Origin of the sequence: Cohnella mopanensis (assembly GCF_022352055.1) — a bacterium.
GTDB lineage: Bacteria > Bacillota > Bacilli > Paenibacillales > Paenibacillaceae > Cohnella > Cohnella mopanensis.
This window is the reverse complement of record NZ_JAKRWM010000017.1, coordinates 113363-162751: the sequence shown is the minus strand read 5'-3', so window position 1 is coordinate 162751 and position 49389 is coordinate 113363. Positions and strand designations below refer to the sequence as shown.

42 protein-coding genes, 1 pseudogene and 1 riboswitch (1 of these 44 running past the window's edge) are annotated in these 49389 nt (G+C 49.6%); of the genes and pseudogenes, 34 read left to right on the top strand and 9 right to left on the bottom strand.

Annotation, left to right across the window (positions count from 1 at the left end):
• Both L3D05_RS22315 and L3D05_RS22310 read left to right on the top strand, forming a co-directional pair.
• Positions 1 to 188, top strand: a pseudogene (locus L3D05_RS22315) (hypothetical protein); the annotation flags it as partial.
• 180 nt (positions 189 to 368) lie between these two features.
• Positions 369 to 1508: a response regulator gene (locus tag L3D05_RS22310; protein ID WP_239618593.1), complete on the top strand. Its 1140-nt coding sequence runs from the start codon at positions 369 to 371 to the stop codon at positions 1506 to 1508.
• A gap of 118 nt (positions 1509 to 1626) precedes the next feature.
• On the opposite strand, the gene L3D05_RS22305 is transcribed toward L3D05_RS22310, so the two are convergent.
• Both L3D05_RS22305 and L3D05_RS22300 read right to left on the bottom strand, forming a co-directional pair.
• The gene (locus L3D05_RS22305; protein WP_239618592.1) at positions 1627 to 3195 is read right to left on the bottom strand and encodes a catalase; all 1569 of its coding nucleotides are present in this window, start codon (positions 3193 to 3195) and stop codon (positions 1627 to 1629) included.
• 266 nt (positions 3196 to 3461) lie between these two features.
• On the bottom strand, positions 3462 to 3581 hold the full coding sequence (locus tag L3D05_RS22300; protein ID WP_239618591.1) for a sporulation protein YjcZ: 120 nt from the start codon (positions 3579 to 3581) through the stop codon (positions 3462 to 3464).
• A gap of 302 nt (positions 3582 to 3883) precedes the next feature.
• Positions 3884 to 3966, top strand: a riboswitch (cyclic di-GMP riboswitch).
• Positions 3967 to 4154: 188 nt separating this feature from the next.
• Here L3D05_RS22300 and L3D05_RS22295 point away from each other — a divergent pair.
• The 10 genes from L3D05_RS22295 (at position 4155) to L3D05_RS22250 (ending at position 14787) form a co-directional block, all read left to right on the top strand.
• Entirely contained in the window at positions 4155 to 5366 is a 1212-nt protein-coding gene (locus L3D05_RS22295; RefSeq protein WP_239618590.1) for a methyl-accepting chemotaxis protein, read from the top strand.
• Between the two features lie 12 nt (positions 5367 to 5378).
• Positions 5379 to 5810, top strand: a complete 432-nt coding sequence (locus L3D05_RS22290; protein ID WP_239618589.1) for a GAF domain-containing protein — start codon at positions 5379 to 5381, stop codon at positions 5808 to 5810.
• A 30-nt stretch (positions 5811 to 5840) separates the two neighbouring features.
• Positions 5841 to 7469, top strand: coding sequence for a thiamine pyrophosphate-binding protein (locus L3D05_RS22285; protein ID WP_239618588.1), 1629 nt, complete (start codon positions 5841 to 5843; stop codon positions 7467 to 7469).
• A 50-nt stretch (positions 7470 to 7519) separates the two neighbouring features.
• Positions 7520 to 7861 carry a hypothetical protein gene (locus L3D05_RS22280; RefSeq protein ID WP_239618587.1) on the top strand — a complete coding sequence of 114 codons (342 nt, stop codon included), beginning with the start codon at positions 7520 to 7522 and terminating at the stop codon, positions 7859 to 7861.
• A 30-nt stretch (positions 7862 to 7891) separates the two neighbouring features.
• Positions 7892 to 8881, top strand: a complete 990-nt coding sequence (locus L3D05_RS22275) for a ketoacyl-ACP synthase III (protein ID WP_239618586.1) — start codon at positions 7892 to 7894, stop codon at positions 8879 to 8881.
• A 197-nt stretch (positions 8882 to 9078) separates the two neighbouring features.
• Positions 9079 to 10959, top strand: a complete 1881-nt coding sequence (gene htpG / locus L3D05_RS22270) for a molecular chaperone HtpG (RefSeq protein WP_239618585.1) — start codon at positions 9079 to 9081, stop codon at positions 10957 to 10959.
• A 130-nt stretch (positions 10960 to 11089) separates the two neighbouring features.
• Positions 11090 to 12610 carry a GGDEF domain-containing protein gene (locus L3D05_RS22265; RefSeq protein ID WP_239618584.1) on the top strand — a complete coding sequence of 507 codons (1521 nt, stop codon included), beginning with the start codon at positions 11090 to 11092 and terminating at the stop codon, positions 12608 to 12610.
• Positions 12607 to 13101, top strand: a complete 495-nt coding sequence (locus L3D05_RS22260) for a hypothetical protein (RefSeq protein WP_239618583.1) — start codon at positions 12607 to 12609, stop codon at positions 13099 to 13101. Before L3D05_RS22265 ends, L3D05_RS22260 begins: the two co-directional genes overlap by 4 nt.
• Positions 13102 to 13131: 30 nt before the next feature.
• A complete protein-coding gene (locus tag L3D05_RS22255; protein WP_239618582.1) occupies positions 13132 to 14355 on the top strand; it encodes an amidohydrolase family protein in 1224 nt (407 codons plus the stop codon).
• A 24-nt stretch (positions 14356 to 14379) separates the two neighbouring features.
• The gene (locus L3D05_RS22250; RefSeq protein ID WP_239618581.1) at positions 14380 to 14787 is read left to right on the top strand and encodes a DUF6855 family protein; all 408 of its coding nucleotides are present in this window, start codon (positions 14380 to 14382) and stop codon (positions 14785 to 14787) included.
• Between the two features lie 97 nt (positions 14788 to 14884).
• Here L3D05_RS22250 and lplA read toward each other — a convergent pair whose 3' ends face one another.
• Positions 14885 to 15877 carry a lipoate--protein ligase gene (gene lplA / locus L3D05_RS22245; RefSeq protein ID WP_239618580.1) on the bottom strand — a complete coding sequence of 331 codons (993 nt, stop codon included), beginning with the start codon at positions 15875 to 15877 and terminating at the stop codon, positions 14885 to 14887.
• Between the two features lie 188 nt (positions 15878 to 16065).
• Here lplA and L3D05_RS22240 point away from each other — a divergent pair, with 188 nt between their 5' ends.
• The 9 genes from L3D05_RS22240 to lspA all read left to right on the top strand — a co-directional run bounded on the left by L3D05_RS22240 (position 16066) and on the right by lspA (position 26651).
• The gene (locus L3D05_RS22240) at positions 16066 to 17517 is read left to right on the top strand and encodes a DUF4309 domain-containing protein (RefSeq protein WP_239618579.1); all 1452 of its coding nucleotides are present in this window, start codon (positions 16066 to 16068) and stop codon (positions 17515 to 17517) included.
• Between the two features lie 137 nt (positions 17518 to 17654).
• Complete coding sequence (locus L3D05_RS22235) at positions 17655 to 18212, top strand: SLOG family protein (RefSeq protein WP_239618578.1); 558 nt, start codon at positions 17655 to 17657, stop codon at positions 18210 to 18212.
• A 73-nt stretch (positions 18213 to 18285) separates the two neighbouring features.
• Positions 18286 to 19116 carry a helix-turn-helix domain-containing protein gene (locus tag L3D05_RS22230; RefSeq protein ID WP_239618577.1) on the top strand — a complete coding sequence of 277 codons (831 nt, stop codon included), beginning with the start codon at positions 18286 to 18288 and terminating at the stop codon, positions 19114 to 19116.
• 346 nt (positions 19117 to 19462) lie between these two features.
• The gene (locus L3D05_RS22225) at positions 19463 to 21241 is read left to right on the top strand and encodes a sensor histidine kinase (protein ID WP_239618576.1); all 1779 of its coding nucleotides are present in this window, start codon (positions 19463 to 19465) and stop codon (positions 21239 to 21241) included.
• Positions 21242 to 21262: 21 nt separating this feature from the next.
• Positions 21263 to 22612, top strand: a complete 1350-nt coding sequence (locus tag L3D05_RS22220; protein WP_239618575.1) for a response regulator — start codon at positions 21263 to 21265, stop codon at positions 22610 to 22612.
• 102 nt (positions 22613 to 22714) lie between these two features.
• Positions 22715 to 24163, top strand: coding sequence for an ABC transporter substrate-binding protein (locus L3D05_RS22215; RefSeq protein ID WP_239618574.1), 1449 nt, complete (start codon positions 22715 to 22717; stop codon positions 24161 to 24163).
• Between the two features lie 72 nt (positions 24164 to 24235).
• Positions 24236 to 25141, top strand: a complete 906-nt coding sequence (locus tag L3D05_RS22210; protein ID WP_239618573.1) for a carbohydrate ABC transporter permease — start codon at positions 24236 to 24238, stop codon at positions 25139 to 25141.
• Positions 25138 to 26013: a carbohydrate ABC transporter permease gene (locus tag L3D05_RS22205; RefSeq protein WP_369417998.1), complete on the top strand. Its 876-nt coding sequence runs from the start codon at positions 25138 to 25140 to the stop codon at positions 26011 to 26013. The genes L3D05_RS22210 and L3D05_RS22205 overlap by 4 nt, the downstream gene beginning before the upstream one ends.
• Positions 26014 to 26201: 188 nt before the next feature.
• Positions 26202 to 26651, top strand: coding sequence for a signal peptidase II (gene lspA / locus L3D05_RS22200; RefSeq protein WP_239618572.1), 450 nt, complete (start codon positions 26202 to 26204; stop codon positions 26649 to 26651).
• A 316-nt stretch (positions 26652 to 26967) separates the two neighbouring features.
• On the opposite strand, the gene katA is transcribed toward lspA, so the two are convergent.
• Entirely contained in the window at positions 26968 to 28425 is a 1458-nt protein-coding gene (katA, locus tag L3D05_RS22195) for a catalase KatA (protein ID WP_239618571.1), read from the bottom strand.
• Positions 28426 to 28707: 282 nt separating this feature from the next.
• On the opposite strand from katA, the gene L3D05_RS22190 reads away from it, so the two are divergent.
• The 10 genes from L3D05_RS22190 to L3D05_RS26520 all read left to right on the top strand — a co-directional run bounded on the left by L3D05_RS22190 (position 28708) and on the right by L3D05_RS26520 (position 39072).
• The gene (locus L3D05_RS22190; RefSeq protein WP_239618570.1) at positions 28708 to 29715 is read left to right on the top strand and encodes a stalk domain-containing protein; all 1008 of its coding nucleotides are present in this window, start codon (positions 28708 to 28710) and stop codon (positions 29713 to 29715) included.
• Positions 29716 to 29742: 27 nt separating this feature from the next.
• Complete coding sequence (locus tag L3D05_RS22185) at positions 29743 to 30333, top strand: P-loop nucleotide/nucleoside kinase family protein (protein ID WP_239618569.1); 591 nt, start codon at positions 29743 to 29745, stop codon at positions 30331 to 30333.
• A 138-nt stretch (positions 30334 to 30471) separates the two neighbouring features.
• Complete coding sequence (locus L3D05_RS22180) at positions 30472 to 31215, top strand: SDR family NAD(P)-dependent oxidoreductase (RefSeq protein ID WP_239618568.1); 744 nt, start codon at positions 30472 to 30474, stop codon at positions 31213 to 31215.
• Between the two features lie 179 nt (positions 31216 to 31394).
• A complete protein-coding gene (locus L3D05_RS22175) occupies positions 31395 to 31607 on the top strand; it encodes a hypothetical protein (protein ID WP_239618567.1) in 213 nt (70 codons plus the stop codon).
• Positions 31608 to 31690: 83 nt separating this feature from the next.
• The gene (gene rnz / locus L3D05_RS22170) at positions 31691 to 32626 is read left to right on the top strand and encodes a ribonuclease Z (RefSeq protein ID WP_239618566.1); all 936 of its coding nucleotides are present in this window, start codon (positions 31691 to 31693) and stop codon (positions 32624 to 32626) included.
• Between the two features lie 161 nt (positions 32627 to 32787).
• On the top strand, positions 32788 to 34380 hold the full coding sequence (locus L3D05_RS22165) for a putative bifunctional diguanylate cyclase/phosphodiesterase (protein WP_239618565.1): 1593 nt from the start codon (positions 32788 to 32790) through the stop codon (positions 34378 to 34380).
• Between the two features lie 18 nt (positions 34381 to 34398).
• Positions 34399 to 35349, top strand: coding sequence for an ROK family protein (locus L3D05_RS22160; protein ID WP_239618564.1), 951 nt, complete (start codon positions 34399 to 34401; stop codon positions 35347 to 35349).
• A 239-nt stretch (positions 35350 to 35588) separates the two neighbouring features.
• On the top strand, positions 35589 to 36302 hold the full coding sequence (locus L3D05_RS22155; protein WP_239618563.1) for a polyphosphate polymerase domain-containing protein: 714 nt from the start codon (positions 35589 to 35591) through the stop codon (positions 36300 to 36302).
• A gap of 2 nt (positions 36303 to 36304) precedes the next feature.
• The gene (locus L3D05_RS22150; protein WP_239618562.1) at positions 36305 to 37018 is read left to right on the top strand and encodes a DUF4956 domain-containing protein; all 714 of its coding nucleotides are present in this window, start codon (positions 36305 to 36307) and stop codon (positions 37016 to 37018) included.
• A 14-nt stretch (positions 37019 to 37032) separates the two neighbouring features.
• Positions 37033 to 39072, top strand: coding sequence for a CotH kinase family protein (locus L3D05_RS26520; RefSeq protein ID WP_255807671.1), 2040 nt, complete (start codon positions 37033 to 37035; stop codon positions 39070 to 39072).
• A gap of 542 nt (positions 39073 to 39614) precedes the next feature.
• Here the strand turns inward: L3D05_RS26520 and odhB are convergent.
• Positions 39615 to 40871 carry a 2-oxoglutarate dehydrogenase complex dihydrolipoyllysine-residue succinyltransferase gene (gene odhB / locus L3D05_RS22135; protein WP_239618561.1) on the bottom strand — a complete coding sequence of 419 codons (1257 nt, stop codon included), beginning with the start codon at positions 40869 to 40871 and terminating at the stop codon, positions 39615 to 39617.
• 5 nt (positions 40872 to 40876) lie between these two features.
• Positions 40877 to 43774, bottom strand: coding sequence for a 2-oxoglutarate dehydrogenase E1 component (locus L3D05_RS22130; RefSeq protein ID WP_239618560.1), 2898 nt, complete (start codon positions 43772 to 43774; stop codon positions 40877 to 40879).
• 305 nt (positions 43775 to 44079) lie between these two features.
• Here L3D05_RS22130 and fliD point away from each other — a divergent pair, with 305 nt between their 5' ends.
• Positions 44080 to 45324: a flagellar filament capping protein FliD gene (fliD, locus tag L3D05_RS22125; RefSeq protein ID WP_239618559.1), complete on the top strand. Its 1245-nt coding sequence runs from the start codon at positions 44080 to 44082 to the stop codon at positions 45322 to 45324.
• Between the two features lie 72 nt (positions 45325 to 45396).
• On the opposite strand, the gene L3D05_RS22120 is transcribed toward fliD, so the two are convergent.
• Both L3D05_RS22120 and L3D05_RS22115 read right to left on the bottom strand, forming a co-directional pair.
• Entirely contained in the window at positions 45397 to 46233 is an 837-nt protein-coding gene (locus L3D05_RS22120; RefSeq protein WP_239618599.1) for a 1,4-dihydroxy-6-naphtoate synthase, read from the bottom strand.
• Between the two features lie 5 nt (positions 46234 to 46238).
• Positions 46239 to 46901, bottom strand: a complete 663-nt coding sequence (locus tag L3D05_RS22115; protein WP_369418000.1) for a futalosine hydrolase — start codon at positions 46899 to 46901, stop codon at positions 46239 to 46241.
• Positions 46902 to 47058: 157 nt separating this feature from the next.
• Here L3D05_RS22115 and L3D05_RS22110 point away from each other — a divergent pair, with 157 nt between their 5' ends.
• Entirely contained in the window at positions 47059 to 47622 is a 564-nt protein-coding gene (locus tag L3D05_RS22110) for a ribonuclease H-like YkuK family protein (protein ID WP_439647970.1), read from the top strand.
• Between the two features lie 43 nt (positions 47623 to 47665).
• On the opposite strand, the gene L3D05_RS22105 is transcribed toward L3D05_RS22110, so the two are convergent.
• Positions 47666 to 48544, bottom strand: coding sequence for an AraC family transcriptional regulator (locus L3D05_RS22105; RefSeq protein WP_239618558.1), 879 nt, complete (start codon positions 48542 to 48544; stop codon positions 47666 to 47668).
• A 119-nt stretch (positions 48545 to 48663) separates the two neighbouring features.
• On the opposite strand from L3D05_RS22105, the gene L3D05_RS22100 reads away from it, so the two are divergent.
• Positions 48664 to 49389, top strand: partial view of a Gfo/Idh/MocA family protein gene (locus L3D05_RS22100; RefSeq protein WP_239618557.1) — the 5' portion only. Its footprint extends 336 nt past the window's final position; 726 of the gene's 1062 nt are visible here — the first part of the coding sequence; it begins with the start codon at positions 48664 to 48666; its stop codon lies beyond the right edge, outside the window.

Genomic DNA, 49389 nt, shown 5'->3' with positions numbered 1-49389 from the left:
CGCGCGCGGAAGCGGTGAAAGTATTGAACCGTCTGTTCGACCGGGGACCGTTATTCGGCGATCTGAAGCCGACGTTCTCCGATATGTCGAGCACGAACTGGGCGTTCCGCGAAGTAGAGGAAGCGTCGCGCGATCACGGTTGGATCATAGATAATGGCAAGGAAATGATAAGCTCCGGTAAACATTAACATTGTTCACATCAGCTAGTTGAGACAGCTTGTTCTTCATGGCCCCACCTGACTTCGGATGATAACGAACAAGGTGGGGCTTTTCATATATGCGCATTAACGTTCGTTAAGCTATACTCGAACGAGATGGTTTGCTGATGGAACGTAACGAAGCGTCGTAAAATGAGCGGAGGGAGTTATTTGATTAAAGCCTTTTTAGTGGATGACGAAGAGCACGCTCTTACTATTTTAGAGCTTTTTCTGCAACGAACCGGCGAAGTTGAGGTTGTCGGCCGCTCGAGCAACGGGTTCGATGCCATCCGTCAATTGCGGACGCTTAATCCCGACGTCCTGTTCCTTGATATCGAGATGCCGGAAATGAACGGAGTGGAGCTTGCGGAAATCGTGAGGAATGATAACAGCGACGTTCAAATCGTTTTCGTGACGGCTTATGACCAATACGCGGTAGCGGCTTTCGAGCAAGCCGCGATCGATTACATTCTGAAGCCTCTTGAAGCGGACAGGCTTTCTAAGACGATTGCAAGAATACAAAAGGAATCCGTCAAATATGAAGCGGTTATACAACAAACCTCTTCGACCGATGATGAGGCCAGGCCATCCAAGCTAAACATTCGATTGTTCGGCCGATATTTCGCGGGGATCGACGGTGGACCGGGGATGAAATGGCGGACTTCCAAAGAAAAGGAGCTGCTCGCTTATTTAGCGTTGCAGGACGGCAACCGCGCACATCGCGATCTTATCATCGAAAACTTGTGGCCGGACGAAAGCTACCATAAAGCAAAGATCTATTTGCATACATGCGTAAGCCTGCTTAGAAAACATATGAAGCAGTTGGGCTTGGACAGTATTTTGAAGTACGAGAATGCTAGGTATTTTCTTGTTTCAGACCGGGTGGAAATAGATGCCCAAAACTATAAGAAGAGATTGAACAGCTTGAAAAAGCAGGGAAACACGGTGCTAGAAGAGATTGAACAAACTTTGATGATCTATGAAGGACCGCTCCTGCAAGATGAAGATTACGTATGGGCGGAGCAAGAGACGGAGCTGTGCGATAAATCCGCGGCGCAATGGAGATACTCGTTGACGGAGGCTTATCTCAAACTGCAAGATTACGATAAAGCGGTAGCCATGGCTGAACTAACGATCGGTTATTCTCCCTATGAAGAGGAAGCCTATCGATTGTTGATGAAGGGCTATCATCACTTGGGCAGGAACGATCAAGTTCTGTCCGTTTATCGGAGGCTCTCGAATAAGCTGGAGGAACTGCGAATTAAACCCTCGGAGACGACAATCAAGCTTTACGAAGAGATTTGTTCTTAGATGTAGGGTAGAATAGGGACAAGTATGAATTGAAAAAGGTAGGGACTAACAAATAACCTCCAAAGCGAATGATAATCCGCTTTGGAGGTTATTGCGTTCTCGTCCTGTTGCGAATCCGTTAATAAGGTTCAGCGTCATGCCCTTTCTGTACGGCTAAGTCAGGCGCTTGGTCGCCGCCGCGGTTGCCTAGAGGTTTCCGGCTGGATCCGCCTTGTGAGGCGTTGGCTAAACCCTCTCTCAAGCGACGGCCGTATTCCTCGTCCGCTTCGGCCGCGAGAGCGACCATTCGATCTTGAATCCTATTGTCGCACCGAGCAAGATCGTTGACTAGATTGGAGATCAGCTCGGCTCTCTCCCATTCCTCGAACTGACGATACGTATCGCCGGCTTGTTTGGTATTGCTTTGTCGGTCGATCGACTCGCGTACGAGTTTTCCTTCAATTAAAGGCGTATACTCCTTGCCCGTTTGCTTAGCCTCATGCAGACCGCCTAATATCGACGGTTCATAGTTGATATGAGGATTTTGACCCGGCGCGCGATCGAGCCGAACTTGCATTTGCCCGCCGCTCTGATTCGTCGCGACTCTTTTTTTCGGGGCATTGATCGGCAATTGCAAATAGTTCGCCCCTACCCGGTGTCGCTGCGTATCGGAGTAGGAGAACGTTCGGCCTTGAAGCATCTTGTCATCGGAGAAATCCAAACCATCGACCAATACGCCGGTTCCGAACGCCGCTTGTTCCACTTCCGTAAAATAATCGACCGGATTGCGGTTAAGAACCATTTTACCGACAGGCAGCCATGGAAATTGCTCTTCCGGCCACAGTTTCGTATCGTCGAGAGGATCGAAGTCCAATTCCGGATGATCGTCATCGCTCATCAATTGGACATGCAGCTCCCATTCCGGGTAATCTCCACGGTCAATCGCTTGATAGAGATCCTGCGTGGCGTGATTGAAGTTGATCGCCTGAATCTCGCTTGCTTCTTGCTGCGTTAAGTTTTTGATCCCTTGCTTAGGTTCCCAATGATATTTGACGAGAACCGCTTCCCCCTCGTTATTCACCCATTTGTATGTATTTACGCCGGAGCCTTGCATCATGCGATAGTTGGCCGGGATCCCCCATGGTGAATAGACGAACGTAACCATATGGAACGATTCTGGAGAGCTGGAGCAGAAGTCGAAGAATCGTTCTCCATCTTGAATATTCGTGATAGGATCCGGCTTAAATGCATGAATCATGTCGGGGAATTTGATCGCGTCGCGAATGAAAAATATTTTCAAATTATTGCCGACCAAATCCCAGTTTCCGTCTTCCGTGTAAAATTTAACGGCAAATCCGCGGGGATCGCGAAGCGTTTCCGGGGAATGGCCGCCATGGATAACCGAAGAGAACCTTACGAATACCGGCGTCTGCTTCCCCTTTTCTTGAAAGAGTTTAGCGCGAGTATACTTGGATACGGGATCGTTGCCTGCGGTGCCATAAGCTTCGAAATAACCGTGCGCTCCGGCGCCACGGGCATGGACGACGCGCTCTGGGACGCGTTCGCGATCGAAGTGGCTGATCTTCTCGATAAAATCGTAGTTTTCCAACGTTGCAGGGCCGCGGTTGCCGACCGTTCTCAGGTTCTGGTTATTCGTAACCGGGTGACCTTGCCGATTGGTTAATGTGTTATCGTGATCGTTCGCCATTTTCGGTTCCTCCTAGATTCCTTTGCTTGTCGTTCTGGGTTCATTCCGGATAAAAGGTATTTTTCCGTAAAACTTGATAATTATTCCTAATAAGCGGGTTAATACTTAGGTCTCTAAGGCGCGACTCTGTAGCAAGTAAATCGACAAAATTATAGGGTTGTGTATAGGGTTGTGTGAATTCGAAGAGATCTAAGCAGTGAACGACGCGGCATGTGAAAAACCCGCTAACTCCGTCAAGCGAAGTAGCGGGTTATTGCGCTAACACATTAACACCAACCAGCTTTTAAGATAATGACCAGCAAAATGAAAAGAACAAGAACGAATGCAGCCGCTTGCGCTCCGCCAGTAGGATGGCCGTATCCTGCTCCAGCAACAGGGCAACTCATTTGATCCACCCCCTGTTTCATGTGATTTGATTTTGTACGCTTATAGTATATGTGAGGTCATAAGTACTGGCAGTACATTCGTACAGAGTTTTCATTAATCCGCGAGTGCACAGTATTGGATCAGATGATTTGAATACGCTTGGAGCATGAGTCGAATGACCTACAAAATGATAGCGCTTTCGATTATTTTCTATAAAAAATGAGAAAAAATACAATTATATATCGAAATTTGCTAGATTATTTCCTGAAAACAAATTAGTATATTCATTACAGAGGATAGTAAATCAGACATAAATTCTATAAGGTGTAAATCGCAAACCAGCCGAAAGACTGGGACGCAAAGCCACGGGTCTAAAGCATCTGCTATGATCGCCGGGCTGCCAATCTTATTGATTTAGGTTTCCATCCATTGGCAGCAAGGACTTTCTAAGCAGAAAGTCCTTTTTTTGTTGCCATTTATGGCTCTGTGCACGGTCTGGACAATCAGAGAAGACAAAGGGGGCGGTTGAGGATGAAATAAACGAGTGAATATTCGAGAATGACCGAATCGGATTTCGTTGGAGGAGAAGGAAATTGAGATTATTCCGCTTAAGGGACAGGGTTGCTGAGAAACTGGCGATGTCGATGGCGCTATTCGTTGCGGCATTGTCACTCGCATACGGCATTATCCTGTTTGTCCAAACGAATGCGTTATGGAAAAGCGCCGGAATCGCCGTATTGTTCGGGATTGTCGGTGTCGTTTGTTCTTATCTGCTCGCGGATCGTCTGTGCCGGTTCATCGAGATCGGAAAGTCGCCGTCGGATGGCGGTTACCCGCTTGAGGTTGGCTCGATTCCCAATACGGCCAACATACGAGAGGTATTCGGGCGCATTTCGGAGCTGACCGATTCCGTGGCGGGCACGTCTTCCTCGCTGGCAAGCAATACGGAGTTTTGCACGGACATGGTCGTGGGGATTTCCGAATCCATTCGGCAGATTGCTTCAGGGAGCGAGTCGATCGCCGAGAGCGCTAGGGTTAACATGCTGATGCTAGAGGAAGTCAGCAAGGGAATGGAGCATATCGCCGAATCTTCCCAGGGACTGGCGCACGAAACGGCAGAAGTAGCCCAACGCGCAAGCGACGGTAATCAATCGGTCGACCATGCGATTGCCCAGATGATGACGATCCACGAAACGGCCCTCGTTTCATCGGATGCGGTCGGGCAAATGAACCAGCGCACGGAGGATATCGACCGCGTAACCGTAATCATGGCGGAGATCGCAAGCCAGATTAACTTGTTATCGTTGAACGCCGCGATCGAGGCGGCCCGGGCTGGCGAGTACGGACGAGGCTTTGCCGTCGTGGCGGACGAGATTCGTAAACTGGCCGATCAATCCTCATCTTCCGCGAAGGATATCGCCAAGACGGTAGCGGATATTCGAAATGGCTCCCGCTTGTCGATGGAAGCGATGAACCAGGTCATGATTGAGGTTGAATCCGGTACGCGATTGGTAACGGGGGCGGGACAGTCCTTTAACCAGATCGTACAACTGACGGAGCAGGTGTCTTTCAAGGTGCAGGAAGTATCCGGCGTCACCGAAGAGATAAGCTCCAGCGCCGATCAAATTCTGAGCTCGGTGAGGGAAACTGCGACGATTACGGAAACCGCGCTGGCCGGAACGAAGGAAATCGCGACGTGTACGGAGGAGCAGCTTGGGGCGATGGAAGAGTCGCTACATTCGGCCCGCAAGTTACAGGAACAAGCTAAGCAGCTTAAAGATCAGATCAGCTTATTTGAGAGATAGAGGAGGTAGATGATGAACTCGGAAAGGTTAAACCATCTGTTCGCGCTCTTGAGCGAGGCAACAGGTGTGTTAGATATTGCTTATCACCGGGTTGCGGACGGCCGCATTAATCCGGTATTAAAGACCAACACCGATGCTCTAGGCATTGAGCGTTGGAAAAGCGTTCATGCGCAAAGCCCGGTATATATCGCTCATGATATTCTGCTTGCCGACTTGGTTCGGGAACCTCGCGCGATGGCCATTCAGGATGTCAAAAACGATAGTCGCTCGTCGGAGGAGTTTTTTCTATTCGGTATCGACAGCTTATTAATTATTCCCGTTTTGAAGGGTGCAACCGTAGAGGGAATCGTGGTCGTGGCCTCTATCGGACAGCTCCATGAGTTTAGCGAGCAAGAAATCGCGAATGCGGAACGGTTGGTCGAACAATATATAGACATTTTCTAGGGATATAGGAGGAGAGAGGAAGGTATTCGCATGAAGATGGCAGAGGCGATTTTGAAAGTTTTGAAGGCCAATGAAGTGGAATACCTATTCGGAATACCCGCAGGAATAATCGGTCCGATATACGATTCATTGATCGATGTCGACATCAAGCCGATCATTACGAAGAACGAAGCCGGAGCCGCGTACATGGCAGCCAGATATTCCAGTACGTCGGGCAAGCTGTCGGTTTGCGTGGGAGCGGGTGCCGTCGGCGTCGGTAACATGATGAACGGGATTGCGGACGCGAAGCGTGCCAAAGCTCCAATGCTTATTATTGCGGGTTACATTAACCGGTGGCAGATGGGCAAGGGGGCTATACAGGAGCTTGACGGCGAGCAAATGGTTAAGCCGGTGACCAAATACAGCGTTACGGTGATGGATGAGGCCGACGTGATAAACGAGTTGGTCAAAGCGATCCGAATCGCCATGACGCCGCCTTGCGGTCCGGTATACTTGTCGATCCCGATCGACGTGCAGCGGGGCGAAGTTCACGGTTCCTTACCTGAGCCCCTTAATCTTGCGGAGATTCAAGCGGTCATCCCGGCGAGAGAGCGTCTGGAACGGGCTTCGGAGTTGCTGAACAGAAGCTCCGACGGGTTGATTATGGTTGGTCGCGGAGGAAGAGGGTTTTCCTCAGAGATCATGCAGCTAAGCGAACGGCTTCAATGGCCGATCATTACGACCCCGGCGGGCAAAGGTGTCGTTCCAGCCGACTTTGCGTTGAATCTAGGAAACTATGGATTTTCCAGTACCGATGCGGCTAGCGAATACGTGAATTCAAGTCGACCGTCATGCATTCTCGTTCTGGGGACAAGCTTGGGGGAAGCCTCAACCTGCAACTTTAATGAAGTGCTCGTTGCGGGTAGAACCGTCATTCACGTCGATCGCGACCCGCAAGAGCTCGGCAAAGTGTTCAAAACGGATGTATCCGTCCAGGGAGATTTAAAGGAGGTGCTGCCCTATTTGATTCAGAACAGCCGCAGCTCCTCTAAGGCGATTTATCGTCGGAGTATGGCATTGAATGAGCCTTATGAGCGGAATCATACCGGTCTATCGCTGCGGTTGTTTTTGGAACGGCTCAAATCGGCTATGCCGTCCGATACGCGATATGTTTGCGATATCGGGGAGTTTACGAACTTTGTACTGAAGTATCTCGAAGTGCCGCGGGGCGGAGATTTCGAGATCAATCTGGATTACGGCGCGATGGGATCCGCGATCGCCGGAGGAGCGGGGCTATACGCTGCCGATCCGAGCCGTCCGGTGGCGGTATTCGCAGGGGATGGCTGCTTCTTCATGAACGGCATGGATATTTTGACGGCTAAGGAATACCGGATTCCGGTCGTGTACTTCATTATCAATAATGCGATGCTGTCTTACGTAGTGAGGGGGCAGAAGTTTCTCTACAACCGGACGATACCCGACTACAAGCAGGAAAGAATCTCGATCGCGGAAATGATGAGCGTGGCCGGCATACGCGCGATGTCCGTCGATCGTATGGAGGACGTTCGAAACATTCCTGCGTTCGTCAAGGAGCTGGATGGACCTTGCATTATCGAGGTCAACACGGACGGCAGCGAGCCGGCTCCGATATTGGATCGTTTGAAGGCGCTTATGAAGTAACAGGTTATAGGAGCATTAATAAAATTCGCGACTAAATGGAGGAATTAATTATGGGAAGCTTTAACATTCAATTGGATCAAGCAAACAAAGTATTTAAGGCGCAAGTCGAAGGAACGTTCTCGACCGAGGATGGAATGAAGTCGATAGAGGCTTATCAGAAGAGCATCGCTTCGATCTCCGTTCCGGATTACGACATTGAAATCGACTGCACGCAGCTGAACGTCTCCTCCCCTGATACGTTACCGATTCTGGAAGGCTGTTTCCAACTGTACAAAAGGGATGGCTTCAAGAAAATCGTTCTTCGCATTGCCAAAAATCCGATTCTTAAAATGCAATTGTCTCGCGTCGGACGCGCGGTTCAACTGAACAATCTAGAAATAGTGGAAGTTTAATCGTTGGAGCATAAAGGAGGGAGGAAGACTATGGGAGCGGTTCGAATTCGCGATATCGGGATTTATCATCCAGCTAACGAAGTGGCGAACGATTATTATATCGAACGATTTCGGAAGCAAGGCACGGACGTCACCGGACTGCTTAAGGCGTTGGGCCGGGACAAGAGATATGTGATCGAAGACTCGGGCGAGAACTCGCTGACGATGTCGATCGAAGCTTCCAATAACGTGTTGCGAAGCTCCGGACTGACGGGAAGGGATATTGACCTTATTATTTTCACGTCTCAGACGCCCGAATATTTGCTCCCGAGCAATGCTCTGAAGCTACATAACGCACTGGGCGGGGATCTGAACACGGTCTGCTTCGATATTAACGCGAACTGCGCGGGAATGCTCGTCGCTGTCGAGCAAGCAAGCCGCTACATGCTTGGGAATCCGCGCATCGAGCGAGCGTTGGTGGTGGGCGCCGATTCGATCTCGGTTCATAGTCCGAACGAGCCGGTGTACCATTCAAACTTCGCGGATTCAGCGGTGGCCGTAATTTTGGAGAGAGCGTCCGATACCCGGGGATTCATCGATTCCGTGTATCAAACGGATACTTCGGTCATTAATAACTCGCTATTCCCCGCCCAGGGGTTGTCCAATCTCTATCGTGAGGAGTACACGGCCAAGGATGCGCAGATCAAATTCATGCCGTTCGACGATTCCGTATGCGTGGATTCGGCGGTAGACACGGTTCGGATTTTATTGGAACGCAACGGCTTAGCAAAAGAGGAGATCGGAAGCTTCTTGTTCTCCCAATTCTCGATCGGCAATTTGAAGCTTGTATCCGAACGACTAGGGATCGACGCCGACAAGGTTCCTTACATTGGTGACAGATACGGCTATACGGCTACGAACAGTCCGTTCGTGGCGTTGTATGAAGCGTTGAAGGAAGGCAAGATCGCCAGGGGCGATTATCTTGTGTTCTGGACCGTAGGCGCGGGCTGGCAGAACGTATCGCTGCTGCTGCAGTACTGAGGAGAGAAAGTAACGGGGAGCCTGGGGAAAGCCTTGGGCTCCTCGCTTCTATTTTAAATCCAAAAACGATCGGAGCCATTGACATTAAAATCGAGTAATGATAAAAAATAAGTATTGGCACTCATTGAGCAAGAGTGCTAACCAACGAAAACGATCAGATTCTCTATAGGTTGTATATTGAAAGGAGATCCATTTCAATGGCTAAAAAGCAATTCAAAGCAGAGTCCAAGCGATTGCTGGAAATGATGATTAACTCCATCTACACGCAGCGGGAAATCTTCCTGCGGGAACTCATTTCCAACGCAAGCGACGCAGTAGATAAGATTTATTACAAGGCGTTAACCGACGAAAATTTAGTATTTAACAAAGAGGACTATTACATTAAAGTTACCGCCGACAAGGTGAACAGAACGCTAACGATTGCCGATACCGGAATCGGGATGACGAAGGAAGACCTGGAGAACAACCTCGGAGTTATCGCGAAGAGCGGTTCGCTGGCCTTCAAGAAGGAGAATGAAGCCCAGGACGGCCACAATATCATTGGCCAATTCGGAGTTGGCTTCTATTCGGCATTCATGGTGGCGGATGTCATTACCGTAACGAGTAAGGCGCTCGGCAGTGACGAGGCGTTCAAATGGGAATCTACGGGCGCGGAAGGTTACACGATCGTGGAGGCGAACAAGGATTCCGTAGGGACGGAGATCGTCCTGAAGATCAAAGACAATACCGAAGAAGATCAGTACGACGAGTTTTTGGAAGAGTTCCGGTTAAAGGCTATCATCAAGAAATATTCCGACTTCATTCGCTACCCGATCAAGATGGACGTGACGGGCAAACGGCCTAAGGAAGGCGAAGAGAACGAATTCGAGGATTATTCCGAAGAGCAAACGGTCAATAGCATGGTTCCGATCTGGCGTAAAAATAAAAACGAGCTCACGGATGCGGATTATGAGAACTTCTACGCCGAGAAGCGCTACGGGTTCGACAAGCCGCTAAAGCATATCCATCTCAGCGTAGACGGAGCGGTAAGATACCAAGCTATTCTTTATATCCCTGAGAGCACGCCTTTCGATTATTACACGAAGGAGTTCGAGAAAGGTCTCGAGCTCTATTCCAACGGCGTATTGATCATGGATAAGTGCTCGGATCTGCTTCCGGATTATTTCGGCTTCGTGAAAGGGATGGTCGATTCGGAAGACTTGTCCCTTAACATCTCGCGGGAGATGTTGCAGCATGATCGCCAATTGAAGCTGATCGCGAAGAACATCCAGAACAAAATCAAAAGCCAACTGCAAAGCCTCTTGAAGGATGAGCGGGAGAAGTACGAGAAATTCTACCAATCGTTCGGAAGACAGCTGAAATTCGGAGTCTACAACGATTACGGCATGCACAAAGACGTCCTTCAAGATTTGTTGATGTTCTACTCCTCTAAGGAGAAGAAAGTTGTTACTTTGGACGAGTACGTCGCAAGAATGCCTGAAGATCAGAAGTTCATCTACTACGCGTCCGGCGAATCGATCGAAAGAATCGAGAAGCTTCCGCAGACGGAGATGGTATCCGACAAGGGGTACGAAATTTTGTACTTCACGGACGACATCGACGAATTCGCGATCAAGATGATCATGTCCTACAAGGACAAGGAATTCAAATCGGTCTCGAGCGGGGATCTGGGAATCGAGGCGGACGAGAAGGATAAGGAATCCGAGGCGGAAGCTAACGACAACAAGGAGCTATTCGAATCGATGCAGCAGTTCCTGTCCGGCAAGGTGAAGAACGTGAGGGCTTCGAAGAGATTGAAGAGCCATCCTGTCTGCCTGACCACGGAAGGCGAAGTGACGATCGAGATGGAGAAAATCTTGAACGCGATGCCGAACAATCCGAACGTCAAAGCCGACAAGGTGCTCGAGATCAACGTCAACCACGCGGTATTCCAATCGTTGAAGGACGCTCACGCGAAAGACCAAGAGAAGCTTAACCTGTATACGAGCTTGCTGTACAATCAAGCGTTGCTCATCGAAGGTTTGCCGATCGGCGATCCGGTGGAATTCACGAACGACATTTGCAAAGTCATGGTGTAACTAAATATAAAGCAACCATTGGACCATCCGCCGGTTAAGATGACGGGGATGGTCTTTTTCGTTTTTGCACAGGAAATGCTCGTAATATGTCGAATAGTATATTTTCGATATGCTGGAGAGGAGTTTAACTATGATCCCGCTTGAGTTTGCAATTACATTCTTGATCGTGCTGGCAGGATCGTTAGTCCGTTTTTACTTATCGCCGTTCTGGAACAGGCTTTTGCTTTGCTTGGTTTTGTTCGCGATGGTAGAGGCGATCTCTCAGAGTGGTTTTGGTGAACTTGAAGTTATTTTATATGGACTCTTCGTGCTGTTGGTTTCCTATAGCTTCTCCATGTACGGAGCACTCGCTTCGGTAATTCTCATGGCAGCGTTAACTTACGTAAAAGGCGGGTTAGGCGTGTACCCGATGGCCGTGCTCGTATTTGCCGGAGTTTCCGGCTTGCTGTTCCACCAGCAGAAACAAAGGAAGCTGGCGTCTGATGGAGTATGGCTGATGCAGCTGTACAAACAATCCAGACATCTTTCCATTCTTAAAGAAATCAGTATCGCGATTCAGAGTACAATGGAGGTAGGCAAGCTGCTTCATATTATTCTGACGGCGATTACTGCAGGATATGGTTTAGGATTCAACCGAGCTCTTCTGTTCCTGGTCGATGACAAGGGTTCAAATCTTCAAGGCGCGGTAGGAATCGGATCGATGACTAAGGAACAAGGGATATCGACTTGGAATAATGTCGTCAGCAGGAGAATGAATTTAGGAGATTTCATCGCCTTGATGGAGGATGCACAATTCCGCGATATCGACCTGATCAAGTTGCTCCGCGATATTGAAATCCCTTTGAACTCCGGGAATCATATCTTTCATCAAGCATTAACGGAGAAAAAGCCGATCATCGTTCGCGAGCTGGATTGGTCGGACACCGTTCAGCGCCAATTGGCGGAGACGTTCCAGATGACGTCTTTCGCGATCGTTCCGATGCTTAATCAGGGCAATATGGTCGGCGTTATCGTCGTAGACAATAACGTCAATCATCAGCCGCTGGAGATGGAAGAAATCGATAGCATCGTTCCGTTGGCGGCGCAGGCTTCCGTGGCGATCGAGAACTCCAGGTTGTACGAGCGTTCGCAGCGAATGTCGATTACCGATGGGCTAACGGGCCTCTATAATCAACGCTTTTATCAAGATAAGCTGCAAGAGCTTGCCCAACAATCTGAAAGAAACGATTCGCCGCTCTCGTTAATGATCGCGGATATCGATTTCTTCAAGCATTACAACGATACGAACGGACATCTCGAGGGCAACAATACCTTAATCGGAGTAGCGAAGATCATAGCGAATACGGTTTCCGGCCCGCATTTTCCATGTCGGTTCGGAGGGGAAGAATTCGTGGCGCTATTGCCGGGCGCAACTCAGGAAGCGACGTTGGCCATCGCCGAGAAAATTCGTTCTGCCGTAGAGCAGCATCCCTTTCATAACAGAGAGGCACAGCCTTCAGGAAAGCTGACGATTTGCATCGGAGTAGCTTTCTACAGAGCGGGGATGAGCGTTCAGCAATTGCAGGATTTGGCGGATTCGGCTCTCTATGAAGCGAAGCGCAACGGTAAAAACCGCGTAATCGTTCACGAGGAAGGAGCGATAAGGCCTTGAACTCGATGATAGCGTCCGGTTGCTTGCTCGGTCTTTTCTTGATTGGTTTATTTTTCAGCAAAGCGGGATATAAGTTAATCTTAAACCTCTCATCATCGAAAAAAATGCTGCGATTGGGTTATAAGCTGGAAGACGTAAAATTTTCCTTCGATAGAATGGTCTATACGGTTTCTCTGCCTACGAACCAACCGGACATTATGCAGGCTAAGAAGGAACAATTCCTGGCAGCGGAGGAATTCGGTTCAATGATTTATCCGCAGTTAAGCGGAATCCGCGTTTTGTTGAATGCCGGACATGGAAATACTCAGCTTATCGCTTATTTGCCGATCGAACAGTTTCGGCTTCCGTTATTGGATCAACTTCTGTTGGACGGGAAAATTAAAGCGGAACTGTACAGGCAGATTTGCGCGTGTATTCTGATCTTGCCGTCCACGAAGAATGAAATGATCGGAGAAGTGTACAAACAAATTCATAACAAGCGATTCTCTTAAAAAATGACAACAAGAAAAAGCGATACTCCTATGAACTTAACATCTTATTGGCTGCAACAGGTAAATCTGGAAACCGGATTTCGTTATGAGAACGGTAGAGTGACGGAAACGGAAACCCGATTGGCTAATCTCCGAGTGGAGAACGGGAAAATAGCGGAGATTACGTTCGAAGCGATTCCATCGGAAGATAGGCTTACTCGAATGGATGCCAAAGGGCTTCTACTGTTGCCCTCTTTCAGAGATATGCATATTCATCTGGACAAGACTTACTATGGCGGCCCCTGGAAGGCGGTTAATCCTGCCGGCAGCATTTTCGATCGGATCGAGGAAGAGAAGGAGCTGATTCCGCGTCTTCTGCCGACCGCGGTCGGTAGAGCGGAGAAAATCTTGGAATTGATGCTTAAAATGGGTTCGACTTTCGTTCGCGGACACGTGAATATTGAACCGACAAGCGGCTTGAAAGGGCTAGAAGTCGCCATGAATGCGTTGGAGTCCTATCAAGGCAAGCTTAGTCATGAGATCGTCGCCTTCCCGCAGCACGGCCTTCTGTACTCGCAATCCACGGATTTAGTCAGACAAGCCATGAGCATGGGTGCCACGCATGTTGGCGGGCTTGATCCGACGGCCGTCGACGGGGATATGGAGCGTTCTTTGCAGGCGATGATGAACCTTGCCGTCGAGACGAACGCACCGATCGATATGCACCTTCACGAACAGGGAGCTTCGGGCATCGCAACGATGAATCGGCTGGCGGATTTGACGATAGAAGCAGGTTGGCAAGGAAGGGTTACGGTTAGCCATGCGTTCGGATTTGCCAGCGCAGCTTCCCAGGAAGCGGAAAAGCTTGCCGAACGGTTCGCCGAAGCCGGTATTTCTATCGCGTCAACCGTGCCGATCGGGCGTTCGATGATGCCGATTCCGTTACTGCATAGCAAAGGCGTGAAGGTAGAACTAGGAACGGACAGCTTGACCGACCACTGGTCGCCGTTCGGGAACGGGGACAACTTGGAGAAAGCCGGGCGTCTAGCGGAGCTATATCGCTATTCGGATGAATATACCTTGTCGCGCGCGCTTGGATTTATTACGGGGGGATTGATGCCTCTGAGCGATGATGGGAAAAGGGCGTGGCCTGCGGTGGGCGACGCGGCGTCTGTCGTATTCGTCGATGCGAGTTGCTCGGCGGAAGCGGTGGCCAGAAGGGCGATTAGGAAGGCCGTAATGCACGAAGGCGTAATTGTTTTTGGGTCGTTATAAAGCAAACAAATAGGAGGAATGGATATGACAGCCGATTACGGAACGAAAGAAAATCCATGGAAATTGAAAACCCCGCCTCAATCTTCGGAATATGAGATGTATAAAGACGTTAAGGACGGCCGAGATATATTGGTTTGCACCGTAGGCAAAACCGTTCTGCATTATGACTATCGTTGTCTGGCCGACCTGCAGCAAATGCTTCAGGAACATGGAGACTGGATGGAGCTTGGCAGCGCGGATGAACAGAAGCCCGCCAAAGACGGAACGGTTGAAGCATGGGGACGTTCGCCGGATAATCCGGTAGGAGGGTGGTATGGCTTAAAGAAAGGTTTTCGCGGACGCTTCGGGATGTATATCCCCCCATTAATGGAAGAGTTGGGGTTAGCGGAAGTCGAGCACAATCCAAGAAACAATCGAATGAGGGCAAAGTAAGCGGGTTTGTACGAAATCGTCGATAGATGCGCCTAGCTTTGCGCCGGATCATTTCATTCCGGCGCTGAGCTAGGTTTTTTTGTCGTCGATCCGTTCTTTATAGCATTAGCTCCAGCCATTGTTCGTTGGTGACCGGACCGCAATAGTAAGTTAGGTCATTTCCGTCCAGCAGCGCGCGAAGAGAATTGGCTTCATAACGAGCGCCTACAAACTTATCGGCCAACTCGCCAATATCGCCCCTCCCGAAGAAGTCGCCGTAGATCGTCGCGCTTGCAATGATACCGTCTTCGACTAGCAAACGGACATCGAACGTTCCGGCGCCCTCGATCCGTTTGGTCTGGCGAACGTTAAACGCCGGTGAACGTCCGTAGTTCCATTCCCAGCTTCGGTAACGCTCGTCCGCAAGTTTGCGTACGTTCACCCAATCTTGCTCGCTTAAATCGTAATTAGGAACATTTTGCTGCCCCTCGAATAGCGAGGTGAGCAAGCTTTGTTTGAATTGCTCGATCGTCATCGGCTCCGCAAGAAATTCCGAAATGTTCGCGACTCTGCTACGGATAGACTTGGTCGCTTTGGAGACGTATTTCTCGGCATTCGCTTTTAACGCGGAGACGACGTTATCCATCTCCGAATCGAATAAGAGCGTACCGTGGCTGAACATTTTACCCCGCGTGGAGAATTGCGCGTTGCCCGATATTTTACGTTCGCCGACTTGCAGATCGTTACGTCCCGTCAATTCGGCTTCCACTCCTAGCTTGCGAAGCGCTTGAACGACCGGCTCGGTAAATTTCTTGAAGTTATGGAACGATTGGCCGTCATCCTTCATGATGAAACTGAAGTTCAAGTTGCCGAGATCGTGGTAGACGGCACCGCCCCCCGAGAGCCTTCGAACGACGTGAATTCCGTTCTGCTCCACGTAATCCGCGTTAATTTCCTCTACCGTGTTCTGGTTTTTGCCGATAATGATCGAGGGCTCGTTGATGTAAAACAACAAATAATCGTCATCATCCGGCAGAGAACGCAGTACGTATTCCTCTAATGCCAGGTTGAGCGACGGGTCTGTCATGTTCTGGTTGCTTATGAAACGCATGATGCTCTCCTCCGATTGTAGAAGTCTGATCGGGCAGTGTCCCGGATATCTTTTTATCTTACCTCTCTAGGTCACCGATGTCACATGTGGAGTTCGGATGCGAGTTTTCTGGAAAATTATAACTGTCCCCTCCATATTTACACTCTGTATAATCGAAGCAAACCAAAGTCATCGGAGGCAATTGACACATGTATAAGAAAGTTAGGTATATTTTGCTTGGAATAGGGCTGTTAGCGCTCTTATTGTCTGGTTGCGGCCGCGAGCTTACAACTCAGGAGAAACTGGATAAAGCTAAGGAATATGCCAGCGAGCAGAAAGTGGACAAGGCTCTTAAGCTCGCGAATGAGGTAGTCGTCGAAGATGCTACGAATGCTGACGGCTATGTTGTCCTGTCCGAGCTATACAAGCTTCAACAGCAGCCCGAGAAGGCAGAACAGGTATTAGAGTTAGGGCTGGAATCCACTAACGCGGGCAACATATTTCTTGCGCCCCTGAAAGATGCTTATCTGAAGAAATTCGAAGCATCGAGATGGCATGGAGGGAAAGAGCTCGTCGATAGCGTCATTGCGGACGTCGATGGAGACAAGAAACCCGAAATCATCATACTGCAGGGTAATCCCACTTCTTTAGGGGAAAATGGCGAATACGAGAATATCGATTTGTTCGTGTTTAATCCGCGAACCAAGACGATCGTATATGAACGCGGAGATTCGGACATTATGACAGGTTTACCAAGCAAGCTCATCGTAGGAGATTTCACGGGAGACGGAATAGCCGATGTTAAAGCGGCTGTCGGACTAGGCGGTTCGGCGGGAGGGTCGTTCGACACGTTGATCTCTTATCAGCAAGGACAGTTGGTGAATTTGTTTAATCAAGAAACTGTATTGTTCGATATTGCGACGACAGTGGCTTCGGGAGACCGCTTACTGATCTCTTCGGATTTATTGGAGCAATACCTATACATAGATTTGACGGCAGAACAAAAGGCGCAGGAAAGCCGTAGCATCGGATGGAAATCTTTTGTGCGGGTTGCAGTGAGAACGAGCGATGATACTTATGCGCTGAAAGAGTCGTTTACAGTCTTTGGGCCTTTGCATTATTCGGATTTCATAGCTGAAGTGGAAGTAAATTATGCTTTTAAGAGCGGCAAGTTTGTTCCGATGCAATTGAATGTTAATTCTATGAACGGACAAGCGGTCATAAAGGGCGAGAAACCGAAAATGCTTGTGCTCGACGAGGAGTTTCCAAAGCAAATTATTAAAGGGAACATACCCGGGCTTAACGTCTCTCTTGGGATGAAAAAAACGGAGGTTTCCTCCATTCTTGGTAAACAAACGGGCAATTTCTATTACGAAGGCGGAGATTTCTATCAATTCGAGCAAGCAACGGATATTGCCTTCTGCTTCTCCGCGGCGATCGAGTCGGAAGATTCCTTATTCTCTTTGCTCATTTACCAAGACCATTTGCAGAATCTTACTTTCAAAGATGTCGTTAAGGCGATGGGCGAGCCGGAATCGCAAGGGGTCGATGAAATGCTTGGCGAATATTATTATGATTATCATTATGGAGACACAGGTGTTTATTTCTACGCATCCAACGAGTCGTCTAATCTTAGCTCGATGACTATTTTGCGCAAATAATCGACCGGAAAAGAAGGACCATCTCAGGCAGATGGTTCTTTTTGTTATCTATTATGGGAGGGCGCCCAATCTGCTAATATAAGGGGATAAGTTGAGAATTCATTAGCAATGAATAGGCGAGGAGCTTCATCATAAATATGAAAAACGTATTGATCACTGGTTATCGAGCCAATGAGCTGGGAATTTTCGATCAGAAGCACAAGGGCATTACCTACATTAAGAAAGCGATAACGGCTAGGCTTATTCCTTTAATAGAGGAAGGGCTGGAATGGGTTATTACTCCAGGGCAGTACGGCGTAGATTTGTGGGCATGCGAAGTCGTCATCGAGCTCAAGGAACGATTTCCCGATTTGAAATTATCGATCATTACCGCTTTCAGCAACCCGGACGAGAATTGGAAGGAAGATAAAAAAGAGTATTACCAACGGTTATTGAAAGGCGTTGACTATCTCGGTACCGTTAGTAAGCAGCCTTACAACGGACCATGGCAGTTCACCGCACGTGATGAGCTTCTCTTAAGGAAAACGGACGGCATTATTCTGATCTACGACGAGGATTCCGGCGAGGGGAGTCCGAAGTATATGAAAGAAAAGGCATTACGCAAAAGTTCGGCCGACGGATACCGTTATATCAGTATTAGTGCCGACGACATTCAGAGTGTTGCGAACGAAGAGGAATACGGGGCATTCGAGTAACCTTTTTACCTTCATAAGGTTGACACTTACGTTACGTAAGAAAGTAAGGTTGGATCAGGAGGGGATGCTCAACATGAAAATGAAAGAGGTTTGCACCCGCACGGGACTTACGGAAAGGACGATTCGGTTCTATGTCGAGGAGAAGCTGATCGATCCTCAGATGAGCCTAATGAACGGTAGGGAGTACCGCGATTACTCGGAAAGGGACATAGCCGAACTGACTACGATCGCCGACCTGCGCAAGTTGTTTTTCTCTATCGAGGAGATCAAAAAAATGAAACAGTCTCCGGAAACGATTGCCGATGTGGTAGGGGCTTATAAACTAAACGTGAGCGCGGACGTGCAAGCGAAATCGGAAATTCTTCGGGCACTAGCTCAAATAGAGCTGAACCGATTGAACGGCGTAGACATGCTTGCCGGAAGATTGAAGAGTATCTCCGCGAACTTGCCGCTTCCAAAGCGGGATATTACGCCTAACTTCGGGAAATACGACAGCGAGACGAAAGAGGAGCGGGAACTGGAATACGAGCGCTACCTAAAGCGGTCGAAAAGGCAGTATACGATGGGTAAAATTATCGTATTTACGATCGCCGGCCTTAATGTCGTCAGTACGATTGTCTCTTCGTTCGTTGAATTTAATCTATTCTCCCTCATCATCCAGATCGCGTTATCCATCGCATTAGTTGCGGGGGTGACGTGGATCCGTTACCTGTTTGCGATAGGCGCGGCGTTAAGCGTGATCATTCACTTTTACATGCTTACGGGAGGTTATGATTCATCTTATATGACGAGCGGACTTGTTATATTGATCGTTATCCAGATGGCCTATTCCGTTGCTTCATGCCTTCTGCTCCTAAGAAACAATGCCGTTAAGGATTTCTTGTACGCCCAGAAGAACGGGTAAGCAATGGAAAGCCGCAGCTGCGCCGGACAGCTTCGCCCCTTATTGAAAGTGGGTGGAGCTTTTTTGCTTTGTGTGCTTGTCGAGAGCCTTTATTTACCGGATATCGTTACAATTTTTGTGATTAGATGTAGGAAATACAACTAGTTACCCCGAACTCTTCATTACAGCGCTGAATCGTAACAAAACACCGCTTATTCATAATATCTAACATCGTGCCCGGCACTTGATACTCCTATGATAGGGTGTAGAGGCCATCTGAATGCACCATACGAACGACTATTGCCGGCTTGAAACCGGCGATGCCGTTTAAGTTTGACAATACGGATGTAGGATGGATGATTCGATCATGTTGAGATGGCTAACGAGAATGAATTTGATTCAGAAGTTGATCGTGTTCATTATTTTCCTTATCGTAATCCCGATCTTGCTTGCCTACTGGATCGTCTCTGTGAAGGTAGCGGAGATTACTGAAGACCAGATGGGCGATACTCTGTTTGAATTGGTCAAGACGAGCCATTTGACCTTGGATCGGGACATTATGTCCGTCGACGGGACGACGGAGAAGCTGATGTTCACGCCGGAAACGCAATTGATGTTCGATACGACCGAGCTTAACGAGTATGACCGGCTGCAGAAATATCTCCTGCTGGATAAGCTGCTTACTAGCTACTCCAAGAACGCTATTAACTTTGCGGTATTCATCCCGGCCATTGCGGATGATTATCCTTTTGCACCTCCTTCCGACGTTAAGCTGAACGGGGTGTTTTTCGCATGCGATACTTCTTCGAGCAGTTGGTTCCAATACGCGATTAACGCAAGGGGAACAGGTATTATTCGGATTATGAACCAACTGGGGGATAATCGGAAAGGCATCAAGACCGCTGCCTATATCCGTAGCATGAACAACGATCTAGACGACGGAACGCCGAGCGGCGTCATCGTGATGACGGGCTTGGATGCGTTGCTCCAGAAGGACCTGGAGTCGCTCAAGATTCCGAAGGACGGGCAAATCGTCCTCTTGAATCAAGCGAACGAAGTGCTGGCGAACACTTCCGGCCTCGACATCGGCTCCATTTTCAGACTTCCGCAGCATATATTCCGTTCCTCTGAAGGCGTATACATCGATCGCACTGGGAGCGAATCTTATTTGTACGCGATTCACAAGAGCTGGAATAGCGATACCAAGCTTCTCTTTAAGATTCCGATTAGTTCGATCATCGGCGAGCACGAATCGATGAGGCAACTCGTCAATTATTTGATGATCGTCTATTTCTGCGTTCTGCTGATCGCGAGCATTTACTTTTTCAGGCATATTCTGAGTCCGCTATCCAGGCTGGCCAGGCTGAGCCGTTCGTTTGAGCCCGGAAGACCCCTCACGAACGATTATAAGGTAAACCGACGGGACGAAATCGGATTGCTCAATAACGCGTTCATCGAGATGACCAAGCGGCTTAATCAGACGATACACGATAAATACGATTTGGAGCTTAAGCACAAGGAAGCAGAACTGACCATTCTGCATTCTCAGATTAATCCGCATTTGCTGTATAACACGCTCGAATCGATCTTCTGGAGAACGACGATCGAGGGCAACGCGGAATCGGCCGAGATGATAAGAGACCTCTCGTTGTTGATGCGCATCGGGTTAAGCCGGGGGAAAACCCTTATTCCGATCGCGGAAGAGCTTAACCATATTGAAGCCTATTTGCGATTGCAACTGAAGCGGAATAACTATGTTTTCACGACACATTGGGACATAGACGACGAAGCTAAGCCGTATCTCATTCCGAAAGTCGTCCTTCAACCGCTCGTCGAGAATGCGATTATTCACGGAATCCGCAAAATGGACAACGAGGGTCAGCTGTGGATATCGATTAAAGCCAGGGAGCGAGAAGTGTGGATAGCAATCGAGGATAACGGGTTCAAGACGGCGGATATCGCCAAATTGAACGCTATCGCGAATGGAACCCATACCCGGGAAGGCTTCGGCATTCTGAACGTTAACAAAAGGATCAAGCTGCATTTCGGGGATAGCTACGGCTTAAGCTTCGAGCAGCGGCCGGGGGGCGGAACAAGAGTCCTCATGATTTTACCGGCGACAACGGAAGATCATTCTAACGAGTAACGGAAGGCAGGGGGAACTCATATGTATCACGTTCTGGTCGTGGATGATGAACCGATGATCTGCACGGGCGTCGCAACCGTATTGACGAACGCTGGAATCGGTATTACGGAAGTGTTTATTGCCAATAACGGATTCGAAGCGCTCGATTATATCCGCTTGGAGAAAATCGATCTGATCATTACCGACATTCAGATGGACTTGATGAGCGGGATCGAGCTGATCGAAACGATATTCACGGAAAATCCGATGGTGCCCATCATCGTTTTGTCGGCGCACGGAGAGTTCGAATATGCGCAGAAAGCGCTACGGTTTGGCGTGAAGGAATACATCGTGAAGCCGGTCATTCCCGCGGAACTCGTACGGGCGGTCCAATCGTTCCTGACGGAACGGGAAACGCAGCAGCGTACGTTGACCGATGCGACGTTTAATCAGAAATTCGTCTTCGAGGACATGGCATCGGGTCGCAATCATATTCTGAACGAGCTCGTGTCGGAAGGGGTTGCGGAAGACGAGGTCGATGAAGTGTTCGCCTACTTAGGCTGCCGATTCGAAGGCCCTTATTACTGCATTCTCGCGATTGAGTTGGATTTATCGAAAGCAGGCCTGTTCGAGGCAGAAATTCGCTCCTTCCGCGATCGTAACTTGCTAAGATACGCGGCGCTGAATGTCGTGGAGGAGACGTTGAGTCGTTGGGACAGCCTCGTCTTCTATTGTGGAACCCATTCGATCGCTGTCGTTCTGCAGTTTAGCCAAGAGGAGATGGCCAGTCCGACAAGGTTGAACGAACAGACGATGATTGCCCAATTGCTGCATAACAACCTGCTGAAGTTCATTCATACGAGAAACATAGTCGGAATTAGCCGTATTCAGGAGGGCATTTCCAGCTGGGTGGCGCTGTTCAAGGAAGCGAACGAGGCGATTCGCTGGAGCGGCGTGCATAGCGACCATAATGTGTTTTACATCGGGGATTTCGGCAGGCACGACGAGCTGCCTTCCGCCGGCGGCATTCCCGTTACGAAGCAGATCATCGAGGATAACAACTCTTTTATTCATAGTGCGATTCAGTATATCGACGGGAGTTACCGCCAGAAGGGACTCAAGCTGCAGGAAATCGCGGAGTCGATCTGTTTGAGCCCGAATTACCTCAGTTACTTGTTTAAGAAAATCGTAGGCATGAACCTGTGGGACTACGTGACGAAGCTGCGAATGGAGGAAGCCAGACGGTTGCTTCTCACGACGGATATGCGCAGATACGAGATTTCCGACGAGATCGGTTACGAATCCCCGGAGCACTTCAGTAAAATTTTCAAGAAGCATTTCGGCGTCAATCCATCGGAAATAAAAAATGATACAAAATTCGCGCAATCATAATTTATCCCTTCTCAAACGATATATCGCACATCGACGTGGGATATAGCGGGGTTTTATGATAAAAATGTAAACACGATAAACCGAGAGGGGATAGGGTTGAAAATGAAAAAGAGTTTATTAGTGAGCATGCTGGCACTCGTGATCGTCATAGCGGGATGCGGAAGCAGCAATAACAGTAGTCCGTCGTCATCGAACGCAGCGTCGCCTAAAGAGTCAACGTCGGCGCCTGCGGTGGAAAGCTCGAAGGAAGCATCGCCTTCTCCGGCGAACGCTGATCCGGTCAGCATTATCGCATATGCGTTCGCTGCAGACAAAACGGAGGAAAACGCGACGTTGAATGCCAAGATCAAACGGTTCGAAGCCAAAAATCCGAATGTCACGATTACGCCTAAATACTGGAAGTATGAAAATACGGAAATCGCGATCAAGATGGCTTCCAACAGCGCGCAAACGGAATTCACGACTTGGGCGACCGAAGGCAAGCTATTGTCGAGCAAGAAGTGGATTATCGATTTGACCGATAATCTAGCCAATTGGCCTTATGCTAAAGATTTGAACGAGTTCGCTCTGGCGCCGTACATCATCGAAGGCAAAACGTACGGCATTCCGATCGACGCTTACGGAATGACGATCACGATTAACAAGAAGCTGTTCGAACAGAAAGGGGTTCCGTTGCCTCCGCTCGATTGGACGTGGGATGAACTGATCGAGGCGGCGAAAGCGGTCAACGATCCGGCTAAGGGCATTGCGGGTTTCATTCCGATGGGCAAAGGTACGGAAGCAGGATGGAACTGGACGAACTTCCTCTACTCGGCGGGCGGCGAAGTTCAGACCGTAGCGGACGGCAAAGTAACGGCAGCCTTCAACTCGGAAGCGGGACTTAATGCACTGAAATTCTACAAGAACCTGAAAGACGCGAACGTCATTCCGAAAAACTGGGCATTAGGCTATGGGGACGCATTAACTCTGTTCAACCAAGGGCGCGGTGCTATGGTCATGTGCGGAAGCGGAAATGCCCTAGACGGTGCGATTAACCAAGGCGGCATTAATAAAGACGACGTGCTGTTGTATCCGATCCCGTCCATGACGAAGGGCGGCAAGCATGTCGGAGTAGCCGGAGGCAATTATAAAGTCATCAATGGATTGGCTACGAAGGAACAGCAGAAAGCCGCATTCGATTTCGTCGTCGACGAATATTTCACCGATGCGTACTTGGATTCGATCGACGCGCAAATTACTTCGCAGAAAGCCAAAAATCAAGTATACGTTCCGCAGCTCATCAACTACTGGAACGACAGCTCCGATTATGGCAAGAAGTACGAGGAGATCTTGGCGAAGCATGACAACGTCTACAAGTATTCACCGGAATTAAGCAAGCTGATGGAATCGAAGCCTGAAGCGACGTACGAAACGCAAGCCTACTATGGAGAGATGGCCAACGCGATCCAGAAAGTGTTCACGAGCAAAGGAGATTTGGATCTGCAGAAAATTCTCGACGATACGGCGGCCAAACTTCAGAAGGGCTCCTTCGACAAAGTAAAAATAGAGTAGCAGCGGAGAAAACGAGAGGGGTCTATGCTGATTACAGTATAGACCCTGATCGATAGATGGGGAGTGATACGCATGGAGCTGCAATTGGATTCTCCGATCGCGAAACCGGGCTTGCGCAGACGGACTCGCTGGTATTTCTGGGGGATGCTCTTCCTGATACCGGAAATCGTCATCTTTTTTATCTTTTTGTGGGTCCCGATTTTCAAGGGTGTCGCTTATAGCTTCTATAACGTGGATTTCATCAGCGGAAACTCTTTCGTAGGTTGGCAAAATTACAACGAGGTGCTGAGCAACCCCGATTTCTATACGGCAATCCAGAATACGCTCGTATACATGGGCTTAGCGGTGTTACTCGGGTTCTGGGTGCCGATCGCGATGGCGATAGCCGTATCCGAGTTGAAATGGTTTCAGGGGCCGGCCAGAATCGTAGGTTACTTGCCCAGCATCATTCCCGCGATCGTGCTGTATGGAATGTGGCAGTGGTTTTATGATCCGGTAGGACCGATCAATTCTTTCTTGAATTACATTGGTTTGCCTAGCTTCGATTTCTATAGCAAGGAGCATGCCGTATTTTCCTTGATTATTTTGGAGACGTGGCAAAATTTCGGAAGCGCGACCCTGATCTATATTGCCGGCCTGGCCGCCATTCCGAGAGACTTGTACGAGGCGGCGGAGTTAGACGGAGCGGGCGTATGGGCTCGTATTCGTTACGTCACGCTTCCCAGCTTGAAAGGCTTGCTCCTGCTCCTGCTCGTGCTGCAACTGATAGCGACATCGCAAGCATTCCAATCCCAACTGCTCATGTTTGGCGGCGGGCCGGACAATGCGACGTTAACGTATCTCCTGCTGACTACTAGAGAAGCTTTCACCTACTTCAATTTTGGGAAGGCTAGCGCGATGGGGGTCATCATGTTCATCGTCTTGGTCGTCTTCTCGATCTTGACGATCAAGATCCGCAAGGGAGGCGACGAAGCTTGAAGGCAGCCCATGACCGCGCGATCATGTCGCGCTACGACTTCCGCAAATCCGGCGTGAAGGTCGTGTACGCCTTTATGGTTGCGTGCATCGTACTGATCTCGCTTTCGATGTTATATCCGTTCGTGAATACGTTCTTGAATTCTTTGAAGTCGACCAAGGAGTTTTTCGCATTCCCAGCGCCATTCTTTCCGAGCAAGTGGTTGTGGGGGAACTATAAGGAATCGTTAACCTATCTCAAGATAGGTATGCATTTCAAGAATACGATCTTCATCTTCGCGGGGAACACGTTTTTTTCTTTGACTTTTCTAGGACTTGCGGCGTTCAGCCTATCCCATCTGAGGGTCCCGTTCAAGAAATGGGTCACGCTGTATTTCATGTCTACCTTGCTTATTCCTTCGGCGTCGTATTTGATTCCGAACTTCCTGAATCTCAAGGAGCTAGGCGTATTAAACAGTTACTGGGCTTTCTGGCTTCCGGCCGGGGCGAACGCATTCTTCTTGCTGTTGTTGAAAAATTTCTTCGACGGCATCCATAAGGAGCTATTCGAGTCGGCGAGAATCGATGGAGCTTCGGAGTTTCGATGTTTTCTCAATATCGCCATTCCGTTGTCCGCGCCGATCTTAATTACTTTAATCTTATTGGGTTTCGCTTCGACTTGGAACGACTTCTATTGGTCGAGCTTGGTTATGCAGGAAGACAAGCTGCCACTAGCTGCCGCGATCTATACGAAGATCATCTATCCCGGATCGACGATTAACTGGAACGTCCGCTTCGCCATTCTGAGCATGACGTTACTGCCGCCCTTAGTCGTGTTTCTTTTCTTTCAGAGGTATATTATCGGCGGTTTAAGCCTAGGCGCAGTGAAAGGTTAGCGCAGAGGAAACTTGTTCGCGGAAAACACCCTCATTCTGAGGGTGTTTTTTGCTGTTGGAGTAACCCGTCGTCAAATACACATCATCACCAATATGCCATTAGATACCAAAATACTAAACTCCGTTATAAGCTATACTTGTGAGAGGAGTCGTAATAAGCGATTGGGCAGGGAAGAGGGAGTTTCGGCATGTTATTTTACGCAATTGCGCTATTCATAGTCCTGGTGGACCAAGTGACCAAAATTCTCGTCCGCATTCACGTAGATGTCGGAGAAAATATTTCGTTGTGGGGAATAAGGTTCACGCATTACGAGAATAGCGGAATGGCTAGCAGCCTGTTCCAAGGATATGGAAGACTGTTTGGAGTTATTGCTATGATGTTTGTAATAGGCGTCCTGTATTATAGGAGGTCGGGAACAAGAAAAGGCGTTATGATGGAGTGTAGTTTAGGATTTATTGTTGGAGGGGCGATCGGTAACGGCGTGGATCGTCTTATATACGGCGAGGTAACGGATTTCATCATTCGCTCGGGCGGGATTCTGAACGTGGCAGATCATGCCATCGAGTTAGGCGTCCTATTGCTCCTTATTTATTTCGTTGTAGACTATATAGGCAAACGCAAAGCCAGCCGAGGGTAGCTCGACTGGCTTTGTTATTAGGTAGGTTAACTTGCTGACGAACTCAATTTCAAACTTGGATGAGAAATAACTGTATAAGTACAGTTATTTGGCGAGGAAACGTTACTTAATAGCCATTACCTGTATAAGTACAGTTAATTTTGCAAGTTGTGTTGAACATTCAGGAGCTTCTAATGAAATAACTGTACATTTCCTGTTATTTCATTAGAAAGCTCGTATTAGAACAGAAATAACTGTATAAACCCCGTTATTAAGAGAGGGAGAGCAGTAGCCTTAAGTCTTTAACGTCATGCTCTTGATTCCATCAAGCGTTCCATCAAGCGTTCTGAGGAACCGCTAATCCAAGACCTTCGGCGATGCGTTGGCCATACTCGGGATCGGCCTTGTAGAAGTGCGCGATCTGGCGAAGCTTGATTTCGTCCTTCTCCACGGGTTTCATCGCGCCTACGATCGTCTCCACCAGACGCGCGCGTTCTTCTTCGCTTAACAAGCGATATAAGTCTCCCGGCTGGGTATAGTGATCGTGATGGTCGTAAGCTACGCTAGCGGCTTCGCCCGACACCTCGAATGCAGCCGATTTGTGCTCCGCCGATTCCTTCGGTCCGCCATAACTGTTCGGCTCGTAGTAGATCGAACCGCCTCCGTTGTTGTCGGAGCGCATTTGCCCATCGCGTTGATAGGTGTTCACTTCCGATTGCGGGCGGTTGATAGGCAGCGTATTGTGATTGGCGCCAACGCGGTAACGGTGGGCGTCGGAGTAGGCGAACAGACGACCTTGCAGCATTTTGTCCGGAGACGCCTCGATTCCTGGAACGAAAGAGCCGGGGGAGAAGGTCGCTTGCTCGACTTCGGCAAAATAGTTCTCGGGATTCCTGTTGAGCACCATGCGGCCGACTTCGATGAGCGGATAGTCTTTCTGGGACCATACTTTCGTCACATCGAAGGGGTCAAAGCGGTAAGTATTCGCGTCTTCCAACGGCATGATCTGCACATGAAGCCTCCAAGCGGGATAATCCCCGTTAGCGATGGCGTTGAACAGTTCCTCCGTATGATAATCCGGATTTTCCCCCGCAAGCTTGGCCGCGAGGTCGACATCCAGGTTCTTAACGCCTTGTTCCGTCTTGAAGTGGTATTTCACCCATACCGCTTGACCGTCCGCATTCACCCATTTGAACGTATGGCTCCCGAAACCATGCATATGTCTCAGCGTAGCGGGTATGCCCCGATCGGACATGAGGATCGTTACTTGATGCAGAGATTCGGGGGAGAGGGACCAGAAATCCCAAACCGCGTTCGGATTTTTCAAATGCGTCTGAGGATGGCGTTTCTGCGTATGAATGAAGTCTGGAAACTTGATCGCGTCGCGGATGAAGAAGACAGGGGTATTGTTGCCGACCAGATCATAATTGCCTTCGTCGGTATAGAACTTCACGGCGAATCCGCGCGGGTCGCGTACCGTATCCGCGGAACCGAGCTCGCCTGCAACCGTGGAGAAACGAATAAACATAGGAGTGCGTTTGCCTAATTCCGAGAATAAGCTGGCTTTCGTATATTGCGATAAGTCATTGGTGACCTCGAAGTAACCGTGCGCTCCTGCCCCTTTGGCATGAACGACCCGTTCCGGTACGCGCTCTCTATTAAAATGCGCGAGCTTCTCTAGCAGATGAACGTCTTGAATCAGCGTAGGACCGCGTGCGCCTGCCGTAATCGAGTTTTGGTTGTCCCCTACGGGAGCTCCCCAACTGGTCGTTAATTTGTTATTCGGTGTACTCATCGGACAATCACTCCTTTGATCAAATGTAAATATATTTATAATGATAACGACTATCAACAAATAATCAATACTATTTTAGAATTATTCTAAATTAAGATTTGATGAAGAATAAATAAAATAGCGTGATACTCAAGCTTATGGGCTTGGCTATTGCGATATTCATCGTAAATGGAAAGCTGAATAAACTCATTCTAGCTGTTCTAATACTTTGTCGTTAAAAGGGATTCGATGTCTAATAAGCGAATAAATAGACAATCGAATCGTGATGAAAGGACTGACAACATGAAGAGAGGTTTATTTCTAATAACAATAATGATGAGTGCTGTTCTGGCTAACCCATTGGAAACTCGCGCGGCAGAGCCCCAATCGCCAACCCTTAAAGACACGAGAGTTACCATCAACAACGAACGAGTCCTATTCCAAGATTCACTTCCAGCGGTTGTTAAGAATGGAAGGATATTCGTTCCGATCCGCATCTTCGAGCATTCGCAGATTCAAGGGCAGTATTTAACAACTAAAGGACGTTCCGAGATATCTATTTATAATCATAATGCTCAAATTAATATGGCGATCGGTGAAGAGACATACCGTTACCGTCAAGTCGATGGCAATAGAGACATCACTTCAACGAGGGATTTGAAGGGAGCCCCTCCTTATCTCCAAGATCAGGAAGCGATGATCCCGCTCAGGCCTGTTGCGGAAGCGTTGGGGATCGAAGTGAAGTGGAATAATCAGACTAAATCCGTTGCGCTCGGAACCGATGAAAAGTATCGTAGCGAACTGGACCCGGAGGAAGAATGGGTTGAATGGATGGGGAGGAAACCGATCGATTGGGACGATAATTCCGCCAAGCCAATCACGGAGGAGGAACTGAAAGCTTATATCAAGGAGAAGAAGCTTTCGATCTCCGATTACGTAATCAGTTCCAAATATGAAGCGGTCGTACTGGAAGTCAGAGAAAGCGAAGCTAGTACGTATTCCGTTCAAAGATTGCGCAACGGGGAGCTTGGCGCCGAGGGGATGATGATTGTTGTCGCACCGGATGAAGAAGGAATATCGGTCAAGAGATCACATGGTTATCTAAGCGTTGTCATCTATGACAATAAAAAGCTGCATCGAATAAATTCTTGTGAGATCTCCGCGTATAGCGAAGGAAAGTCAAAGAAACTTAAGTTTGCTCTGGACGGTGGCAAGCAAGGCTATTTGTTACCTCTAAACGAAGGGATTACGGAGGGAATAATGAAACTGTATGGCGATGAAGACTACGTCTATGAGAGAAAATTTTGGTAACGGGAAGAAAGACGGGAGAGTATAGCGATGCCGAAACTCGTATTTGTCATAGGTGGAGCTGGCGCGGGAAAAACGACATTGGCGAAAGCTTTAGCGGGCAAGCGCGGCGCGACAGTATTAGACATGGATACGTTGCTGAGACCTGCCGCAATCGCGCTCATGACGCAAGCCGGATTAGATCCGAATGATCGGGATTCCTCGGAATATAAGAGGTTATGCAGAGACCTAGGCTACCGGATTACGATGGATGCAGCGCTAGAGAATGTCGCAATCGGAACGGACGTGTTCGTGATCGGTCCCTTTACGAAAGAGACGGAACAACCGGAGTGGATCGAGGACGAGTTGTCGTCAATAGGGGATGCCGCGCAAGAAGTTGAGGTTAAGGTTATCGTCGTTCATCTCGGAGCCGCGGAAATATACCGGGATCGAATTGAACGAAGGAACACCGTACTTGATCGCTGGAAGCTGGAGCATTGGTCCGAGTTCAGCAAGTCGTTAAAGATGCGCGAACCGAAGTGGCGACTGGCGGTGGGTAACGTGCTTTATTTCGATAATACTCATGAGCTTGACGAAAGACGGTTAGCGGTAGCGGAAGCGTTCGTATACGAGGAATCCTGATCGAATAATCTTTCATTTGCAAGGCGATGCGCGTATTCGAACGCGACATCGCCTTGTTGCGTTCTCGGAAGTATAATCGAGCCCCCATTTACAAATGACTATGTTGGTTTACAATCTGTCGGGAATGGGGAATCGCTTATGAGATTCGCATCGAAAGTGGCCATAGTAACTGGGGGAGCAAGCGGTATCGGGGAAGCAGCCGTTCGACTGTTCGCGCAAGAGGGAGCGAAGGTTGTCATCGCGGACTTCTCCGAACGCGGTCAGGAAGTGGCCGAACGGTTTAACCGGGAAGGTCTGGATACGTTCTTCGTGAAGACAAACGTAGTCGAGGAGAACGACGTCAAGAGCATGGTTGAGCAGACCGTGAACAAATACGGCAAATTGGATATTTTGTTCGCCAATGCGGGTATCGCCAAAGACGGTCCGGCGCACGAATTAAGTGTGGATGCTTGGCAAAGAACGATCGATATCAATTTGTCTGGCGTGTTCCTTTGCGACAAATACGCGATCCAGCAAATGCTGTCTCAAGGAACAGGAGGCGTTATCGTCAATTGCGGCTCCATACATAGCAATGTCGGCAAAGCGAACGTAACCGCTTATGCGGCCGCTAAGGGAGGGGTTAAGCTTCTTACCCAAACGCTAGGGATCGACTATGCAACGAAAGGGATACGGGTGAACGCGATTTGTCCGGGTTATATCGATACTCCGCTTATCGCCGGCCGTAATGAAGCGATTACCGAGCATCTTGTGGGCCTTCATCCGATGGGGCGTCTCGGGAAACCGGAAGAGGTGGCCAAAGCGGTTCTGTTCCTCGCCAGCGAAGACGCGTCCTTCATTACCGGCACAAGTCTCCTCGTGGATGGCGGATATACCGCACAGTGAATCCGTTAATTGTGGATAAGAAGGGAGAGTCCCGGCGAGCGGACTCTCCTTTGTTTTCATTTTTCGAAGTTTCGGCGCATTGTCTCGAATTTTCAACATCCCCTGCAGGTTATCGAAGAGATGGACGAAATGTGGGGTCGGTAGTAAAATAGTCAAGAACATATAATTGGGGTGATCCTATGAGCGATAATGATACAAATCCGGTAGAAGCCGGCGCGGAACAACCGAAAAAATCGAGTCAAGCAGACGCAATCAAACGCATTCTGGAGAGGAAGAAACAAGCTCAGCAGAATGCCAACGGCAAGCAAGGCCATTCGTCAACGGAAGGCAAGAAAATGAAGACCCAGATTCACAAAGTGCAAAATAACCAAAAGAGACGCACAGGCGTATAAACGCGGGAATCTCCTCCTAGAATAGATTACCCCGAAGGTTAAATCGACCCTGCGAGGTACAAGCTAGGAAAGGAGGTGTCGGGATGGAAATTTGGTTTCTGGGCACGAGCGCGGGGATGCCAATAGCGGGCAGGAACGTGACCTCGATCGCGCTTCGCATGCCGCAGAACAGGGGAACGTTCTGGTTGTTCGACTGCGGTGAAGGAACCCAGCACCAATTGCTGAGAACGCCGTTCCGATTGAGCCGGTTGGAGAAGCTGTTCATTACCCATTTGCATGGCGATCATTTATTCGGACTTCCCGGCTTATTGAGCAGCCGAGCTTCGCTTGGCGGAACCGATCCGTTGGAATTGTACGGACCTCCGGGTTTGCGCGAGTTTACGGAATCGGCGTTACGGATAACGGGAACTCATCTCGGATATCCCCTGCACATTCACGAGATCGGGGAAGGAACGATATTCAAGGACGATGCTTTTATCGTAGAAGCAGCTCTATTGGATCATCGAATCGATTGTTTCGGCTACCGAATAACCGAGCTTCCTCATTCCGGCGCTCTCGATACAAAGTTGCTTGCCGAGATGGGGGTCTCTCCTGGTCCTGTATATGGAAAGCTGAAGTCCGGCGTGGACGTGGAATTGGAAGACGGACGAACGATCCGTTCGGCAGATGTCATTGGGGAGCCGTTGGCCGGCCGAGTGGTCGTTGTGCTCGGGGATACCAAGCCATGCGACAATGCCGTTGAGCTTGCCAGAGACGCGGATCTTCTCGTTCACGAAGCGACGTTCGCTCATGAACTGGCAGAGAAAGCCGAAGAGTATGGTCATTCTACCGCTAGGCAGGCAGCAGAAACTGCTCGATCAGCGGGAGCTCGCAAGTTGCTGATCACGCATTTCAGTTCCCGATATAAGCCGGAGGATCTGGCTAATCTGGAAGCGGAAGCGAGAAAAGTATTTGCGGAAACAGACGCGGCGATCGAGCTTACTCCTTATGAGATTATTCGCTTAACCGACAGGGATTGAAAAAGTCGAGTTTAATTGCCGTGAGGGTGGTTAAGCTCGGCTTTTCTATTGGAGATCTTTTTAGCCGGATGAAGGAATTTCCTCGTTTTATGGAGAATTGTGTAACTAACGGTCGCCGTAGTGGTTTACGCTAACGCACTTGAATGCAAGGAGGACAAACCATGTCTAAACAGGTGCAAGAGATTGAGGGATCGAGCTCTATTAAAGTACAGTCGCCACTGTCGGCTTCGCTACGAATAGCTCTTCTCTATTTGATCTGTGGAGCGTTATGGATTTTGTTTTCTGATCAGGTGCTGAATGCTATCGTCTCCGACAAAGAGATGTATGCTCGGTTTAGCATGATCAAGGGCTGGTCCTACATTGTCATGACCGCCCTCCTATTGTTATATTTAATCTATCGGACAACCTTAAGGATGCGAGTGGCGGAGCGCAAGCTTCATAACCAATATACGGAATTGCTGAACAACCGGGAGGAGCTTCGCAAAATCGCCTACCGCGATCAGTTAACGGGTTTGCCGAATCGTCTAGCCCTGTATGAGAACTTAACGTTGCTTAAGGATGCCTCTTTATTCTATGTGGATCTGGATGACTTCAAGTATGTCAACGATACGCTCGGACACGCTTTCGGAGATCGTCTGCTCCGGGAAATCTCGACAAGGATAGTCAATGGTTTATTGCCTTCGGAACAGCTATACCGTCTAGGGGGCGACGAATGGGTTGTCGTGACCCGCGTGCCTAAAGACCGGCTTCAGACAAGGGTCGAGCAGCTTCTAAGCTTGTTCGATAGCCCGTTCGCGGTTGGCGAGCAATGGATGCATATGACGGGAAGCATTGGCATCTCGCATTTTCCATCGCATGGCCGCACGCTGGACCAACTGTTGAAAAATGCGGATATCGCCCTCTACCATGTGAAGCGGCAAGGGAAAAACAGCTTCGCTTTCTATGATTTCTCGCTTAGCGTTCCGGTTCAGCATCGGGCGGAAATGGAGCGGCTGCTGCGCCACGCGTTAGAGAACGGAGAGTTCGAGCTGCACTATCAGCCTCAAATTCATCTCGGAAGCTCGCAGGCTGAAGGGCTTGAAGCCTTAATTCGTTGGAACAGTCCGGAGCTCGGGCACGTCCGTCCGGATCAGTTCATTAAGATTGCCGAAGAGACGCAATTGATCGTTCCGATCGGGGAGTGGGTTCTCCGTACGGCTTGCGAATATATTCAGACCGTTCATGAGACATGCCCGCATAAGCCAACCGTTTCCGTGAACGTATCGGTCGTTCAGTTGTTCGGGCATCGCTTCGTCGAGCGGGTGATGGATATTTTGCAGGAAACGGGTCTCGATCCGCGTTGCTTGGAGCTGGAAGTGACGGAGTCGATGGTCATTGAGTCTCTCGATCAGATCGCGGATAAGTTGTCTCGGCTAAGGGAGCATGGCGTGAATATCGCTTTGGATGACTTCGGAAGAGGCTTCTCGTCGCTCAGCCATCTCATGAAGCTTCCGATTACTACGCTTAAGATCGACAAGAGCTTCATCGATCAAATCCCGGATAACCTGGAGGATCAGCCCCTAACCGGCCTTATTATCCGTATGGCTAAGGGATTGGGGATGAAAGTGGTAGCGGAAGGCGTGGAAACCTATGCGCAATTGGATTACTTGAAGAAGTACGAATGCGATTGCGTACAAGGATACTTATTAAGCAAACCTCTCCCGGCTATGGAAGCCAGAGATTGGGTCAAGACGGCAAGCATGCCGATATCATGAGAGTGCGGAGGAACAGCAATGAGCAACAAGGTATATGCAGGGATCGATCTAGGAGGCACGAAGATCCTTGCCGTTCTATTGGATGGAGACGGGGCTCTTCTGACGAAATCGGAAGTAAGCACCGACGCGCAAGAGGGCTCCCATGCCGTTATTCAACGAATGATCGATTTAATTCATGATTGTCTAAATAAAATCGAGTCGGCCGAGTTAGCCAGCATTGGCGTAGCGACCGCAGGAACTCTTAAGGCGGACGAGGGTGTCGTAGCTTACGCATCGAACTTAGGATGGACGAACGTTCCGCTCGGCAAGGAGCTCGCGCAAGCATTCGGAGTTCCCGTTAACTTGGAAAATGATGCGAACGCCGCGGCTTATGGAGAATGGGCGGTCGGAGCGGGACGCGGGACGCAGGATTGCGTCTACATCACCGTATCTACGGGAATCGGGGCTGGAATCATCAGCGGTGGAAAGTTAATCCGCGGAAGAGATTCAAGCGCCGGCGAATTGGGCCATATTACGATCGATTGGAACGGTTCCAAATGTTTGTGCGGTAATGTAGGATGCTTGGAGCTATACGCTTCCGGAACCTCGATCGGACGGCGGGCGGGGCAGCTTGCCGCGGAATTGCCCGAGGAAGCTTCGCTGCTGAAGGACAAAGCTGCCGGAGCTCCGATTAACTCCCGACATGTCGCCGAAGCTGCGAGAGAGGGGGATGCTTTGTCCCTCCGCATTCTTAAAGAAGCGGGGCAAGCATTAGGAGCAGGGATGGTCAGCATCATCCATTCCACGAATCCCGAATTGGTGATCATCGGCGGAGGAGCGGCAAGCATCGGCGCGCCGTTGTTCGAACCGATGCACCAAGCGATCGCCGATCGCGCGATCGGTACGATGGCGACGGGCGTGAAGTATGCTTCTCCGCTTCTGGGTAAGGATGCCGGAGCTATTGGAGCTGCTTTGCTTGTGAATGGTTAGTCTGGCTTGAAAAATAGAGATGCTGCTACCCATAGCAAATGAACTAAAATACGGATGATACGCTGATCCGAAAGACCGTCGCGAACGTTGCGACGGTCTTTTTTGGCGTGGATTGCCGCTTCACTTTCAGTAAACATTCAGCCCTGCTTCAGCTTCGCTTCATTTAATATTAAGCAGACAATCATTAACGCAATGTAAAGTTTTACTTGAGGCGAACACGAGAAACGAGGTGCAAAACAATGAGAACAGACCTGAAGTACCGACACGAGCTTAAGTACTACATGAACCCATACCAATATCAAGTCATGAAACGCCAGCTCAGAAATCTGCTGCGGTTGGACAAGTATGCTGGCCCTTCGGGGGATTACCATATCAGAAGCCTGTACTTCGACGATATCGACAACAAGGCGCTGCACGAGAAGCTAGCCGGAGTTCGGGATCGCGAGAAATACCGGATCAGAATCTATAATCGTTCCGACAAAGTCATTCATCTGGAGAAAAAAATCAAGTTCAACGACTACATCACGAAGGTGAAGGAACCGTTGACGCGAGATAATTATGACTCCATCTTGGCTGGCGACTACGAATTTCTGAACGATCCTTCCAAGTCGTTGCTTGCGGAAATGTACGACCAGATGAAAAACAAGCTGTTAAGGCCGAAGGTCATCGTGGACTACGTGCGGGAAGCTTATGTGTGCGGCGCGGGCAATGTCCGGATCACTTTCGACAAACAGCTTAAGACCGGACTGAACCGGGTCGATATTTTCGATCCCGCCCTCTCCATGATTAACGCGTTCGACGACGACATTACCGTGTTCGAAGTGAAATTCGACGAGTATTTGCCGGAATACGTGCGAACCGCCATTCAGACCGGAGGGCTGGTCAGACAATCGAACTCGAAATACGTGATATGCAGAAAATTCATTAAATTCAATTCCTGGGAGGACCAATAATTATGGATACGAATACGGCAACGGCGGCAGAGGCGAAGACAACGTTTACGGACGTGATCAAAAAATCGGTATTGGAAAATTTTTCGACCGACATCGACATTTCCAAAATTATCATTACGCTATTGATTTCTTTTTTCGTCGGATTGTTTATCTATGTCCTGTACAAGCGCATTTTCAGCGGCATTCTTTATTCTAAGAGCTTTAACGTTTCGCTGATCGGGATGACGTTAATTACTTCCATGGTCATTATCGCGATCAACTCGAACCTCGTGCTGTCTCTCGGTATGGTCGGCGCGCTCAGTATCGTTCGTTTTCGGACGCCGATCAAAGATCCGACCGATCTGATTTTCTTGTTCTGGGCGGCTGCAGCAGGGATCGTCACGGGCGCGGGATTTTTCTCATTGGCCATTATCGGTTCGGTGATCGTGGGATTGGTTCTGTTCGTGTTCGTTAAGAATGCCTCGTTCGAAACGCCCTATCTAATGGTCGTCAATTGCGACGGAGATGAAAGCGAACAAGCCATCGTGAAACAACTGAATACGTCGGTCAAAAGATATAACGTGAAGCAAAAGACGGTAACGAGCGATAATATCGAAATGACGGTAGAGGTACGATTAAAGGGGCAAGAAACCCGGTTCGTGAACCAAATTACGGAGATGAGCGGTGTCAAAAGCGCTGTTCTCATTAGTTATAGCGGCGATTATGTATCTCAATGACAGGAGGCGAGTGTATGAGATCGCGCAAATTACTTCCTCTCCTTGTCAGTTTCTTTGCTATCGTACTAGCCAGTAGCTTGATCTGGGATATGAGCGCGTCTGACGAAGGAGCAGTGACCGAAGCGGCTTCCCTAACGGAATCGACGGATCAACTGGAGCAAAAAGTGTTTCCTAAGGATAAAGTGGTAGATGTGAAAATCACGATCGACGAAGACGATTTTCAGGACATGCTGGACAATGCGTCGACGGAAGAGATGAAGATGGCGTCGGTCGAGTACAATGGGATCAAGATGGACAATATCGGGATTCGGACGAAAGGAAATTTATCGTTGCGCAGCGTCGTATCATCCGATTCGGATCGGTATAGCTTTAAGCTTAGCTTCGACGAATATATTTCCAGTCAGACGATGATGGGGATAAGCAAAATCAACCTGAATAACAATTACAGCGATGCGACTTATATGAGAGAGTTTCTCACTTATGAGCTCGCAAAGACGATGGGCCTTCCGACACCGGAGTATTCCTACGTCAACGTGTACGTGAATGGAAAGCTATGGGGTTTCTATCTGGCCATCGAACAGATTGGCGACGCGTATTTGGAACGCCATTTCGGGAATTCGTACGGTGCTCTGTACAAAGCAGAATTCGGAATGGGAGGAGGAGGTCCGAACTTCGGAGGCGGAGCGGCTGGTACTACGGGAGGGAACAACTCCAATGGCGGCGACTTGTTATGGCAGGACGATAATATTGAATCGTATGGAGCTTTGACGCAGAAGTCGAAGTCTTCGAACGACGACATCTTGGTGGACATGCTGGACGAATTGAATAACGGTTCCTATTACGAGAAGGTTCTGGACGTTGAAGAATCGCTCAAGTATATCGCGTTGAATGCAGTCACGGTGAATATGGACAGCTACCTTGGCTCTAATAAGCAAAATTATTATTTATATGAAGACGAAGGGGTATTCTCCGTTCTTCCATGGGATTACAATATGTCGTTCGGCGGTATGGGAAGCAGTTCGCAGGTCATGATCGACGAACCGACGCAGGGCGCTGTAGCGGAACGGCCTCTGATCTCGAAGCTGCTGGCGGTTGAGGCCTACAAGACGAAGTACCACGAGATTATCCAACAAATGATCGACGGATACTTGGCGGACGATACTTTCGCGGCAAGGGTGAATGAGATTAAGGAGCTCATCTCGCCGTACGTCAAACAAGACCCGCGTCCTTTCTATACGTATGAACAGTACGAAAGCGCGGTCCCGCAGTTGATATCGTTCACGGCTAGCCGGGTCGAAAATGTCGCTGGGCAACTGGACGGCTCGATCGCTTCGTCAGGCGACGGCAGCGGCAGCGGCGGTGGCATGGGCGGCATGGGTGGCGGCAGAGGCGGATTTGACCGTAATGGTGCTGGACAAACGCAGCAAAACGGTGGGCAGACTCAACAAGGTGGAGACCAATCGCAGCAAGGCGGAGGGCAGACCCAACAAGGCGGAGATCAGTCGCAGCTGAGTGAGGGTAACGTTCCGATTGCCTCATTGGGAAATATGGCGGCACTAAGCACTCAATCGCAGGGCGGCGTAACGCTGGCGGCTGTTGACTACAAAGTTGCGACTGCTGCAGGAGAAGGGATCGGAAACGAACAAAATAACCAATCGCAGAATGGGCAAGCTCAGCAGAATGACACGAATGGTCAAGTACAGAATGATACGAATGGTCAAGCTCAGAACGGCCAAACACAGAATGGACAGGCACAGAATGGACAAGCACCGAATGATGCAAATGGCCAAGCGCCGAACGGACAAGCGCATGACGGACAAACACCACCTGACGGTCAATTTGGTGGAGGATTTGGCGGAGGCTTCCCGGGTGGACAAGGCGGCGGTTTTGACCGAGGCCAAGGCGGGGGAATGCCAGGCATGGGTGGAATGGGAGGCGTAACGGGGACGCAAACGCAAGGCAGCTACAAAGCGGCCGCCACTACGGCAATCTCATTGGCCGTTCTCCTCTTAGCCGGACTTTTCATCCTGTTGTATAAACGCAAACGGCTATAATAACTTGAATGGATGGTGGAGCGAGATTCTTTCTCTCTTCACCATTTTTTTGTTTATTTGAGCACCCCGCACCCCGCACCCCGCATAATAACTGGAAATATCCATTTAATTTTATGAATCGAGGGGTATTAATTTAAATAAATGGATTAATACATTTAATTCACAACAAACTCGAAAACTATAGCCCAACTTGTTCCAAATAACTGTATTTTTCCAGCTATTTCTCATTTCCAGCTATTCAGCACGTAAATAACTGTAGAAATCCATTACTTGTTCAGATGCCCGAGTGCCCGAGTGCCCGAATGCCCGAATGCCCGAATGCCCGAATGCCCGAATGCCCGAATGCCCACAAAATAGTGGAGCTCTCTAACCTTCTATGGGCAGGAACGCCCCAGTACGGGGTTAATTGTCGTACTCTAACGAGTCTTAGTGGAGATTATAGTTCTTTTCACTAAAATAAGATTAACCTCCATGTCGCAATCAGCCGGTAAACGAAAAAAAACCTCTCCGCCAGAGGCGAAGAGGTTTGAATCATTGTGCGATCAACCTTCAAGAAGAAGAGTTTCCGGATCTTCGAGCATTTCCTTGATTTTGACGAGGAATTGCACGGCTTCCGCTCCGTCTACGATTCTGTGGTCGTAGGAAAGGGCGATGTACATCATCGGACGGTTCTCCATGCGCTCGGCGTCGATAGCGACCGGGCGAAGTTGGATCTTGTGCATGCCGAGGATACCGACTTGAGGCGCGTTCAGGATAGGAGTCGACAGCAAGGAACCGAATACGCCGCCGTTCGTGATCGTGAACGTTCCGCCTTGAAGCTCGGACAATTCCAGCGTGTTGTTGCGGGCTTTGCCGGCCAATTGAACGATCGTGCGTTCGATTTCGGCGAAGCCAAGACGATCCGCTTCGCGAAGGACTGGAACGACCAAACCTTCTTTGGCAGAAACCGCGATGCCGATGTCGTAATATTTTTTGACGATGATATCTTCGCCGTTAATTTCAGCGTTCAGATGAGGGAATGCCTTCAACGCGCCGACAACCGCTTTGGTGAAGAAGGACATGAAACCCAGACCGACGTCGTGTTTTTCTTTGAAGGAATCTTTGCGACGTTTACGAACTTCGAGAATGGCCGACATGTCGACTTCGTTGAAAGTCGTAAGCATAGCCGCCGTTTGTTGCGCTTCGACTAACCGTTTCGCGATCGTCAGACGACGACGGGACATCCGTTTGCGCTCTTCCGGTTTATTCGAATTGGAAGTCGGCTTGTCGACTGCCGGAGCTTTAGGCGCTGCTTGTGCAGCAGGAGCGCTTGGAGCAACCGTTCCGGCGGAAGCGACATCGTTAGCATGGATGCGGCCGATTGGATCGCGCGCAGGCAATGTGTTCAGATCGATTCCTTTTTCCCGGGCGAGCTTACGGGCTGCAGGAGTCGCAAGCGTAGACGCGCTATCGTTGCTGGAAGCAGCTACAGCAGATGGTTGGGCAGGAGCGGCAACCGGAGCAGGAGCAGCAGGTGCAGCAGGTGCACTAACCGCAGGAGCTGCAGCAGGAGCAGCGGCTTGACCAGCAGCACCGATTCTGCCGACGGATTCGCCGATCTTAACGTTATCACCTTCGTTCGCGAGAATTTCCGCGACGACGCCATCTTGCTCGGCGCTAATTTCCAGGTTTACTTTGTCCGTTTCCAGTTCCAATAAGAGGTCGCCCTGTTTGACGCTGTCTCCGACTTTGACGATCCATTTCGAAATCGTTCCTTCCGTAATGGACTCACCCATTGCTGGTACTATAATGTCATGCATTGCTGTTACCTCCCGGATTTAACTGCCGATTTCTTTTTCTGAAGCAAAGCTTGATTGATAATGAACTGCTGCTCGAAGGTATGAATCTGCTGATATCCGCTCGCAGGGCTAGAACGTTTAGGACGTCCGTTGTATCCGACCGCCGTTTTCGATGTTTCGACGAGCGCGCGAATGCGCGGCTCCATATAACTCCATGCGCCCATGTTTTTCGGCTCTTCCTGTACCCATAGAACTTCAGTGAGATTAGGATAGCGGTCAATGATCGCTTTGATTTCATGTTTCGGGAACGGGTAAAGCTGTTCTACGCGTGCAATATGCAGCCAGTCGCGGTTAACATCGGCAGATTTGTCGAGCTCTTCCGCCAAGTCTATCGCCACTTTACCGGTGCACAAAACAAGTCTTTCCACGCGGGCAGGATTTTGTCCAAGACCTGGCTGTTCGACTACGGTCTGGAACGAACCTTCGCTTAGCAAGGCTGCCGGCGATGCCACGTAAGGATTACGAATCATGCTCTTAGGCGCCATTACGATGAGCGGCTTAGCGTCTTTCGTGTTAATGACGGACGCTTGACGGCGAAGTAAGTGGAAATATTGCGCCGCGCTGGACAGGTAAGCGACAGTCCAGTTTTCTTCGCCGGACAGCTGCAGGAACCGCTCCATTCTTGCGCTGGAGTGCTCAGGTCCTTGGCCTTCATATCCGTGCGGTAACAGCATAACCAAACCGGAACGCTGCGACCATTTGGATTGGCCGGCAGATATAAATTGATCGATGATGACTTGAGCGGCATTCATGAAGTCACCGAATTGTGCTTCCCAGATGACCATCGTCTCAGGAGCGTATACGTTATAGCCATACTCCAAGCCGAGTACGCCAGCTTCGGAGAGCGGGCTGTTATGAATGGCGAAAGAAGCATTCGCTTCCGGCAGCTCATGAAGAGGGCAGAACGTTTCGCCCGTTTCGGAATCGTGAAGCACTAAATTCCGGTGAGCGAAGGTTGCTCTTTCCACGTCTTGTCCGCTAAGTCTCATCGGAGTGCCATCCGCAAGAATCGTAGCGAATGCAAGCGTCTCGGCGTGACTCCAGTCGACTTTCTCTCCGTCGTTAAGCGAATCCGCGCGACGTTCGAGAATGCGCTGCAGTTTGCCGTACACTTTGAACGTTTCCGGCCACTTGAGCAAGTTTTTGTTGATGCTGCGAAGCTTATCCATCGGAACGGATGTTGCCGGTTTGGACTCGGCCGGATCGTACTCCGTCGGACGAGCTTGAAAGACGGAGTCTTTGTGCTCTTGTCCTTTGACTTGATCGTAAGCGGCTTTCAGCTTGTTCTGAACGTCGCGCTTGATTTGCTCGGCCGCATCCGCGGATAAGAAGCCTTCTTTAATCAGTTTGTCCGCATAGAGACGGCTAACTGTCGAGTGGGCTCTTACTTTTTTGTATATGAGCGGTTGCGTCGTTTCCGGATCGTCCGTCTCGTTGTGGCCATAACGGCGATAGCCGACCAGATCGATCAGGAAGTCCTTCTTGAATAACGTACGGTATTCGCTCGCCATGCGCGCCGCTGCGATAACGGCTTCCGGTTCGTCCGCGTTCACGTGAATGATCGGAATTTCAAATCCTTTGGCCAAGTCGCTGGCATAATGCGTGGAACGGGAATCATGGCTTTCGGTCGTGAAGCCGATTCGGTTGTTGGCGATGATATGAATCGTTCCACCGCTCGTGTAACCACGCAGATTGTTGAAGTTAAGCGTCTCGGCAACGATGCCTTCACCGGAGAAAGCCGCATCGCCGTGAATAACGATGGAAGCAGCTAAGTCCAGATTTTGTACTGGGTAACCGGGCTTGCTGCGATCTTCTTGAGCCGCGCGAGCGTATCCGCCAACTACTGGGTTTACATACTCGAGATGGCTCGGGTTGTTGGCCAGAGTAATTCGCGTTTCGGCCGTTTCGCCGGATTGAACGGAACGATTGGCGCCCAAATGATATTTCACGTCGCCGGTCCAGCCATAATTAATGCCAATCGAACCTTCCGAAGGGTTAAGGTTCTTGTTAGGCGCATGGTGGAATTCGGAGAAAATGTTGCCGTAAGGCTTGCCGAGTACATGAGCAAGCACGTTCAAACGCCCGCGATGGGCCATCCCGATAGCGATGTGACGCGCGCCGTCGTTCGTGAGCTCATGAACGATTTCGTCCGCAAGCGGAATAAGCGCTTCAACCCCTTCGGCGGAGAAACGTTTCTGTCCGACGAAAGTGCGCTGTAGGAAATCTTCGAATTGTTCTGCTTCCAGCAGTCTTCTAAGCAAAGCTTCGCGTTCTGAGGTGAGCAACGTAGTTGAAGGGATAACGGCTTCCGCACGTTGGTTCAACCATTTGCGTTCTTCTTCCACGTGGACGTGGCCGAATTCGAAAGCGATAGGGCCCGTATACACTTCACGCAGCTTCTGGGCTGCTTCCCAAGCATTGTTCAGCGGATAAGGAGCATCTTCCCATACGCATTCGGGAGGTAATTGTTTTAGGTCTGCTTCCGTTAATCCATAAGTGCCCGGTTCGATGACTTCTGCGCTTGCTTTGAAGCTGAGTCCCAGCGGATCGATATCCGCGGCAAGATGGCCGAAAGCACGTATATTCCAAGCCAATTGGCCGGCTGCGATTGCTTTCTTGAGTAAATTGGTGTCAGTGGCGGCCGACAGGCTACGTGCCTGAACTTGATCAGGAGATGAAGCCTGAGCATTCGTCCCAGTTTCTACACGAGGAGGGGCGCCATATTGTGCAAATAGCTCGCGATATTGCGGGCTTACCGAATCTGCATTTTGAAGGTAAAGATCGTACTGCTCTTGGATGTAGCCTAGATTTGGACCGAAAAACTGCTGCCATAGTCCTTGCATTTTTTCATTGTCATCAGACATTGTGCATCCCTCTGTATTCATGTTAGTCAATCTTCGGTGACGAATATGTAGCTGTACGCACCTGTAACCATTCTAATGCATTTTTATGTTCGGAAATAGACATTATTATGCATAGGAATGATCTACATAATAGATCGATCCCTGAATTTCCTCATTAAGGATTAGATTGCGCCATTTGATCACATTTGACTCTAATCTTTCCTACAAAATTTATACTTAGTTTCAAAAACTGGATGATTGTGTAAAAAAATAGAGGGTGCTATATTGAAAATAAGGAGTTAGTTGAGAATAAGGAAGGTGAGAAGATGTACTATTCTTCAGAAGCCGTTGGCAAAGTTGTGCCTCCTGTATCGCCTTACATTTATTCGCCATTCAGTCGATCTGCTTATCGGCAGCCAGCGAATTCATGGCTGAATTCCTATCCGAACCCCTATAAAGAGCTAGCTAAGTCAGCCGCGATAGAGATTGCGAGCTTCCTGTCTTCGACTCAGGATGTGCAATCTTCAGCCAATAACTTGTTACGATCCAAAACGTCGTCCATTCAGGCGAGAGAAGTTTTATCGTCTAACCCGAATACCGTGGTCGCATCGGCGAACAACGGGGCTTCGGTCAAAGCCTATCGAATCCAAGTTCAATCGATCGCGGACAAGCAAACGAATAGCGGGGCGGAATTAAATAGAGAAAGCTTAAGCGGCATTCAGAGCGGTGCCAATGCATTCAAGATTACGGTCGGAAGCAAATCAAAGTCGATTTCGGTACAGATTGCGACTCAGGATACGAATGAACAAGCTTTAACGAAGCTGAGAGATGCGATTAACGACGCCAAGACCGGAGTGACAGCCCGCGTGATAACGGATTCGGATGGGGGCACTTCGAGACTAGAATTGAAGAGCGACAGAACGGGAACGGATCGGGCTTTCGAAGTGGAGGATACGGTCGGTAACGCGGTATCTTCCACCGGTATGTTCGTTGTCACTTCGGCTGCCAAGAACGCTTCGTTCAAGGTAAACGGGGGAGAGGAGCAGACATCCAAATCCAACGTGATCGAGCTCGAGAAGGGAAAGGTTACAGCAACGTTATTAGAAGCCTCGACGGACGTGATTGAAATCAAGGTTCGACCCGACGAGAAGGAAGCGATAGAGCAGGTTGGGAAAATGATCTCAAGCTACAACGCGATGCGGGATAGGTTAAACGAGGCGGGCGGTTTCTTAAGTCCGGCAGTCCGTAAGAGCTTGGACAACGCAGTGGACTCACGTGGAGACGAGCGAATCGGCATCATGGTAAACGCGGATGGATCGTTGCGGCTGGATGAAGTTACGTTCAAGATCAAATTAAACGCAGATTATGAGCAAACCAATAAGGCGCTTGTCGGTCGCGACGGGTTAGCCGATCGCCTTGTCAAAGCAACGGAACGTTTCAATGACGCCTCGGCCAGCGCCTTGGTGAACAAGCAGATTCAGGCGATGCAGCAATTCGCTACCTATCAATCGTCGATGCAAGCTTACTTGCCTTTCCCAACGACCGGGTTATTGGTCAATCGTATTTTATAGGCAAGAGAAACCGCCCGCGGAATTCCGCGGGCGGTTTTTTATGCGAGCGGGATAGACAGCGGCTCTAACGAACTAACGAAGAGTTGCCAAATCCATCTTCGGAACTAAATCCTCGTCCATGGCGCGTTGCAGTAGGGTCGTGACGGCTGCGAAGCCATCGTCTCCCAAGTCGGCGGTGAAATCGTTCACGTACAGGTCGATGTGCGATTGGGCAACGCTAGGATCCATCTCCTGGGCGTGTTCCAATACGTAACCTCGTGAAACGTCGGGGTGCTCCCACGCATAGGCGACGGAAGCTTGAATCCACTCGCGAATGGCGGTCAAATCCAAGGAGCGACGAGCAATGATCGCTCCCAGCGGAATCGGGAGTCCGGTATCGCTCTCCCACCAATTGCCGAGATCGACAACTTGGGAGAGGCCATAGTTCTGATAAGTAAACCTCGCTTCGTGAATAACCAAGCCGGCATCGATTAACCCATCGCGCACGGCAGGCATAATTTCGTGGAAAGGCATTACGACAATTTCCGCTACGCCGCCCGGAACGTTCTGCGCAGCCCACAATCGGAATAGCAAATAAGCCGTCGACCGTTCGCTAGGAACGGCGACCCGTTTGCCGGACAACCGGGAAGCATCCCCGGCGCCATTGCCATCCGCTGTCAAAACAAGCGGTCCGCAACCGCGGCCAAGCGCGCCGCCGCAAGGGACGAGCTTATACTCCGGAGCAATCCAAGGCAAAGCGGCATAAGAAATTTTCATGATGTCCAGCTCGTTCGAGCTCGCGGACAGGTTGTTCGTAATATCGATATCCGCATAGGTAACGTCGAAGGACGGAGTGCCGGGAATAAGGCCATGCACAAGCGCATGGAATACGAAAGTATCATTGGGACAAGGAGAGTACGCGATTTTCATGCTGTTCATGCTGTAATAACCTCCACTAAATGAGTGCTTGCCGCTTCCAAAGCAGCAAGAGCATCCCCGATTCGCCAAGCGGATTTGTCTCTTGGACCTACCGCGTTAGAGATGGCGCGTATCTCGATAAAAGGAATGCCGCGTCGATGAGCCGCTTCTGCTACCCCGTAACCTTCCATCGCTTCGGCGGCGGCGCCCGGAATTTGTTCGACCAACCGTAATGCCGTATCGGCGGTTCCGGTAACCGTAGACAAGGTTAGGATAGGCCCATATTGAACGCTAATGCCCCTTGCCTGAAAAATTTCAACCAATCGAGCAGACAGTTTCTCTTCGACGGATAATCGATTCGTGCCGAATCCCAGCTTGTCCACGCTAGCGAATCCGTCCGGCGTTTCCGCTCCGAGGTCTGCTGCAATGACTTCACTTGCTATGACGATCGAGCCGATCGCGGCTTGATCGATGAAGCCACCGCCGATGCCCGCGCTGATGACCAGATCGTATTTCCAATCTTCCGCTGCAAGCGCCATGGTCGTGCTCACCGCGGCAGCAACCGGTCCGACGCCTGCCGTGATTACGTCGAATTTGCGATTTCCGCGAACGCCTCGCAGCACCGCTTCCTTTTCCGCATCGACTGCGGTCATAATCAGAACTTTATTCAATTTCCTAATCCCCTTCGGTTGGGCATGAGTAAAACCTACTTAATTAATTATAGTGCTGATCCGCACGCGAGTAAAATAACATTGTCGAATGGTTCGAGTCCTGTCGTCACCGCCATACAATAATAAATGTAGAGCAGCAAGTATGGCAGAGGTGATCACAATAACCATGATGAGTACGATTTCCAGGTGGGATGAACTGAGCTTTCAGAATTTGTCGGAAAGCCATCTGAGTATGAACGACGTTCTCGAACGAATTATTCGTTTTATCGGGCAAGACCCCAAGTGCGCATACCAATTCGTAATCGGGACGGACAGCCAAGTTCATAGAGGACATACGAAATTCGTAACCGGAATCGTCATTCATCGGATCGGAAGAGGCGCTTGGGCATGTTATCGCCAGGTAGCTGTTCCCCGGCAACTTAACTCGATAAGGGAGAAGCTGACGTTGGAAACGTCTTTCTCGCAAAGGGTTGCCGGTTATTTCGACAGCTCCGTGCTTGGCCAGATGGAGGATTTGTTGCTCCCCTACGTCTATCAAGGGGCGACGCTCGAAACTTATATCGACATCGACGCTGGAACGGAGCCGGTGGTCAATCAGACGGCATTATACGTGCAGGAAATGATGGATCGGGTAGAGTCCATGGGATTGTATGCCCCAAGGGTCAAGCCGGATGCTTACGTTGCTTCCTCCTATGCGAACCGATTTACGAAAAATCGAATGGTACTGTAACGGAAGAAGCGTACGGCTACGATCAGCCGTACGCTTCGAATGTTTAACCATCGTTGTTTCTCCATTCCGAAGGCGACACTTTCTTCAGCTTCTTAAACATTCGGCTGAAATAGTAGATATCGTTAAAGCCCGTAGCTAGCGCAATTTCGGAAACGTTCATGCTTTTTCCGCGGAGCATGTTTTCCGACTTGTTGATCCGAACGAGGTTGATGTAATCGATTAACGTTTTGTCGGTCACCTGCTTGAATAATCTGCTGAAATGGAATCGGCTTAATCCGGCAAGTCCAGCAAGCTCCTGTACGGAAAGCTTGTCCCGGTAGTGCTCGTCAATATAAGCGAAGACGGGAGCGAGACGTTCGAGTTCCTTCAGCTTAAGGCGGTATTCGTCCAGCTCCGTTAACGTGGCCGGATAATTGCGCACGAGGAGCGAGAGCATTCGGTACAAATGCGATTTAATGGACAACTCGTAGCCTAATTCCTTGGCGTCAAGCTCCTTAATGATTGCAAGCATGCATGCATTGATCTCTTCGTTGCCGGATATCCGATTCTGGAACAGAAGCCGATTGTTGGCGATCGGCGTTATGAACTTCGTTTCAATCGCATCGATGGTATGGCTATGAAGCAATGCCACATCCACGATCATCGCATAATAAGATAAATCTTCGGAATTGCTTATTCCATAGTGTAGCTCGTTGCTATTCACTACGCACAGATCACCGGCTTGATACGAAATAGGGATGGAACTGCATTCGATCGTCGCTCTTCCCGAGGTAAAATACAAAAACTCCATATGTTCGTGCCAATGGTGGGCAAATATAGTTTCGCCCACAACTGTCGCTCGGGGTTGAGGGGGATGGATTTTAATCGGAAATGACGAATCAGGCATCGACATCGGTTCGCGAAGGGAAGCGATTTTTTCCATACACTCTACTCCTCACTTAGCACGATCGTGCAAATATACAGCATGCTTTTACATGGAAACGCTTCATAATCTCATTATAATACGAATTGAGATCAAAGCGTATATAGGGAGTGTTCAATGTGAAGCAGGTTCGAGTCGGCGTTATTGGTACGGGATCTATTTCGGAAATGCACTTAAATTCGTATTCCAGCCATCCGGGCGCGGTTATTGCCGCCATCTGCGATGCCAACGAAACAAGGGCTCGCCAAGTGGCGGAGAAGTACGGAGCGGACAAAACGTATACCGACTATGAAGAGTTACTGGCGGATCCGGACATTGACGCGGTTAGCATCTGCACATGGAACAATACCCATGCGCCGATAAGCATAGCCGCTCTCAAAGCGGGCAAACACGTGCTCGTGGAGAAGCCGCTCTGCCGCACGGTCGAGGAAGCGCTGGAAGTGGAGCGAACGGTACGTTCCACTGGCAAGTTGCTGCAGGTCGGGGTAGTCCGCAGATATGACGATAACGTTCAAATGATTCGCGAATTCGCGGCGAACGGGGAATTCGGCGAACTGTATTACGCCAAGGCGTCGATGATTCGCCGGCATGGCAATCCGGGCGGCTGGTTTGCGGATGTAGAACGCTCCGGGGGTGGGCCTTTAATCGATATCGGCGTTCACGTCATTGACCTTTGCTGGTATTTGATGGGCCGTCCGAAAGCGGTAACGGTTAGCGCCAACACGTACAAGAAATTGGGCAACCGCTCCAATGTCCAATATTTGTCCCATTACAAAGCGGCGGATTACGATGCAACGAAAAATACGGTCGAGGATATGGCCAATGCCATTATTCGCTTCGAGAAC

What these genes read in the sequence shown, in the direction of transcription:
- L3D05_RS22305 (WP_239618592.1), bottom strand. Translation starts at nt 3,195, where the DNA reads ATGGCGAACGATCACGATAACACATTAACCAATCGGCAAGGTCACCCG.
- L3D05_RS22300 (WP_239618591.1), bottom strand. Translation starts at nt 3,581, where the DNA reads ATGAGTTGCCCTGTTGCTGGAGCAGGATACGGCCATCCTACTGGCGGA.
- L3D05_RS22290 (WP_239618589.1), top strand. Translation starts at nt 5,379, where the DNA reads ATGAACTCGGAAAGGTTAAACCATCTGTTCGCGCTCTTGAGCGAGGCA.
- L3D05_RS22285 (WP_239618588.1), top strand. Translation starts at nt 5,841, where the DNA reads ATGAAGATGGCAGAGGCGATTTTGAAAGTTTTGAAGGCCAATGAAGTG.
- L3D05_RS22280 (WP_239618587.1), top strand. Translation starts at nt 7,520, where the DNA reads ATGGGAAGCTTTAACATTCAATTGGATCAAGCAAACAAAGTATTTAAG.
- L3D05_RS22275 (WP_239618586.1), top strand. Translation starts at nt 7,892, where the DNA reads ATGGGAGCGGTTCGAATTCGCGATATCGGGATTTATCATCCAGCTAAC.
- htpG (WP_239618585.1), top strand. Translation starts at nt 9,079, where the DNA reads ATGGCTAAAAAGCAATTCAAAGCAGAGTCCAAGCGATTGCTGGAAATG.
- L3D05_RS22265 (WP_239618584.1), top strand. Translation starts at nt 11,090, where the DNA reads ATGATCCCGCTTGAGTTTGCAATTACATTCTTGATCGTGCTGGCAGGA.
- L3D05_RS22255 (WP_239618582.1), top strand. Translation starts at nt 13,132, where the DNA reads ATGAACTTAACATCTTATTGGCTGCAACAGGTAAATCTGGAAACCGGA.
- L3D05_RS22250 (WP_239618581.1), top strand. Translation starts at nt 14,380, where the DNA reads ATGACAGCCGATTACGGAACGAAAGAAAATCCATGGAAATTGAAAACC.
- lplA (WP_239618580.1), bottom strand. Translation starts at nt 15,877, where the DNA reads ATGCGTTTCATAAGCAACCAGAACATGACAGACCCGTCGCTCAACCTG.
- L3D05_RS22240 (WP_239618579.1), top strand. Translation starts at nt 16,066, where the DNA reads ATGTATAAGAAAGTTAGGTATATTTTGCTTGGAATAGGGCTGTTAGCG.
- L3D05_RS22235 (WP_239618578.1), top strand. Translation starts at nt 17,655, where the DNA reads ATGAAAAACGTATTGATCACTGGTTATCGAGCCAATGAGCTGGGAATT.
- L3D05_RS22230 (WP_239618577.1), top strand. Translation starts at nt 18,286, where the DNA reads ATGAAAATGAAAGAGGTTTGCACCCGCACGGGACTTACGGAAAGGACG.
- L3D05_RS22225 (WP_239618576.1), top strand. Translation starts at nt 19,463, where the DNA reads ATGTTGAGATGGCTAACGAGAATGAATTTGATTCAGAAGTTGATCGTG.
- L3D05_RS22220 (WP_239618575.1), top strand. Translation starts at nt 21,263, where the DNA reads ATGTATCACGTTCTGGTCGTGGATGATGAACCGATGATCTGCACGGGC.
- L3D05_RS22215 (WP_239618574.1), top strand. Translation starts at nt 22,715, where the DNA reads ATGAAAAAGAGTTTATTAGTGAGCATGCTGGCACTCGTGATCGTCATA.
- L3D05_RS22210 (WP_239618573.1), top strand. Translation starts at nt 24,236, where the DNA reads ATGGAGCTGCAATTGGATTCTCCGATCGCGAAACCGGGCTTGCGCAGA.
- lspA (WP_239618572.1), top strand. Translation starts at nt 26,202, where the DNA reads ATGTTATTTTACGCAATTGCGCTATTCATAGTCCTGGTGGACCAAGTG.
- katA (WP_239618571.1), bottom strand. Translation starts at nt 28,425, where the DNA reads ATGAGTACACCGAATAACAAATTAACGACCAGTTGGGGAGCTCCCGTA.
- L3D05_RS22190 (WP_239618570.1), top strand. Translation starts at nt 28,708, where the DNA reads ATGAAGAGAGGTTTATTTCTAATAACAATAATGATGAGTGCTGTTCTG.
- L3D05_RS22185 (WP_239618569.1), top strand. Translation starts at nt 29,743, where the DNA reads ATGCCGAAACTCGTATTTGTCATAGGTGGAGCTGGCGCGGGAAAAACG.
- L3D05_RS22180 (WP_239618568.1), top strand. Translation starts at nt 30,472, where the DNA reads ATGAGATTCGCATCGAAAGTGGCCATAGTAACTGGGGGAGCAAGCGGT.
- L3D05_RS22175 (WP_239618567.1), top strand. Translation starts at nt 31,395, where the DNA reads ATGAGCGATAATGATACAAATCCGGTAGAAGCCGGCGCGGAACAACCG.
- rnz (WP_239618566.1), top strand. Translation starts at nt 31,691, where the DNA reads ATGGAAATTTGGTTTCTGGGCACGAGCGCGGGGATGCCAATAGCGGGC.
- L3D05_RS22165 (WP_239618565.1), top strand. Translation starts at nt 32,788, where the DNA reads ATGTCTAAACAGGTGCAAGAGATTGAGGGATCGAGCTCTATTAAAGTA.
- L3D05_RS22160 (WP_239618564.1), top strand. Translation starts at nt 34,399, where the DNA reads ATGAGCAACAAGGTATATGCAGGGATCGATCTAGGAGGCACGAAGATC.
- L3D05_RS22155 (WP_239618563.1), top strand. Translation starts at nt 35,589, where the DNA reads ATGAGAACAGACCTGAAGTACCGACACGAGCTTAAGTACTACATGAAC.
- L3D05_RS22150 (WP_239618562.1), top strand. Translation starts at nt 36,305, where the DNA reads ATGGATACGAATACGGCAACGGCGGCAGAGGCGAAGACAACGTTTACG.
- L3D05_RS26520 (WP_255807671.1), top strand. Translation starts at nt 37,033, where the DNA reads ATGAGATCGCGCAAATTACTTCCTCTCCTTGTCAGTTTCTTTGCTATC.
- odhB (WP_239618561.1), bottom strand. Translation starts at nt 40,871, where the DNA reads ATGCATGACATTATAGTACCAGCAATGGGTGAGTCCATTACGGAAGGA.
- L3D05_RS22130 (WP_239618560.1), bottom strand. Translation starts at nt 43,774, where the DNA reads ATGTCTGATGACAATGAAAAAATGCAAGGACTATGGCAGCAGTTTTTC.
- fliD (WP_239618559.1), top strand. Translation starts at nt 44,080, where the DNA reads ATGTACTATTCTTCAGAAGCCGTTGGCAAAGTTGTGCCTCCTGTATCG.
- L3D05_RS22120 (WP_239618599.1), bottom strand. Translation starts at nt 46,233, where the DNA reads ATGAAAATCGCGTACTCTCCTTGTCCCAATGATACTTTCGTATTCCAT.
- L3D05_RS22110 (WP_439647970.1), top strand. Translation starts at nt 47,059, where the DNA reads ATGATGAGTACGATTTCCAGGTGGGATGAACTGAGCTTTCAGAATTTG.
- L3D05_RS22105 (WP_239618558.1), bottom strand. Translation starts at nt 48,544, where the DNA reads ATGGAAAAAATCGCTTCCCTTCGCGAACCGATGTCGATGCCTGATTCG.